The sequence below is a fragment of the Arhodomonas sp. KWT2 genome, assembly GCF_041949875.1.
In the GTDB taxonomy this organism is placed as follows: Bacteria; Pseudomonadota; Gammaproteobacteria; order Nitrococcales; family Nitrococcaceae; genus Arhodomonas; species Arhodomonas aquaeolei.
Window position 1 is genome coordinate 1 of sequence record NZ_JBHFPQ010000051.1, and the last position, 57,671, is coordinate 57,671.

36 protein-coding genes (1 of these 36 running past the window's edge) are annotated in these 57,671 nt (G+C 70.9%); 14 read left to right on the forward strand and 22 right to left on the reverse strand.

Annotation, left to right across the window (positions count from 1 at the left end; all coding sequences use genetic code 11):
• Window positions 1–872: 872 nt before the first annotated feature.
• Window positions 873–4,799: a translocation/assembly module TamB domain-containing protein gene (locus ACEZHJ_RS15515; protein ID WP_375036675.1), complete on the reverse strand. Its 3,927-nt coding sequence runs from the start codon at window positions 4,797–4,799 to the stop codon at window positions 873–875.
• Window positions 4,796–6,538 (reverse strand): autotransporter assembly complex family protein, encoded by a 1,743-nt coding sequence (locus tag ACEZHJ_RS15520; protein WP_051088161.1) that lies wholly within the window; start codon window positions 6,536–6,538, stop codon window positions 4,796–4,798. Before ACEZHJ_RS15520 ends, ACEZHJ_RS15515 begins: the two co-directional genes overlap by 4 nt.
• A 377-nt stretch (window positions 6,539–6,915) precedes the next feature.
• On the opposite strand from ACEZHJ_RS15520, the gene ACEZHJ_RS15525 reads away from it, so the two are divergent.
• The 3 genes from ACEZHJ_RS15525 (at window position 6,916) to ACEZHJ_RS15535 (ending at window position 9,920) form a co-directional block, all read left to right on the forward strand.
• Complete coding sequence (locus ACEZHJ_RS15525; RefSeq protein ID WP_018716328.1) at window positions 6,916–8,496, forward strand: carbon-nitrogen hydrolase family protein; 1,581 nt, start codon at window positions 6,916–6,918, stop codon at window positions 8,494–8,496.
• Window positions 8,497–8,642: 146 nt separating this feature from the next.
• Complete coding sequence (locus tag ACEZHJ_RS15530) at window positions 8,643–9,005, forward strand: phasin family protein (RefSeq protein WP_163141775.1); 363 nt, start codon at window positions 8,643–8,645, stop codon at window positions 9,003–9,005.
• Window positions 9,006–9,206: 201 nt separating this feature from the next.
• A complete protein-coding gene (locus tag ACEZHJ_RS15535; protein WP_375036676.1) occupies window positions 9,207–9,920 on the forward strand; it encodes a dienelactone hydrolase family protein in 714 nt (237 codons plus the stop codon).
• Window positions 9,921–9,999: 79 nt separating this feature from the next.
• Here the strand turns inward: ACEZHJ_RS15535 and ACEZHJ_RS15540 are convergent, their stop codons facing one another.
• The gene (locus tag ACEZHJ_RS15540) at window positions 10,000–11,439 is read right to left on the reverse strand and encodes an NAD-dependent succinate-semialdehyde dehydrogenase (RefSeq protein ID WP_375036677.1); all 1,440 of its coding nucleotides are present in this window, start codon (window positions 11,437–11,439) and stop codon (window positions 10,000–10,002) included.
• A gap of 199 nt (window positions 11,440–11,638) precedes the next feature.
• On the opposite strand from ACEZHJ_RS15540, the gene ACEZHJ_RS15545 reads away from it, so the two are divergent.
• Window positions 11,639–12,850 carry a pyridoxal phosphate-dependent aminotransferase gene (locus ACEZHJ_RS15545; protein WP_018716332.1) on the forward strand — a complete coding sequence of 404 codons (1,212 nt, stop codon included), beginning with the start codon at window positions 11,639–11,641 and terminating at the stop codon, window positions 12,848–12,850.
• A gap of 422 nt (window positions 12,851–13,272) precedes the next feature.
• On the opposite strand, the gene ACEZHJ_RS15550 is transcribed toward ACEZHJ_RS15545, so the two are convergent.
• The 3 genes from ACEZHJ_RS15550 to ACEZHJ_RS15560 form a co-directional block, all read right to left on the reverse strand.
• Window positions 13,273–14,490 carry an MFS transporter gene (locus ACEZHJ_RS15550; RefSeq protein ID WP_018716333.1) on the reverse strand — a complete coding sequence of 406 codons (1,218 nt, stop codon included), beginning with the start codon at window positions 14,488–14,490 and terminating at the stop codon, window positions 13,273–13,275.
• 151 nt (window positions 14,491–14,641) lie between these two features.
• A complete protein-coding gene (locus ACEZHJ_RS15555; RefSeq protein ID WP_018716334.1) occupies window positions 14,642–15,907 on the reverse strand; it encodes an aspartate aminotransferase family protein in 1,266 nt (421 codons plus the stop codon).
• Between the two features lie 87 nt (window positions 15,908–15,994).
• Window positions 15,995–17,152 (reverse strand): isocitrate/isopropylmalate dehydrogenase family protein, encoded by a 1,158-nt coding sequence (locus ACEZHJ_RS15560; RefSeq protein WP_018716335.1) that lies wholly within the window; start codon window positions 17,150–17,152, stop codon window positions 15,995–15,997.
• 142 nt (window positions 17,153–17,294) lie between these two features.
• Between ACEZHJ_RS15560 and ACEZHJ_RS15565 the strand changes: the two genes are divergently transcribed.
• The 6 genes from ACEZHJ_RS15565 (at window position 17,295) to ACEZHJ_RS15590 (ending at window position 21,831) form a co-directional block, all read left to right on the forward strand.
• Window positions 17,295–17,672: a phasin family protein gene (locus ACEZHJ_RS15565; protein ID WP_018716336.1), complete on the forward strand. Its 378-nt coding sequence runs from the start codon at window positions 17,295–17,297 to the stop codon at window positions 17,670–17,672.
• A gap of 173 nt (window positions 17,673–17,845) precedes the next feature.
• Complete coding sequence (locus tag ACEZHJ_RS15570; protein ID WP_163140726.1) at window positions 17,846–19,057, forward strand: sulfotransferase; 1,212 nt, start codon at window positions 17,846–17,848, stop codon at window positions 19,055–19,057.
• On the forward strand, window positions 19,054–20,169 hold the full coding sequence (locus ACEZHJ_RS15575; protein WP_375036678.1) for a glycosyltransferase: 1,116 nt from the start codon (window positions 19,054–19,056) through the stop codon (window positions 20,167–20,169). Before ACEZHJ_RS15570 ends, ACEZHJ_RS15575 begins: the two co-directional genes overlap by 4 nt.
• Window positions 20,157–20,870, forward strand: a complete 714-nt coding sequence (locus ACEZHJ_RS15580; protein ID WP_375036679.1) for a polysaccharide deacetylase family protein — start codon at window positions 20,157–20,159, stop codon at window positions 20,868–20,870. The genes ACEZHJ_RS15575 and ACEZHJ_RS15580 overlap by 13 nt, the downstream gene beginning before the upstream one ends.
• 46 nt (window positions 20,871–20,916) lie before the next feature.
• On the forward strand, window positions 20,917–21,468 hold the full coding sequence (gene sufT / locus ACEZHJ_RS15585) for a putative Fe-S cluster assembly protein SufT (protein ID WP_163140722.1): 552 nt from the start codon (window positions 20,917–20,919) through the stop codon (window positions 21,466–21,468).
• Between the two features lie 81 nt (window positions 21,469–21,549).
• Window positions 21,550–21,831 (forward strand): hypothetical protein, encoded by a 282-nt coding sequence (locus ACEZHJ_RS15590; RefSeq protein ID WP_018716341.1) that lies wholly within the window; start codon window positions 21,550–21,552, stop codon window positions 21,829–21,831.
• A 51-nt stretch (window positions 21,832–21,882) separates the two neighbouring features.
• On the opposite strand, the gene fnr is transcribed toward ACEZHJ_RS15590, so the two are convergent.
• From fnr to ACEZHJ_RS15660, 14 genes are all read right to left on the reverse strand, one after another.
• Entirely contained in the window at window positions 21,883–22,662 is a 780-nt protein-coding gene (gene fnr / locus ACEZHJ_RS15595) for a fumarate/nitrate reduction transcriptional regulator Fnr (RefSeq protein ID WP_375036680.1), read from the reverse strand.
• Window positions 22,663–22,932: 270 nt separating this feature from the next.
• A complete protein-coding gene (locus ACEZHJ_RS15600) occupies window positions 22,933–23,403 on the reverse strand; it encodes a phosphatidylglycerophosphatase A (RefSeq protein ID WP_163143611.1) in 471 nt (156 codons plus the stop codon).
• The gene (gene thiL, locus ACEZHJ_RS15605) at window positions 23,400–24,365 is read right to left on the reverse strand and encodes a thiamine-phosphate kinase (RefSeq protein ID WP_163143599.1); all 966 of its coding nucleotides are present in this window, start codon (window positions 24,363–24,365) and stop codon (window positions 23,400–23,402) included. The genes ACEZHJ_RS15600 and thiL overlap by 4 nt, the downstream gene beginning before the upstream one ends.
• Window positions 24,362–24,895 (reverse strand): DUF2889 domain-containing protein, encoded by a 534-nt coding sequence (locus ACEZHJ_RS15610; RefSeq protein ID WP_018716345.1) that lies wholly within the window; start codon window positions 24,893–24,895, stop codon window positions 24,362–24,364. Before ACEZHJ_RS15610 ends, thiL begins: the two co-directional genes overlap by 4 nt.
• Window positions 24,895–25,356: a transcription antitermination factor NusB gene (gene nusB / locus ACEZHJ_RS15615; protein WP_018716346.1), complete on the reverse strand. Its 462-nt coding sequence runs from the start codon at window positions 25,354–25,356 to the stop codon at window positions 24,895–24,897. The genes ACEZHJ_RS15610 and nusB overlap by 1 nt, the downstream gene beginning before the upstream one ends.
• Window positions 25,357–25,364: 8 nt before the next feature.
• Entirely contained in the window at window positions 25,365–25,829 is a 465-nt protein-coding gene (gene ribE / locus ACEZHJ_RS15620; protein ID WP_259200848.1) for a 6,7-dimethyl-8-ribityllumazine synthase, read from the reverse strand.
• Between the two features lie 50 nt (window positions 25,830–25,879).
• Window positions 25,880–27,013: a bifunctional 3,4-dihydroxy-2-butanone-4-phosphate synthase/GTP cyclohydrolase II gene (gene ribBA / locus ACEZHJ_RS15625; RefSeq protein ID WP_018716348.1), complete on the reverse strand. Its 1,134-nt coding sequence runs from the start codon at window positions 27,011–27,013 to the stop codon at window positions 25,880–25,882.
• A gap of 32 nt (window positions 27,014–27,045) precedes the next feature.
• Window positions 27,046–27,699 (reverse strand): riboflavin synthase, encoded by a 654-nt coding sequence (locus ACEZHJ_RS15630; protein WP_018716349.1) that lies wholly within the window; start codon window positions 27,697–27,699, stop codon window positions 27,046–27,048.
• A 5-nt stretch (window positions 27,700–27,704) separates the two neighbouring features.
• A complete protein-coding gene (ribD, locus tag ACEZHJ_RS15635; protein WP_375036681.1) occupies window positions 27,705–28,838 on the reverse strand; it encodes a bifunctional diaminohydroxyphosphoribosylaminopyrimidine deaminase/5-amino-6-(5-phosphoribosylamino)uracil reductase RibD in 1,134 nt (377 codons plus the stop codon).
• Window positions 28,822–29,313: a transcriptional regulator NrdR gene (gene nrdR / locus ACEZHJ_RS15640; RefSeq protein WP_018716351.1), complete on the reverse strand. Its 492-nt coding sequence runs from the start codon at window positions 29,311–29,313 to the stop codon at window positions 28,822–28,824. The genes ribD and nrdR overlap by 17 nt, the downstream gene beginning before the upstream one ends.
• Before the next feature lie 10 nt (window positions 29,314–29,323).
• Window positions 29,324–30,583, reverse strand: a complete 1,260-nt coding sequence (gene glyA / locus ACEZHJ_RS15645) for a serine hydroxymethyltransferase (protein ID WP_375036682.1) — start codon at window positions 30,581–30,583, stop codon at window positions 29,324–29,326.
• A 196-nt stretch (window positions 30,584–30,779) separates the two neighbouring features.
• Window positions 30,780–31,538, reverse strand: a complete 759-nt coding sequence (locus tag ACEZHJ_RS15650; protein WP_259202139.1) for a SapC family protein — start codon at window positions 31,536–31,538, stop codon at window positions 30,780–30,782.
• 49 nt (window positions 31,539–31,587) lie between these two features.
• Window positions 31,588–33,231 carry a ShlB/FhaC/HecB family hemolysin secretion/activation protein gene (locus tag ACEZHJ_RS15655; RefSeq protein WP_375036683.1) on the reverse strand — a complete coding sequence of 548 codons (1,644 nt, stop codon included), beginning with the start codon at window positions 33,229–33,231 and terminating at the stop codon, window positions 31,588–31,590.
• The gene (locus ACEZHJ_RS15660) at window positions 33,228–51,605 is read right to left on the reverse strand and encodes a leukotoxin LktA family filamentous adhesin (RefSeq protein ID WP_375036684.1); all 18,378 of its coding nucleotides are present in this window, start codon (window positions 51,603–51,605) and stop codon (window positions 33,228–33,230) included. The genes ACEZHJ_RS15655 and ACEZHJ_RS15660 overlap by 4 nt, the downstream gene beginning before the upstream one ends.
• Window positions 51,606–51,926: 321 nt before the next feature.
• Here ACEZHJ_RS15660 and ACEZHJ_RS15665 point away from each other — a divergent pair, with 321 nt between their 5' ends.
• From ACEZHJ_RS15665 to rimK, 3 genes are all read left to right on the forward strand, one after another.
• Window positions 51,927–52,892: an AraC family transcriptional regulator gene (locus tag ACEZHJ_RS15665; protein ID WP_259202136.1), complete on the forward strand. Its 966-nt coding sequence runs from the start codon at window positions 51,927–51,929 to the stop codon at window positions 52,890–52,892.
• Between the two features lie 68 nt (window positions 52,893–52,960).
• Complete coding sequence (locus ACEZHJ_RS15670) at window positions 52,961–53,455, forward strand: RimK/LysX family protein (protein WP_018716356.1); 495 nt, start codon at window positions 52,961–52,963, stop codon at window positions 53,453–53,455.
• Between the two features lie 103 nt (window positions 53,456–53,558).
• The gene (gene rimK / locus ACEZHJ_RS15675) at window positions 53,559–54,476 is read left to right on the forward strand and encodes a 30S ribosomal protein S6--L-glutamate ligase (RefSeq protein WP_018716357.1); all 918 of its coding nucleotides are present in this window, start codon (window positions 53,559–53,561) and stop codon (window positions 54,474–54,476) included.
• Window positions 54,477–54,542: 66 nt separating this feature from the next.
• On the opposite strand, the gene ACEZHJ_RS15680 is transcribed toward rimK, so the two are convergent.
• Window positions 54,543–55,214, reverse strand: a complete 672-nt coding sequence (locus tag ACEZHJ_RS15680) for a hypothetical protein (protein ID WP_163142171.1) — start codon at window positions 55,212–55,214, stop codon at window positions 54,543–54,545.
• Window positions 55,215–55,361: 147 nt separating this feature from the next.
• Between ACEZHJ_RS15680 and ettA the strand changes: the two genes are divergently transcribed.
• The gene (gene ettA, locus ACEZHJ_RS15685) at window positions 55,362–57,029 is read left to right on the forward strand and encodes an energy-dependent translational throttle protein EttA (protein WP_259202134.1); all 1,668 of its coding nucleotides are present in this window, start codon (window positions 55,362–55,364) and stop codon (window positions 57,027–57,029) included.
• Here ettA and ACEZHJ_RS15690 read toward each other — a convergent pair.
• A protein-coding gene (locus ACEZHJ_RS15690) for a SulP family inorganic anion transporter (RefSeq protein ID WP_163142536.1) crosses the window boundary here: on the reverse strand, window positions 57,004–57,671 show its 3' portion. 1,051 nt of this gene lie beyond the right edge of the window; only the last 668 of its 1,719 coding nucleotides appear in the window; its start codon lies beyond the right edge, outside the window; it ends in the stop codon at window positions 57,004–57,006. The two genes, ettA and ACEZHJ_RS15690, sit on opposite strands and share 26 nt — an antisense overlap.

Sequence of the window (57,671 nt, forward strand, 5' to 3'; positions counted from 1 at the left end):
GTGTGCGATATCTCCATCCACGGGCCGGGCATCGGCCACCGGCGCGCGGCGGGCGAGCGTCGGCGGCGCCCGGCGGCCGACGTTCTCCGGTGTCGTGCGGGATGTCGGCTGCCCTGAGCAGCCGACCTACGCGGCCAACCGCGGCCCGATGCCGGTCTCTCCCGTCGCGACCGCGGGTGTCAGCGGCCGTGGGCCCGTAGCCTGGAGAGGGCGGTGGCCGGCGTGTAGGTATTCAGCGCGGGGCTGGCCGGTACGGCTGGACCTGGTTTGGCTGTGTTACACCCCCACGTTAGTTTTGGGATCCCTGTACCTCCCCCCCTACAGCAGGGGAACGGCCGTGCCATGGTACCGGGGCACGGGCGATGTCAAACGAGGTCGTGACCGGAGAGACCGGCATCGGGCCGCGGTTGGCCGCGTAGGTCGCCTGCTCAGGGCAGCCGACATCCCCGCACGACATCGGAGAACGCCGGGCGCCGCCAGCCCATGGGACAATGGCCGGGCTCGGCCGTACGCGTGGACCAGGCGCCGCAGGCGTTAAGACACCACCGGAGATGTCGGCTCCCAGGAGCAGCCGACCTACAAGCAGGGGAACGGCCGTGCCATGGTACCGGGGCACGGCCGATGTCAAACGAGGTCGTGACCGGAGAGACCGGCATCGGGCCGCGGTTGGCCGCGTAGGTCGGCTGCACAGGGCCGCCGACATCCCGCACGACACCGGAGAACGTCGGCCGCCGGGCGCCGCCGACGCTCGCCCGCCGCGCGCCGGTGGCCGATGCCCGGCCCGTGGATGGAGATATCGCACACGCTCGGCGGCCGGCACTTGAATAGCGGGCGAAGGCGTCACCCCCCCGGGCGATCCGGCCGGCACCCCCTCAGAAGTCGAAGGAATAGAACAGGTCGAGGGCGCTCTCCATACCGCTCACCGCCTCCAGGTAGAGCCGCTCGGTGAGCTGGTAGCGCAGGGTGAGGGTGTTCTCCGGGGAGAACACGCCGACGCCGTAGCGCACCAGCAGGTTCGGTGCCACGTAGCCGCTCACCGCCACCTGGGTGTCCTGGCCGCTGCCCGCGGTCTCCAGCTGAAAGTCCTCCACGCCGAGCTGACCGGCCAGCGAGCTGCCGATACCGCGCCCGCCCATCAGACCCAGCCCCAGCGCGGCCTGGGTCACGAGCTGGTTCTCGCCGGGCGTGCCGGCGCCGGGGCCGCGGCCGGTGATGAGGTACGACAGCGCATCCGCCTCCGGCATGGACGGCTCGGAGAACACGTTCGCCTGCAGCGCCGAGGGCGGGCCCGTTACCCGCAGCCCGGCGATGACCTCACCGGTGTCGCGCACCGCCTCCAGATCGATCTGCGGTTCGGTGATGGGGCCGGAGAAGATGAACCGCCCCTGGCGGATCTTCAGCCGCTGGCCGTAGCGCTCGAAGGTGCCGTCAACCAGGCTGATTTCCCCAAAGGCCTCGGCGCTGCTGGTGCCGATCTGGCGCAGTTGCAGCGCGCCCGCCAACGCGGTCTCGACGCCGAAGCCCTGGAAGCGGACATCATCGCCGAGCACGAGGTAGACGTTGGTCGAGAGCTTGAGGCCCTCCTCCCGCTTGGATTCCCCGCCCCCGTCCCCACGATTGACGATGACCACGTCGTCCGAGACCGCGACGGCGTTCTCGGGCAGCTCCTCCAGGGTGATCCGGCCCTGGGGCACTGTCAGCCGGCCGTTGACGCTGAGCGCACTGCCATCGTAGGTAATGGTCATGGCCGGGCTCACCCGTACCCGCACCAGCGGCGGATAGGCCACCTCCAGCCCCTCGCCGGAGACGGCGACGTTGGCGTGCAGCCCGTCGCCCCAGGAGATACTGCCACCGAGGCTGGCGCGGCCCTCGCCGCTCTTGAAGCCGCCGCTGAGGGTCGCACGGGTCCCCTGGATCCGGGCCGAGAGCGTCACCGCCTCCAGCGGGACCGGCAGGGACTGCACGGCGACCACACCGTCACGCAGGCGCACGGTGCCGTCGAAGGTGGGTGCGCGCAGCTGCCCCCCGAGGCTGCCGTCCACGGTCACGGTCCCCTCGAGGCGCCGCAGCTGCGGCAGGAAGGGCTGCACCAGTCCGAGACGGATACCGTCGATGCGCACGCGCCCGTCGAGGCCCGGCTCCGCCGCCCGCGGATCCGTTGACGCCTGGATATTCACCGAGCCGAGCTGCTCGGCGGTGAGCGCCAGCTCCAGCCGCGCACCGTCGTCGTCCAGGCCGGCATCCACCGTCAGCGAACGGTAGTCCAGCGTCACCGGCTCGTCGGTCTCGCTCCGCGCGGCGGTGATGCTGCCCTCACCGGTACGCGCGCTGACCTCCACACGGGGCAGGCCGCTGCCCTGCCAGCGCACGCGGGCGTCCGCGTTCAGGGTGGCGGACCACGCCAGCCCTTCCGGCAGCCACGGCTTGAGTACCGCAAGGGGGAGGTCGCCGATGCGCAGGTCGGCTCGGGCACCACCGGCACCGGCGACCAGCGGTTCGGTCAGGCACAGCCGGCCCTGATCCCTTCGCCAGCAGTGGGCGTCCACGTGGAGCTCGCCGGGACCGGCGCGCCAACGCAGCGCCGGCCGGTCGACGAGCGTCCAGCGCTCCGGGCCGGCACTGACGGTCGCCTCGGTCAGGGTGCCGTCCCAGTCGCCGCTGTCGGCGGCCAGCCCGCCGTCGAGCCGCAGCGAGCCGGTGACCGGCCCGCCGCCTTCCACGTTCACCACCAGCTGGTGCTGTGCCCGTGTGCCGTCCAGGGCGGCGGTGACGTCGCCGAGCTCCTGCCCGTCCCGGGCGACGCCGCCGGCGGACACGCGCAGGCGGCTGGCGCGGGTCATGAGCGCCGCGACACTGCCCTCCACGGCGAGACGGTCCACGCGGATGTCCTGATAGGCGATACCGGTGCCGTCCAGCGAGGCGCTCACGTCCGGCGCGGTCATCGCGCCGCCGACGCGGACGTCGCCGTTCAGCGTGCCGGCCACCCCTGGCCAGAGGGCGGCCAGCTCGGGCAGATCGAGCCGTGCCCGGGCGTCCCAGCGGCCGTCCGCCAGGCCGCCGTCGACGGCAATCTCGTCCGGACCACTGCGCAGACGCAGGCCGTCGAAGCGCCAGCCGGCACCCGGGGCACGGGCGAGGTGGCCGCGGAGCGAGACCGGGTAGCCGCGCAGCCGGCCCTCCACGCCGGGGATCGCCAGGACAACGCTCAGATCGCCGCCGCGCAGCGCGCCGGTGGTCGCGACCCGGCCGCCGAGACGCCCATCCAGCCCCGACCGGTACTGCCCGGGGTCCAGGTCCTCGGCGGTTAGCGCCGCCTGCCACTCGAGCCCGCTCCGCCAGTCCACGAGCCCCTTCGCGGAGACGCTGCCGCCGAGCAGCGCCGCGTCCAGCCGCTCGATACGCGCCGAGCCGGTGTCTCCGTCGGCGGTCAGCGCCAGACGCTTCACGGGGACCGGCAGGGGTACGGTGGCGTCGCCGGCGATACCGTCGACCTCGATCCGTGCCTGCCAGTCCAGACCGTCCCCCCAGGCCACCCCGCCGTCCCCGGAGACGGTACCGCCAAGCACCTGGCCGGTGAGCGTCCGGATCGCCGCATGGGCGGTGTCGCCCTCCGCGGCGAGCCGCCACTGCCCCTGCGGAATGCCCGGCCCCCCGATTCCGGCGTCAAGGCCGAGCGACCAGCCCTTGAGACCACCGTCCGCCTGCAGGTCCACACCGCCGGCACGCACGGTCGGCTCGCCGGTAAGCGGCCAGGCCAGGGCCTCGGCCCGCAGCCGCAGTCGTGACGGCAGCCCCGGCGTGAACAGTGCGGTGTGCGCCTCTAGACGGGCGCTCACCGGCCCGCCCGCATCGGCGGTGACATCGAGGTCCGCGAGAGAGCCGCCGGCGGTGAGCTTCAGCGTCTGATCCCCGCCGCCGGGATAACGGCCGCTGTGGGCATTCAGGGTCAGCTGTATCGGCCAGTCGCCACCGAGCCCGACCTTCCCGTGGGCGTCTAGCTCCGCCGCCGGCGCGCGCAGCGACAGCGCGTCCAGGCGGATCCGCTCGGTGGAGAGGGCACCGGCAATATGCAGCCGCGACAGGGTGTACGCCGCCTCGCCGCGATGGATCGTCGCGTCGCGCAGAGTGACGCCGGCGAGCTCGACGATCAGCGGCAGCGGCACCGCGTCAGGGAGGGACAGCCGGAAGTCCTCCGGCGGGAACGCCATGTCCGCCCCGCCCGCCGACGTCCCGCCGCCGTCGCCCCCGTCCGCCGGCGGGGCCGGAAGGTCGATCTGCAGCCCGTCCAGGGTCGTCTCGTCCATCGAAAGCCGGTTGCCCGCGGCGTCCGCCGCCGTGGTCAGCGAGGCGAGCCGCAGCCGGCGCTCGTCCACGCGTACCTGGGTGTCGTCCAGGACGACGCGGGAGACGGCGATGCGCACCGGCAGGGCGAAGCCGCCGTCTCCCGGCTGCGCCGTCGGCTGCCCTGCCGGCAGCTCGCCGGTATCGACGGCCACGTCGAGTCCGCGGGTAGCCAGCCGGTCCACGCAGACCGTGCCGTCCATCAGGCAGCCGGGCTGCCAGCGCAGGACCACCGCGTCGGCGGCCACGGACACGCCGGGCATGTCGTAGCGCAGGCGATTGAGGCTCACACCGCGCCACAGGCTGCCGTCGACGACCTCGGCGCTGAAGCCGGGCACGAAGCGCTCGGCAAGCGCGACGGCCTGGCGGGCGCCGGTGGTCGTACCGGCCAGCCAGGCCAGGCCGAGCACAGCGAGCACCAGCACGCCGAGGACTGCGAGGAGGATGCGCCGGATCACAGCGGCGGCCCCAGCGAGATGTGGATACGGAACGGCGGGTTCGGTTCGCTCACGCCCCAGGCGAAGTCCAGCCGCACCGGGCCCACCGGCGAGAGCCAGCGGATGCCGAAACCGCTGCCCACCTTGAAGTCCGTGCCCGGCTCGTCGAAGGCGTTGCCGGCATCGGTGAACACCGCCGCCCGCCAGGACTCGGCGAAGCGATAGCCGTACTCGATGCTGCCGGTGGCGAGGTAGCGCCCGCCGAGCAGGTCGCCGTCGTCGTCCTCCGGGGACAGGGTGTTGTAGCCGTAGCCGCGCACACTGTTGTCACCGCCGGCAAAGAAGCGCAGCGACGAGGGGATGCGCTCGAAGTTGGAGGTGGCGATGGCGCCGAGGTCGGCGCGCACACTGATCTGGTGGCGCTCGAAATAGGTCCGCAGCCACTTCATGCCCACCAGCCCCCGGGCCATGGAGACGTCGGAACCCACGCCCTTCTGGGCGACCTCGATGCTGTAGCTCTGGCGGTCGCCCCAGTAGGGATCGACGCCGCCGCGGGAGCGGGTACGCGAGAAGCTCAGGCCCGGCATGAGCAGGGTCGTCGTCGCCTCCTGGTCCGCCTGGGTGAAGTCCTCGTGGAGCAGGCGCAGGGACTGCACCCGCTCCCAGCCGGAATCGAAGTGCTGGCGACGGCGCACGGCGAGCGTGGCCCGGCTGCTCCGGGTGTCCTCTATGTCCTCGCGCTGGAGTCCGGCCTGGAGCTGGAGCTCGTCGTTGAGCGGGTCGCGCAACGGGATGGTGTAGTTCCCCGAGAGGTTCTGACGCACCGCGGAGACGCGCAGCTCCGCGCCGGCGGTATGGCCCGAGGCGTTGACCCAGTGGCGCTGCCAGTTGATCCGCGCCCGCGGCCCCTCATCGGTGGAGAAACCGGCACCGAAGCCGAGCGTGTTGGGCTCGCGGGCGGTGGCGTTGACGGTGACGGGCACGGCGCCACCGGGCTCGGCGGCGTCGCGCTCGGGGGAGACCTGGACGTCACCGAAATAGCCGCTGTCGAGCAGGTTGCGGTTGAGCGCGGCGACGCGTTCCGCAGCGTAGGGGGCGCCGGTGTCAAAGGGCACCAGACGCCGCAGGAGCTCGTCGTTGAACGGCAGATCGCCCTGGAAGGTCACCTCCCCGAGCTCGTAGCGCGGGCCGGTGTCGTAGACCAGGGTGATGTCGGCAGTGCGCTGTTCCGTGTCCACGGCGATGCGGTGCTCGCCGAAGCCGCCGTCGAAGTAGCCGTTCAACAGTGCGGTGTTGCGCAGGCGGGTCTTGGCGGTCTCGTAGGCCCCGTGGTCGAGGGCGTCACCCTCGGCGAGGGGCAGGCTGGCAATCACCGTGTCGAAGAGCCTGGTACCCGCGCCCTCGCCGGTGACGCGCACGTCCAGCTTACGGATATGCACCGGCTCGCCGGGATCGATGCGGAAGGTCACGCGCCAGCCATCGTCCGCAGCGGCGACGTCCGTCTCGATGCCGGCGTTGTAGTAGCCCACCGCCTCGAGGGCACGGCGCACGGCATCCACGGTATGGCGGGCGTAGGCACGGGCCTCGCGTTCACTGCCCACCTCGGGCGGCTCGCCGAGGTAGGCCATGACGTTCTGCCGCGCCCGCCCTTCCGGCGCATCCACGTCCAGGTGCAGCGACGCCGCCGGCACGCCCTGGACCCAGAGCGCGAGCACCAGTGCCAGCCCGCAGCCGGCTTGAGAGATCGAGGATCGCGTCATTCGAGTTATTGCTAATCGTCTCAGAGGTCGTGTCACGCGTCAGCCGGACTGTGCATCGATGGGGCAAGGCACGAGCCGCACGGTGGTGCCAGACTACATGAGCGGTGGGCAACGCTGCCCTACCGCAACGCAGTCCGGCCCGGAGGGAGTGCGGGAGCGGTCCGGCGGCGGCATCGCACCTGCCTGACGTGAGCCCCGCCACGCCGGCGCGAACGCGCTCTGCCCCCGAACCGCCGCGGTGCCCTGACACGCGACAATCCCTCTGGGAAGATCGCTCCCCGGTCCCGTCACTGCATCGCCGATCGCGCTCGGGGACGGCCCACCGGATCGGCATGATATTCTCCCATGTCGGACCTACGGCAAGCGAAGAAATTCCGATGCGTGCAAGCGACGACCAAGGCAACGAGCGGGACGGCGAGGAGCACCGCCTGCGCCTGCGGAACCTGCGGCTGTCCGACTACCCGGACGTCAAGCACATCATGGACCGCGTCTACAACACCCTCGGCGGGGCATGGTCGCGCAAGCAGTTCGCCGCCCAGGTGAACCGCTTCCCGGAGGGACAGATCTGCATCGAGGACAACGGCCGTGTAGCCGCGGCGGTGATCTCGATGATCGTCGACTACGACCGCTTCGGCGACAAGCACACCTATGAGGAGATCACCGGCAACGGTTTCCTCACCAACCACGACCCCAACGGCGACGTCCTCTACGGCGTGGACGTCTTCGTCGACCCGGACTACCGCGAGATGCGCCTCGGCCGGCGCCTCTACGACGCGCGCAAGGAGCTCTGCCGCAGCCTCAACCTCCGCGCCATCGTCGCTGGCGGGCGCATCCCGGGCTACCGCGAGCACGCCGGGGAGATGACGCCCGAGGAGTACATCGAGCTGGTCAAGCGCCGGGAGATCTACGACCCGATCCTCTCGTTCCAGCTCGCCAACGACTTCCACGTGCGCCGTGTGATCACCGGCTACATGCCGGAGGACCGCGACTCCCACGCCTACGCGACCCTGGTGCAGTGGGACAACATCTTCTACGAGGCCGAGCGCAGTCCGCTGATCGGCGGGCGCAAGTCGCTGGTGCGCGTTGGCACGGTGCAGTGGCAGATGCGCCGGGTGAAGACGTTCGACGACCTGATGACGAACATCGAGTTCTTCGTCGACGCCATGGCCGGCTACAACAGCGACTTCATCCTCTTCCCGGAGTTCTTCAACGCGCCGCTGCTCGCGCAGTTCAACCAGGACGAGCCCGCCGAGGCCATGCGCCGGCTCGCGCAGTACACCGAGGAGATCGTCGAGGCGATGTCCCGGCTGGCGGTGAGCTACAACATCAACATCATCGCCGGCTCCATGCCGTTGTACGATGAAGACGAGAGCGTGCTCTACAACGTCGCCTACCTGTGCCGGCGCGACGGCACCACGGACAGCCAGTACAAGCTCCACGCCACTCCGGACGAGCGCTTCTACTGGGGCGTCCAGGGCGGCGATGCCCTGCGCATCTTCGACACCGACGCCGGGCGTATCGGCATCCTAGTCTGCTACGACGTGGAGTTCCCGGAGCTCGGCCGGCTGCTCGCCGACCAGGGCATGCAGATCCTCTTCGTGCCGTTCTGGACCGACACCAAGAACGCCTACCTGCGGGTGCGCCGCTGCGCCCAGGCACGTGCCATCGAGAACGAGTGCTACGTCGCCATCACCGGCAGCGTGGGCAACCTCCCCAAGGTCGAGAACATCGAGATCCAGTACTCGCAGACCGCGGTGTTCTCGCCCTCGGACTTCGCCTTCCCCCACGACGGGATCGTGGCGGAGTCGACGCCCAACACGGAGATGACCCTGATCACCGATCTCGACATGGACCGGCTGATCCAGCTGCGTGCCGAGGGCTCGGTACGCAACACCCGCGACCGGCGCCTCGATCTCTTCCGCGTCGAGTGGCTGGACCAGTCCGGGGACTCGGACTAGCGGGGCATCCCCGGCTCCGCGGCACGAACCGGTAGAACGGGGGACCCGCCGGGCGGCCCACCGGGCAGCCGAACGGCGGTTCCCTTCCGGCCCGGCCGGCGCTATACGTTGTGGCTCCCCCCTCAGCCATGACTCGGAGCAACCCCATGGAGACCGGACCCGAAACCCCGTCAATGCCGCGCCCCGACTGGAGCGCGATGCTCACCCCGCAACGCGAGCTCATGGAGGCCTGGCTCGGCTTCGCCGAGCAGCTCACCCGGCTGCACATGGATACCATGCGCCGGTGCATGGAGCTGGCGCTGGAGGAGACGCGCTGCATGATGGCGGTACACGACGAGCGCTCGCTGCAGGACTACTGGCAGCACCAGCGCGGCTTCCTCGAGGAGCTCGACACCACCATCGGCCAGGAGCTCCAGGGCGTGCGCAGCCTCGGCGAGCGCCTCGCCCGCGAGGTCACCCATACGGCTCCCGCCGGCGAGGGCGAGACCCGCGCCAACGACGCCGCCTGAACACGCCGGAGCCCCCCGGCGGTGAGACCGCACGGGCCGGCGGGCCTCCCCCGCCGGCCTTCCCGTGGTCCCCGCACTGACCGCGGCGGCCATCGTTGTCTGCCCCGCCCTACCCCGCCTACGATTAGCCGACGAATCAACGCTGCGTTCGCGGCCCGTGCCCCCATTTGCACGGGAAACCACTGCCACCACGGAGGAGCCATGCCACTGCAAGCCGTCGACACCCGGTGGATCGATATCGCCAGCCACGACGACCGGACCTTCAGGGGATACCTGGCACTGCCGCCGGCGGGCCGGGGTCCCGGCATCGTCCTGATCCAGGAGATCTTCGGCGTCAATCACCATATCCGCAGCGTCGCCGAGCAGTACGCGCTGGACGGCTATGTGGTGCTCGCCCCGGACGTATTCTGGCGCCAGTCGCCCGGCGTGGAGCTCGCCTACGAGGGAGACGACATGGAGACCGCCTTCCGGCTGGTCGGCGAGATCGACTTCTCGGTCGCGGTGAAGGACCTGGCCAGCACCGTCCGGGCGCTACGCCGGCGACCCGAGTGCGACGGCAGCGTCGCCTCGCTCGGCTATTGCATGGGGGGCATCCTGTCCTATCTGGCTGGTATCGAGTCCGGTGCGGACCGGGTCGTGAGCTTTTACCCGGGGGGCATCCACCGGCACCTCGACAAGGCCGCCCGTCTCACCGTGCCGGCGCAGTTCCACTTCGCCGGCAACGATGGGCACATCACCGACGCCCACGTCGACGAGGCCCGCCGGGCCTTCTTCGGCCGCGGCGACGTCGGGATCCACGTCTACGACGGGGCCGATCACGGCTTCAACTGCTGGGCGCGGAGTGCGTATCACCGGCACGCGGCGGCGCTGTCCCACGGCCGGGTGCTGACCTTCCTGGAGGGCGGCAGCCCCTAGGCCACCGCGGCGGGCCCGACGGCCCGGGCGAGAGCGGCCGGCGGGCGCTGCCCGCCGGCCATGAGGGGATCGGGCCGGATCAGTCCGCCTCGGGGACGGTCTGCGTCTCCACGAACTCGAACAGCCCCTCGATACCGCCCTCGCGGCCGTAGCCGGACTGCTTCATACCGCCGAACGGCGCCTCCGGCGTCGGGCCGGTGCCGGAGTTCAGCGCGGCGTGGGCGAAATTCAGGCGCTCGATCACCCGGTGGCCTCGCTCGCGGTCGCCGGTAAAGATGTAGGACGCGAGGCCGTACTCGGTGTCGTTGGCCGCGGCGACCACCTCGTCATCGTCACGGAAGGTGATCATCGGCACCAGCGGCCCGAACGTTTCCTCGACGGTGCACAGCGCGCCGGCGGGCACGTCCAGCAGCACGGTGGGCGCGTAGAAAGTGCCCGGCAGGCCGGAGACATCCAGCTCGGCGACCTTTTTCGCGCCCTTGTTGAGCGCGTCCTGAACGTGGCGGCTGACCTTGTCGACGGCGTTCTCGTCGATGAGCGGGCCGATGGTCGTGCCCTCGGCGAGCCCGTCGCCCACGCGCAGGCCCCTCACACGCTCGGCAACCTTTTCCGCGAATGCCTCGGCGACGCGCTCGTGGACGAACACGCGGTTGGCACAGACGCAGGTCTGGCCGCCGCCGCGGAACTTGTTGCCCATGAGGTTATCGGCGGCGGCGTCCAGGTCGGCATCGTCGAACACCAGGAACGGCGCGTTGCCGCCGAGCTCCAGGGTCAGGCGCTTGATCCCGGGCGCGGCCTTCTCGATGAGCTCGCGGCCCACCTCGGTGGAGCCGGTGAACGAGAACACCCGCACCGACGGGTGCTTGAGCAGGGTGTCGGAGATCGTGCCCGCCGAGCCCATCACCAGGTTCACCTTGCCCGCGGGCAGGTCCAGCTCCCGGTCGAGCAGGGTGAACAGCGCGATCATGGTCAGCGGCGTCTTCGACGACGGCTTGATCACGCTCGCGCAATCCGCCGCCAGCGCCGAGGAGAGCTTCTTGGCGATCATGCCGATGGGGAAGTTCCAGGGCGTACTCAGCGCCACGACCCCCGCCGGACGCTGATGGACCGTCCAGGTGCAGTTCTTGGGGTGCTCGTCGATGGTGCGCGGGCGCAGCTCGTCGATGTGCTCGCCGCAGTAGCGGAAGAAGCCCGCAGCGTAGTCCACCTCGCCCTGGGCCTCGGCCAGCGGCTTGCCGTGCTCCATGGTCAGGATGCGGCCGATCTCCTCGCGGTTGGCACGCAGCACCTCGTCGATCTTCAGCAGCCATTCCCGGCGCTTCTCGAAGCTCGCCCGCTGCGCCAGCGCCCCCTCGGCGGCACGCACCGCATCGAGGGTGTCGTTCTCGCCCATGCCCGGGAACTCCGCCAGGGTCTCTGCGTTGGCGGGGTTGGTCACGGTGATCGGGCGCGACTTGCCGTCGGTCCACTGACCGTTGATGTAGCCCGCGATACGGGGCAGTAACGGCGATTCGATCATGGTTTTGCTCCCTGGGTGGATGCCCGCGCGCACCGGCCGTGCACACGGGTGTATCTGGGCACTGACAGCGACAGTACTCACCGCCCGTCAGGCGCGTCAACATGCGCGTTGTGCGCATCGGAAAAGACCTATTGACCCCCCGTGTGAGGGGGGTCTAACGTCGAAGCGTTAAACCAACACAACAGGGGAGACGAGGCCGATGGTCAATCCGGTGGAGATGGACCAGTACGAGCACACCGCGGCACCGATGTTCAGCCCGGCGCTGCAGGCGATTCCCATGCCGGGTATCCGCCGGATGATCAATATGGCCGCGCAGATGGATGACGTCATCCATCTGTCCATCGGCCAGCCGGATTTCCCGACGCCCAAGCACATCGTCGACTCGTACGTGGACGCCCTGCGCGCAGGCCAGACCGGCTACACCCTCGACGCCGGCCTGCCGGAGCTGCTCACCGCGCTCAAGGACTACTACAGCGAGCGCTACGACCGCGAGCTGGTGGAGGAAAACTTCCTGGTTACCACCGGCGCCACCGAGGCCATGTACCTCGCGCTCACCGCCACCGCGGCGCCGGGACGGCAGTTCATCGTCGCCGACCCGACCTTCGTGCTCTATGCGCCGCTGATCCGGATGAACGGCGGCGAGGTGAAGATCATCCCCACGCGTGCCGAGAACGGCCACCAGATCGATCCCCAGGAGGTCATCGACGCGATCGGCTCGCGCACCTTCGCGATCGTGCTCAACTCCCCCAACAACCCCACCGGGACGGTCTACCCCAAGGAGACCGTCGAGGCGATCGTGCAGGAAGCGGCCTACCGCGGCGTATACGTGTTCGCCGACGAGGTCTATGACCACCTGCTGCTCGACGAGATGGACTTCCCGAGCGTGATCTCGTGCACCTCGGACCTCGATCACGTCATGTCCATCTCCAGCTTCTCCAAGACCTACAGCATGGCAGGGCTGCGCATCGGCTGGATCATCTCCAGCCAGGGCGCGATCAAGAAGCTGCGGCGCTACCACATGTTCACCACCACCGTGGCCAACACCCCGGCGCAGTGGGCGGGCGTGACGGCACTGACCGGCGACCAGAGCTGCGTGAACGAGATGGTGGCCGAGTACCGCCGCCGGCGCGACCGCGTGGTGGAGCTCGTCAACCAGACCCCGTATCTCAGCGGTTACGTGCCCCAGGGCGGGTTCTACATCTTCCCGTCGCTGCCCCCGCACACCGACGGCGGCCAGCTCGCGCTGCGCATGCTCGAGGAAATCGGGGTGTGCGTGATCCCCGGGGACGCCTTCGGCGAGACCACCTCCAACGCCATCCGCATCAGCTACTCCAACTCGATGGAGCAGATCGAGGAGGCGTTCGAGCGCATGATCCCCTGGCTCGCCGATCAGAAGCTCGGCCCGCGGTAATCGGGCTCATCAACGCCCGGCGGCACCGACCGCCGGGCGTCGTTACGACAGCCGGACAGCGCGTAGGTCGTGCGCCGCAGGCGTGCGACGTGCAGCCCCAGTCAGCGAAGACGTCGCACACGGCCCGTGGCCGTGCCCGACCTACCGCCCCGGGACCACCGGTAGGTCGGCTGCTCCTGGCAGCCGACATCAGCGCCAGCCGCCCGGCACAGTCGACCCGCCGGCGGGGACATCCCGCACGGCTACCTCCCCGGCATTCCGGTGTCACCACCACGGCTGTCGGTTGCCGGGAGCAACCGAGCTACCCGAGCGGCGAGACCACCGCCCACCACGCACCACCCGGCCCCCTACCGTCCGCCGGCGTGCACCACGACTGCCGGTCCGGCACGCCCTGAAGGTCGGTTGCTCCTGGCAGCCGACGATCACCGCCGGCCCGCGTGCACCGCGACGGCAGCGAGGAGCGAGGCGGCCACGACCCACGCGAGCAGGCCAGCGACCACATCCGTCATCGCCAGCCCGGCATCCAGCAGCATGCCCACGACCCCCGGCGCCAGCGCCGTCGAGAGCACCATGAACGACTGGATCAGCGCCCGGATCGCACCCAGGTGGCGGGTGCCGTAGAGCTCGACCCACAGCGCGCCGAGCAGCGTGCCGCCGACACCCATGCTGAGCCCGGCGCAGGCGAGGTACAGCGGCGCCCCCCAGAGCGCGTCCACGCCGATGAGCACCAGCAGTGCCACCGCCAGCGGCGCGAGATAGACCGGCAGCAGCCGCTGGCCACCGGCGCGGTCGACCAGGGGACCGGCGACCAGCAGCGAGAGCACGTGGCACGAGCCGAAGGCGAGGAAGCTGCTCGCCAGCCAGGCCAGCGGCCAGCCCTTCTCCGAGGCCAGGGGCACCTGGTGGATGAACAGAGCGGTCATGGTGAAGGGGGGCGCCAGCACCGCGGGCAGAACGCCGTAGAAGCGCGGGTCGCGCAGCATCTGCCGGCGGCTCCAGTCGCCGTCGCTGCCGGCGGCCGCGCGTTCGCGCTCCACTGCCTCCTGGGCCTCCTGACGGCGGCCGTGTCCCCGCAGCAGCCACATCGCCAGGGGCAGCACCACGGCGAGCAGCAGCAGCGCCATCGCCAGCCACGTCTGCCGCCAGCCCAGCACGGCGATCGCCGCGACCACCACCGCCGGGAACACCGCCTCGCCGGTGGGCAGCCCCAGCGTGGCGACGCTGATCGCCGTACCGCGGCGCTCGTGGAAATAGCGCGCCATGGTGGTCTGCGCGGTGTGCATCATCAGACCCTGTCCGCACAGGCGCAGCAGTAGCAGCGCGACGCCGAGGACGAGCACGTGGTTCACCCCCGCCATCAGCAGGCAGCCCAGGGCCGCCCCCACGAGCACGGCGGCGGAGAACACGCGCAGGTCCACCCGGTCGAGCAGCCGGCCGAGCCAGATCAGGCTGAAGCCGCTGATCAGCGTGGCGGTGGAGTAGACACCGCCGAAACCGCCGTTGCTGAGATTCAGGGTCTCGCGGATCTGGCCGCCGAACAGCGAGATGAGGTAGGTCTGGCCGTAGCCCGAGAGCACGGCCAGGAGGAAACCGAAGCCGAGAAAGCGGCGATTCTCGAGAATGAAGCGCAGGTAGTCCACGTCCGGGCCATTCGCTCCGTATGGGGTGGGTGAGGTCCGCGACCGCGCCGCGGACCACTCGGCCCACACCGGGACGGCGGGGGCCGCAACGAGAAGAGGGGCGTCGGCCCGCAGGCCGGCGCCCCTCCGGTGGCAGGGACGCTGCCCGTCGCTAGCGCGTCGCCTCCAGTGCCGCCTCGAACTGGTCCGCCGCCCAGTCGATCTGCTCGGCATCGACGATCAGCGGCGGCACCCAGCGCACGACCTGACCGCCCCAGGCACCGCACTTGATCAGCAGCAGCCCGCGCCGCTCGCACTCCTTGAGCAGCCGCGCCGAGCGGTCACCATCCGGCCGGCCCTGTCCGTCCACCATGTGGGTGCCGAGCATCAGGCCCATGCCGCTGACGTTGCCGATCTCCGGATAGCGGGTCTTGAGCTCCTCGAGCCGGGCCCGGAGCTGGGCGCCGCGCTCGCGGGCGTTCTCCACCAGGCCCTCCTCGCGGATGACGTCCAGGGTGGCGCTCGCCGCCGCACAGGCCACGGCGTTGCCGCCGTAGGTGCCGCCCTGGGAGCCCATCCAGCCCTTGGCCATCAGCGCGTCCGACGCGCCCATCACCGACAGCGGGAAGCCGCTGGCGATGCCCTTGGCGGTCACCACGACGTCCGGCTCGATGCCGAAGTGCTCGAACGCCCAGTACTTGCCGGTACGGCCGTTGCCCGCCTGGACCTCGTCGAGGATGAACAGGATGCCGTGCTCCCGGCAGCGCTCTTGGAGCCCCTTCATGAAGGTGGTATTCGCGGGGACGTACCCGGCCTCGCCCTGCACGGGCTCGATCAGCATCGCCGCCGTTTCCTTCGGCACGCTGATGGTCTGCAGGACGTAGTCCAGCTCCTTGAGGCAGAACTGGGCCGCGGTTTCCTCGTCCCAGCCGTACCAGTAGGTGTCGGGGAACGGTGCAAACGCGACCCCGCCCATCATCGGCTGCACGCCCTGGCGCACGGGCGAGCTCGAGCTCGTCGTCGACAGCGAGCCCATGGTGCGGCCGTGGAAGCAGCCCCGGAAGGCGATGATGTTCGGCCGCCCCGTCGCCTGGCGCGCGAGACGGATAGAGGCCTCGACCGCCTCGGTGCCGGCGTTGGCGTAGAAGAAGCTGTCGATCGCCCCGGGCATCAGCTCGCCGAGCTTCTCGGAGAGCTCCAGGATCGGCCGGTGGCGGACGATGGCGTACTGCGCATGGACCACCCGGCCGATCTGGCGCTGGGCCGCCTCCACCACCTTGGGGTGGCAGTGGCCGGTGCTGAGCACGCCGATGCCGGAGGTGAAGTCGAGGTAGCGCTCGCCACTCTCGTCGTAGAGATACACCCCCTCGCCGCGCTCGGCGAGGACACCGCTGGACTGCTTGAGCAGCGGCGAGAGATGGCCTTCGTGTTCGCTCATTGATGCCTCCTCACTGCCTGCCGGCGCCCGTCCGGGGCCGGTCGTTGACCACGATCTCCCGACACTACGCCGGGCGGTTACGCGCTTTCAATCCAGGCGCGCAAGCACCGCCGCACCGACCTCGTCGGTGGGACGCACCCGCGTGCCGTGCTCGGCGAGGTCCGCCGCGACCGCTGCGCGCAGCCGCCGGCCCGCCTCCTCCGCCGCCGGGTCCTCCTCGCCCATCCAGTCCAGCATCATCGCGGCGGTGAGCATCATCGCCTGCGGGCCCGCGAGGTTGCGCCCGGCGATGTCCGGTCCGCTGCCGTGGGTGGGCTCGAACATCGGCGGCTGGCTCCGGTCCGACGGGTTGATGTTGCACGACGGCGCCACCCCCATGCCGCCGGAGAGCACCGCGGCGAGGTCCGTGAGGATATCGCCCTGGAGGTTGCTCGCGACCACCACGTCGAAGGCCCAGGGGCTGGTGACGAACTTCATGCACGCAGCGTCGACGAGCTCGTGGTGGGTGGCGATGTCGGGATAGTCGGCGGCGACCGTCTCGAACACCTCCGAATAGAGCTCACCCCAGTGGCGCAGCGCGTTGCGCTTGGTCACCAGGCACACCTGGGCCCGCGCGTCGCTGCCGTCGGCGGCGGTGAAATGACGCTCGCCGCGCTTGCCCTCGGCCCGTTCGGCGGCGCGCAGCCGCGCGCGCTCGAAGGCGTGGCGGATGATCCGCTCGGTCCCCCGGCGCGAGAAGACCTCCACCTGGGTGGCGATCTCGTGGGCGGTGCCCGGCGCAAGACGTCCGCCCTGGCCAACGTACTCGCCCTCGCTGTTCTCGCGGATCACGAGCATGTCGATGTCGCGGGCCCGCTCGTCGGCGAGGAACTGTGGCGCGCCGTCGAGCAGGGTCGCCGGGCGCTCGCACGCCCACTGGTCGAAGCCCTTGCGGATATCGAGCAGCGGCGACAGCGAGACGGCGTCCGGCAGCCAGTAGCGCTGTGGATCGTCACGCGGACCGGGATCGCCGAGGGCGCCGAGGAGGATCGCATCGAAACGCGCCAGGCGCTCACGCCAGTCGGCCGGCCAGAGCTCGCCGTGATCCCGGTGCCAGGCGGTGGAGGGCCAGTCGAACCGCTCCATCTGGAGATCGACGCCGCCGGAACCGGCAAGGCGCTCCAGCGCCGTCACGGTCTCCCGCATCACCTCGGGGCCGATGCCGTCGCCGGGGAGCACGGCCACACGCCAGGACGATCGCGCCATCTCGGGCCTCCTTCGCATGAAAGTAGATGGACCGCGTAACGATACCAGACCCCGGCCGACGAGCGGCGCCCAACGGATGTTGCGATGCACAAAAACCACTGCTATGTTGCACTGCAACAGCAACGGACAGTGGGAGGCTCCCATGTACGAGCAGATGATCAAGCAGATGTTCGACCAGATGAACGAGGCGGGCGAGCCGGCCCGGCGCTTCGCGAAGACGGCGATCGACCACGCCGAGAAGGCCGCCAGCCGCCAGATCGAGTCCGCGCGGACCTATGTCGGCCTCGGCGTCGAGCAGCTCCGGGCGGCCAGCGCGGTGCACGACGCCGCCAGCCTGCAGGACTACGTCGGTCGTCAGCAGGATATCGCGTCGCGCTTCGGCCGCCGCGTGACCGACGACCTCGAGGCCTTCGCCGGCATGGGCCGCGCGCTGGCCGAGTCCGCCGGCGGCTCCGCCCGTCGGACCCGGACGCGTCGCGGCAAGAGCACGACGGGTCAGGGCAAGTCCGCCGCGGCCTGAGGCGGACAATCGGCCCTGTGGCCGATTGGCGCAACCAGGCTCTCTCCCCTCCTTCGCCCCGTGCATCCCGCGGGGCGATTCTTTGTCCGCGCCCCGCATCGTCATCGAATCGTCACCGCTGCGTCATACAACGTGATGGCGCGAGGCGGCACCGGCGCGCATGCTTGCCGGCGATGATCCGGCCCGACACCAACCCCACCCTGTGGCTGATGCGCCGCGCGCTGCGCCGCTACGCCACCCTCGTGGCCACGAGCCTGCGGCCCGGCGCGATCGTGCGCCCCCGCCCGCGGCACCTGCTCACCCGCGGCGCCCTGCTGCTGGCGTTTCCGCCATTCTGGCTCTATCACACCGTCGGGCTGGCCCTCGACGAGGTCCTGTTCCGCGGCTACCGGCGCACGCCGGTGACGTCGCCGGTGTTCATCCTCGGCGTGCCGCGCAGCGGCACCACTGCGCTGCACGCGGCCCTCGCCGAGGACGGCCAGTTCACCACCTTCCGGGCCTGGGAATGCGTGTTCGGGGTGTCGGTGACGTGGTGCCGCTTCTGGGCGGCGGTGGGCCGCCTGGACCGCGGCCTCGGCGCACCGCTGGTACGGCTGCGCCGGCTGGCCGAGCGCCGGCTGTTCGCCGGACTGGACGACACCCATCCGGTACGCGCGGACGCACCGGAGGAGGACTACCTGGTACTGCTGCCGGTGCTGTGGTGCTTCGTGCTGGTGGTGCCGTTCCCGGATGCCGGCTGGCTGTGGCGCTTCGCGGCCTTCGGGGAGGCCCTGGACCGGGACGAACGCGCGGCGCTCGGCGGCTTCTACCGGGACTGTCTGCGCCGCCACCTCCATGCCCGGGGTGACGGCCGGCGGCTGCTGTCGAAGAACGCCGCCTTCGCGCCCCTGACCGACACGCTGCTCACGCTGTTCCCGGACGCCCGTATCATCGCCTGCGTGCGCGAGCCGGCCCGGGCCCTGTCCTCCCAGCTCAGCTGCCTGGAGCCGTCGCTGCGCGTCTGCCACGGCGATTACGACTCCGGGGCGTTCAACGCCCGGCTGGCGGCCCGTTTCGCCGGCTACTACGATCACCTGTTCGCGGCGCTGGGCCGTACCGCGCCCGGCACGGCGGTGTTCCTGCCGCTGCCCGCCCAGCGCACGCGGCTGGCGGCGAGTGTACACCGGATCTACACGATCCTGTCCCTGCCGCTGGCACCGGCGTTCGAGGCCCGCCTCGACGCGCTGGACGGACAGGCACGCACCCACTGCTCCCGCCACCGGCACGACGCCGGTGACGGCGACGCGTTCACGGCCACGCTCTCACCCGCGGCACGACGGTTCGACTACACGGCGACCGTCCCGATCCCCGCGCACGAGCTGACCGATCGCCGGAGAACGGCATGAGCGCGGTGCCCGTTACCGCCGCGCGGCCGCGCGTGGCCGTGGTCACCGACGCCGGTGCCGGGCGCAACGGCGTCGGCACCTACTACCAGGACCTCAGCGACGCCCTCGCCCCGCACCTCGATACGATCACCACCATCGGCCCGGACACCGGTAACGGTCTGCGCGAGTGGCTGTCGGTGCCACTGCCCGGCGACCGCTCCCAGCGGGTCGGCGTCCCCGATCCGAGGGCCCTCGCCCGGCGCCTCGCGGAGATCGCGCCGGAGACCGTGGTGATCGCCACGCCCGGCCCCTACGGTCTCCTCGGCGCCCGCGCCGCCCGCCGGCTCGGCGCCCGGGTGGTGTTCGGCATGCATACCCATTATGCCGCCCTGGGACGACTCTACTGGGGGGCGCTCCGCGGCACGGCGGGGCGGCTGGGCCTGCGTGCCTGCAACCGCCACCTGCTGCGCCGCGCCGATGCGGTCATGGCGGTCTCGGAGGGGATGCGGACACTGGCGGCGGCCGACGGCGCGCCGGCCGTGCGGGTGACGGGCACCCCCCTCGGCCCGCCGTTCCTGAACAGGCCCGTCCGGCCAGCGAGTGGCCGGCTCGAGGCCGTGCTCTTCGTCGGCCGCCTGGCCGCGGAGAAATCGCTGCCCGAGGTGCTGGCGGCGGCCCGTGCACTGCCGGGCATCCGGTTTTCCATCGCCGGCGAGGGACCGCTTCGCACCCGGGTGGAGGCCGACGCCGCGGCCCTCCCCAACCTCGACTACCTCGGCTGGCTCCCGCGCGAGGCGGTGGCCGCCGCACTGGACGACCACGACGCGCTCGCCCTGCCATCACGGCTCGAGGCCTTCGGCACCGTTGCCCTGGAGGCCCTCGCCCGGGAGCGCCCGGCGGTGGTCTCCGCCGGCTGCGGCATTCGCGACCGCGCCGAGCTCGCCCCCGGTCTCCACCCTATCGCTGAGCATGAGGACCTGACGGCCGCCCTGCGACGACTCGACGGCATGGCGCCGGCCGTGCTCCGCCACCGCACCCGGGAGGCCCGGGCGGCGGTCTCGCGACTGCAGGCGCAGACGGTGGCGGACTGGCTGGCCGTGATCGCCCCGGGAGCGGGCCCGTGCGGGCCGTAGTCTCGATCCACGACGTGATGCCGGAGACCCTGGCGCCGGTGCGCGAGCAGCTCAGCCTGCTGGCGCACCACGACATCGCCCCGGTGACCCTGCTGGTCGTGCCGGGGCGTGACTGGCCCCCCGACGGGCTCGCCCGGCTTCGCGAATGGCGCGCACGCGGACACGTCCTCGCCGGCCACGGCTGGCACCACCGCGCCACGGCTGTCCGGGGCTGCTATCACCGCCTGCACGCCGCGGCGCTCTCGCGCCAGGCCGCCGAGCACCTGGCCCTGGACGCCGCGGGGATACGTGCGCTGGTCCGCCGCTGCCGCACGTGGTTCGCGGACAACGACCTCGGCCGCCCGGCCCTGTACGTCCCGCCGGCCTGGGCCCTGGGCCCGATCCGTCCCACGGGGCTCGCCGACCTCGGTTTCCGCTACCTGGAGACCCTCACCGCCGTGCATGATCTGCGCACCGGTCGGCGGCGGCGGCTACCGGTCATCGGTTTCGAGGCGGATACGCCCGCGCGGGCGGCGGCGCTGGGCACCCTGGACGCCGTGTTCGGCCGCTGGCCGGGACCGGTGCGCATCGCGCTGCACCCGCGGGATCACCGTCTGCGCCTGCGCGGGACTCTGCTGCGACGGCTCGCCGCGGTACGCGACCCCCTGGACTACGACGGACTGATGGCCGGAGCGGATTCTGCATACCCGCACGCTGGGTGATAGAATTCCGACCAAACCAGTCCAGTTTCAGGTAGCGGAGGCCGTCATGCAGGCGCAACCCAACGAACCCGTGGTCTTCGAGCGCGACTGCGACGCCGCGCTGATCCCCTCCGGCGACACCGGCGTGATCCCGAAGGGTGCCGAGGGCATGATCACCCAGGCCCTCGGCGGCAGCTACACCGTCTACATCCAGGGCAACCTCTTCCGTATCGACGGCAAGGACGCGGACGCCATCGGCAAGGAGCCGGAGGCGGCCCCCGAGCTGCCGGACGACGCCTCGGACGCGGACGTCGAGCAGCTCGTCTGGGACCAGATGCGACGCTGCTACGACCCCGAGATCCCGATCAATATCGTCGAGCTCGGCCTCGTCTACACCTGCCAGGTGTCGCGCCGCGACGACGGCAGCCGCTCGGTGGCCATCGAGATGACGCTCACCGCCCCCGGCTGCGGCATGGGCGACATCCTCGCCTACGACGTACGCGAAAAGGTCCTGCAGGTGCCCACCGTGGAGGACGTGTCCGTGGAGATCGTGTTCGACCCGCCCTGGTCCTTCGAGATGATGTCCGAGGCCGCTCGTCTGCAAACGGGGATGATGTGATCGCCGACACGGAACCCAGGCGCCGATGGGGTTGTCCTTGCAGGCGGGGCGGGTGACGACGCAAGGGGAGGAGCGCAGGCAATGAAACGCACAGTGATCAGTGCCCTCGTCACCATGGCACTGCTGGCCGGGGTGGCCGGCATGTCGGGGCTTGAAGGTCTGGACGCCCGCATCGCCCAGCTGCGGGAGAACTGGGTCGCCGCCCAGGCGACACCGAACGAGGAGGTCAAGGAAGCGAAGATCTCCCGGCTCAACCGGGAAACGGCGAAGCTCGTGGCCCGCTTCCCGGATAACGAGACGGTGCTGCACTGGCACCGGGCCCTCGTGCACGCCGAGCGCCACTACATGCGCGGCGAGACCTGAACGCAGGCAGGGCGGGTGCCGCGGCGCCCGCCCGGCACCCGGGACCTGTACTCACCCCCTGCCGGAGCGCACGTCCCGATCAGGCGCCTCGTTGCGGGACTGCCCGGCAAGATGCCGGAGCGTGCGCACGTCCTCCAGCGACAGCTCTTTGCCGTGACTGGCGATCCAGCCCCGCTCCTGGAAGCGGCGGAACAACCGGCTCATGGTCTCCGGCGCCACACCCAGATAGTTGCTGAGCTCGGAACGCGACATCGGCAGCCGGAACCGCCACGGTGACAGGCCGCGGCGCGCGAACCGCTTGGACAGGCTCAGCAGCACGATGGCGAGCCGCTCCTCGGCGCTGCGGTTGGCCAGCGCATGGAGCATCTCATGATCCGAGAAGATCTCCTTGCTCATCAGCCGCAGGAGCTGGCGCTGCAGGCCCGGGATACGCGTCGACAATGCCTCCAGACGCTCGAACGGCACCTCGCAGACCGTGGTGGTCTCCAGCGCCTGGGCACCACAGGGGTGGCTGCCCTCGTTGATGGCGTCGAGCCCCACCACCTCGCCGGGTAGGTGGAAGCCCATGATCTGCTCCTCGCCGCTCTCGGAGAGCGTGTACGTCTTCAACGCGCCGGTGCGCACGACGTAGATCGCGCCGAAACCGTCGCCGGTTCGGTAGAGGTGCTCGTGACGCTTGATGGGCCGGCGTGGCTGCACGATCTGGTCGAGCCGGTCGACGTCCTCGGTCTCAAGGCTCACCGGCAGGCACAGCTGCACGAGCCCGCAATCGTTGCAGGCACTGCGCAGCCGCGCCACCCGGAACTCGCCGGGGTTGGGCTGGTCGCTCATGTCGCACCCTGGGTGAGTGGCAGTCCTTGGTTGTTCATCATCAGCATACGACATCACCCACGGCGGAGCACAGCCCGTTCTGGGGGTATTGTCAGGCCTCAGCTTGCCTGTCTGCACTCGTGGCAAGGCGCGCTGAGCGATGTGTAGCGGCGCTACATGAGCGAAGCGCAACGCCGCGCACGGGCGCAGACAGGCGAGCCCGAAGGGAGCTGCGGGGCTCTGAGACCTGAACAATACATCCGGAACGGCTGTAAGACGCACCGCACCGTTTCAGCCCAGCAGGGCCAGCGCGAGGTGCAGGCAGACCGCGGCCGGCACGGCGGCGAGGACGTCGTCCAGCATGATGCCGAAGCCCCCGTGCAGGCGCCGGTCGAACACCCGGATGGGCCAGGGCTTGACGATGTCGAAGACGCGGAAGGCCACCACACCCGCCGCCACCACGGCGGGGCTCTGCGGTGCCAGCGCCAGGGTGGCGGCCAGCCCCACGAACTCGTCCCAGACGATGGCGGGATGGTCGTCGACGCCCACCGCACGGGCGGTGACACCGCAGATCCAGCAGCCGATGACGAAGGCCGCCGCGAGCACCGTGGCATAGGCCCACGCCGGCAGCAGGCCGAGGGCCCAGACCAGGGGCGCCGCAACAACCGTACCGGCGGTGCCCGGGGCCCGCGGGAGCAGGCCGGACCCGAATCCCAGGGCGAGGAACTGGCGCGGATCGGCGAGACGAAACCCCGCGCTCATTCGCCGGTCCCGTCGAAGTGCCGGTAGCCGGTGCGCCCCGCGGCAAGCGGCGCGCCGTCCGCACCGACGAGGGTCACGGCCGCGGCACCGGCGGTAATCACGCCAACGGGCGTCACCGCCACGCCGGCATCCGCCGCACGACGCCGTAGGGCCTCGCCGGCGTCCGCCGGCGCGGTGAACAGCAGCTCGTAGTCGTCGCCGCCGCTGAGGGCGTAGTCCAGCGCGGCCCCGCCGCGCGCGGCCAGCGCGGGTGACAGCGGGACGTCGGCGGCACGCACCGTCGCCGCCACCCCACTGCGCTCGCACAGGTGGGCGGCATCGGCAAGCAGCCCGTCGGAGACGTCCACCGCGGCGGTGGCGAGCCCGCGCAGTGCCCGCCCGAGGGCGATCCGGGGGGTCGGCCGGTGGAGCCGCTCGATCAGGGGGGCCACGTCGTCTCCGCGCTCGCCGGCCTGCCAGCAGGCCAGCCCCGCGGCGGCCTCGCCGGGCCACCCCGAGACCCACAGGACGTCGCCGGGGCGGGCGCCGTCACGGCGCAGGGGATTGTCCACCGGCCCGCCGACGAACAGCGATGCCGTCAGCCGCTCGCCCCGCGTGGTGTCGCCGCCGATGAGCGCCAGGCCGTGGGTCCGCGCGAGCGCGTCCAGCCCGCCGCGCATGGCGGTGAGCCAGTTCTCGTCCACCGCCGGCAGGGTCAGCGCCAGCAGCGCCCAGGCAGGCTCCGCGCCCATCGCCGCCAGGTCGCTGAGGTTCACGGCCAGCAGCTTGTGGCCGATGCTCGCCGGCGGGGCGTCGGCGGGGAAGTGGACGTCCTCGATCATGGTGTCCACGGCCAGCGCGAGGGTCGTGCCGCCGACCTCGACCAGGGCGGCATCGTCGCCGCAGCCCAGGGTCACGTCGCCGCGCTCGGCCCCCAGGCCGGTGAAGAACCGCTCGATCAGCGCGAACTCCGAGAGGCTCATCCCTGCTCCGGCCGGAACCACTCGGGGTAGAGGGTGGCGATGGCCTCACCGCCGGCACGCCAGCCGTGGCAGCTGTTCATGAGCATCGGGCGACCGTCGCTGTCCGGCGGCGGATGGATGGTCTGGTAGGCGGTGGTGGCGATCGGGCGCAGCAGCTCGAAGAGGTGGGTGCAGCCCTCGACGCTCCCGATGCGTGAGCGAACCGCCTTCATCCAGCCGGGGCCGATGCGCACGCCCACCAGCGACTGGAAGGCAGCGGTCGCGCCGGGGCAGTCCGGGAACGGGGTCGCGTCCATGCTCGCGGCGACCTCGCGGATGGTGAGGTCGTCGTCCAGGGTGACGCGCAGCGCCATGTCGTGCACCGGCTCGCCGGGCGCGAGCTCGCCGCGGAAGCGCAGCCGGAAAGCGCCGTCCTTGACGTCCGTGAGTCGGGCCTCGATCTCCCAGAGGCCGTCCTCGCGGCGGAAGCCGTCCAGCTCGATGCGGCGGCGGTGCAGGCGACGGCGCGGCGCGGGCTCGGGCAGGGCCATCAGCCTTCCCCGGCGCCGAGCTCGGCGCGGCGCAACGCGCTGTCGTGGCCGACGCGGTCGAGCACGCCGTTGATGAAGCGGTGGCTCTGCTCGGCGCCGAACGCCTTGGCGAGCTCCACCGCCTCGTTGAGCACCACCCGGTAGGGTACCTCCATGCGCTCCAGCAGCTCGTAGGCCCCCAGGCGCAGGATCGCCTTCTCCACGGGGTCGAGGGTGCGGAACGGGCGGTCCAGGTGCCCCTCGAGCGCCGCATCCAGGCGCGAGGCCGAGGCCGGGACGCCGTGGAGGAGCACGGAGAAGTACTCCAGGTCCGTGCGGCCCATGCGGTAATCCTCGAGGAACTGCTTCTCGATGGAGGCGATGTCCTGGCCGGCGACCTGCCACTGGTAGAGCGCCTGCAGCGCACGCCGGCGGGCCCGGCTGCGCCGGCGATAGTCCTCGTAACGCGGGGTTGGGGTCATCTGCGTCCTCAGTCGAGCCGCCGCAGCAGGCTGATCATCTCGAGCACGGACATGGCCGCCTCCGCGCCCTTGTTGCCGGCCTTGGTGCCAGCGCGCTCGATGGCCTGCTCGATGGTGTCGGTGGTGAGCACGCCGAACGCCACTGGCACATCCGCACCCATCTGCACCTGGGCGAGGCCCTTGGTGCACTCGCCGGCGACGTAATCGAAGTGCGGCGTGCCGCCGCGGATTACGCAGCCGAGCGCCACGATGGCGTCGTAGCGCCCGGCCCCGGCCAGGCGCTGGGCCGCCAGCGGCAGCTCCCAGGCACCGGGCACGCGCACCAGGTCGATGCCGGCGTCGTCCACGCCGTGCCGGGTGAGGCAGTCGTTCGCGCCCTCGACGAGGCGGTCGACGATGAATGCGTTGAAGCGCGTCGCCACCAGGGCGATACGGGCGTCACGCGCGGTGAAGTCACCTTCTATCGTGTTCATTGGGTCCGGACCTGGCTGTCAGGGATGATGGCTTGGTTGCAGTCCTGGGGCTAGCGTTCGGGCTCGATGTACTCGACGACCTCCATGCCGAACCCGGAGAGGCCGTGCATCCGCTTCGGCGAGGAGAGCACGCGCATGCGGCGCACACCGAGATCGGTGAGGATCTGCGCGCCGACGCCGTAGGTGCGCAGGTCCTGGCTGGCCTCGCCCTCGGCGCGGCCGCCCTGGGTCTCGTCGATCTGGCCCGCCTGCAGGCGCTGGTAGTCGCGCATGCGCGCGAGCACGTCGGTGGCGTCACTGGGACGGCGCAGCATCACCACCACCGCCGTCTCCTCCTCGCCGAGCTGCTCCAGCGCCGGGCGCAAGGGCCAGCTCTGCTCCAGGCCGGTCGCGTCGAAGAGGTCGGAGAGGGTGTTCTGGATGTGCACGCGCACGAGCACCGGGTCCTCCGGGCGCGGACGCCCGCGCACCAGCGCGAAGTGCAGCGCCCCGTCGACCACGTCCTGGTAGGCGTACAGGTGGAAGCGCCCGTGGCTCGTGGGCAGCTCGCAGTCGGCGACCCGCTCGACCGTGCGCTCGTTGCGCACCCGGTAGGCGATGAGGTCCGCGATGGTGCCGATCTTGATCCCGTGCTCGCGGGCGAAGGCCATGAGGTCGTCGCGCCGCGCCATGGTGCCGTCCTCGTTGAGGACCTCGACGATCACCGCGGCCGGCTCGAAGCCGGCGAGGCGCGCAAGATCGCAGCCCGCCTCCGTGTGGCCGGCACGCGTGAGCACCCCGCCGGGCTGGGCCATGACCGGAAAGATGTGCCCCGGCTGGACGATGTCCTCCGGGCGCGCCTGGGGCGCAACCGCCGCCTGGACGGTGCGGGCGCGGTCGGCCGCGGAGATGCCGGTGGTCACCCCCCGTGCCGCCTCGATGGAGAGCGTGAAATTGGTGCCGTGCTGGTCGCCGTTGTCGTTGACCATCAGCGGGAGGCGCAGCTGCTCGCAGCGCTCGCGGGTCAGCGTCAGGCAGATCAGTCCGCGGCCGTAGCGTGCCATGAAGTTGATGTCGTCCGGGCGGACCATGGACGCGGGCATGAGCAGGTCGCCCTCGTTCTCCCGGTCCTCGTCGTCCATGATCACGACCATGCGCCCCTGGCGCAGCTCGTCGATGATCTCTTCGGTGCTGTTGAAGGCCATTGATGTCGTTCTCCGATCCCGTGGGCGCGCCGTCAGCCGCCGAAGCCGTGACGGGCGAGGAACGCCCGGGTGATGCCGCCGTCGCCGTCCGCCCCGCCGCCGCTCATCAGGCGTTCCAGATAGCGCGCGATGATGTCCACTTCCAGGTTCACGGTGTCGCCGGCGGCCCGCCCGCCGAGGGTGGTGACCGCGGTGGTGTGCGGCACCAGGTTGAGCTCGAACTCCGCGCCCGCTACCGCGTTGACCGTGAGGCTCACGCCGTCGATGCAGATGGAGCCCTTCTCGGCGATGTAGCGGGCCAGGCGCTCCGGCGCGCGGAAGCGCCAGCGCTCCGAGCGTCCCTCCGGGCGGCGCCAGACCACCTCACCGAGCCCGTCCACGTGGCCGCTGACCAGGTGCCCGCCCAGCGGCGTGGCGAGCGTCAGCGCCTTCTCCAGATTCACCGGGTCGCCGGTGCGCAGCCCACCCAGGGTCGTGCGCTCCAGGCTCTCGGAGGAGACGTCCGCCTCGAAGCGCGGGCCGTCGATGCGCACCGCGGTGAGGCAGCAGCCGTTGACCGCGATGCTGTCTCCGATACCGACCTCCGCGAGGCCGAGCTCCGGGGCCTCGATGGTCAGCCGGCGACCGCCGTCCACGGCGGTCTGGCCGCCGACGCGGCCGAGGCACTGCACGATCCCGGTAAACATCCTTCTCAGCCCTCTCCCGCCGGCGCGAGCACCAGCCTCAGATCATCGCCCACCTGACGGCGGTCCGTCACCCGCAACGGGATTCTGTCCGCCATAGCCTCGAGTTCTGGCAGCACGAGCAGACCGCGGGCGGCATCGCCCATCAGGTGCGGCGCATAGTAGACGATCAGCTCGTCGGCGAGGCCGGCGGCGACCACCGCGCCGGCCAGGGTCGGCCCCGCCTCCACCATCACCTCGTTGACCCCGTCCCGCGCCATGGCGGCGAGCACGGCGGTCAGCACGGGGCGCCCCTCCGGGTCCGGCGGCAGCGGTACCACGCGGGCACCGGCGGCCTCCAGCGACGCCACCCGGGCGTCGTCCGGCCAGCTGCAGAACACCGTCACGCCGCCACCGTCGGTGACCAGACGGGCCGTCTCCGGCAGGCGCAGGGACGGGTCGATCACGTAGCGCGCCGGCTGCACCACCGGCGCATCGACGTCACGGACGGTGAGCGCCGGGTCGTCGGCGAGCACCGTGCCGATCCCCGTGAGCATGGCGCTGCTGCGTGCCCGCCAGCGATGGACGTCACGCCGGGCCGGGGCCCCGGTGATCCATCGGCTCTCGCCGGAGGCCATCGCGGTGCGGCCGTCCAGGCTCGCGGCAAGCTTCACCCGGACCCAGGGCATGCCTTCGGCCATGCGCCGGAGGAAGCCCGGGTTCAGTCCCCGCGCCTGCGCCGCCATCAGTCCGGCGGCGACATCCACGCCGGCACCTCGCAGGCGCTCGAGCCCGCCGCCGGCCACCGCCGGGTTGGGGTCCGTGCCCGCGACCACCACCCGCGCCACGCCGGCCTCCGCGAGCGCGTCCGCGCAGGGCGGGGTGCGGCCGTGGTGGGCACAGGGCTCCAGGGTGACATAGGCCGTGGCGCCGTGTGCCGCGGCCCCCGCCGCGCGCAGGGCGTGGACCTCGGCATGGGGCCCGCCGGCGCGTTCGTGCCAGCCCTCGCCGACGATCTCGCCCGCCCGGGCGATCACGCAGCCGACACGGGGATTCGGGTCCGTGGTGTACAGGCCCCGGCGCGCGAGCCGGATCGCCCGCGCCATGAGGGCGTGGTCCGTCGCGGAGAAGCTGCCCGGGCCCGGCTCACTCCCGCCGGTCATTGTCGCCGTCGCCCGTGTCCGCCGAGCGCTTCTCCAGCCCCTCGATGACCTCGCGGAAGGCACTGACGTCCTCGAAGCTGCGGTACACCGAGGCGAAACGCACGTAGGCGACCTGATCGAGCTCGCGGAGCTCCTCCATCACCCAGTCGCCGATACGGCTCGCCGGCACCTCGCGCTCGCCGGTGGACTGGATGCGCTTGCGGATCCGGTTGATCGCCGCCTCGATCGCCTCGGTGGCGACCGGGCGCTTCTCCAGGGCGCGGGACAGGCCCGTGCGCAGCTTCTCATCCGAGAAGGGCACGCGCGAACCGTCGCGCTTGACCACCCGCGGCATCAGCAGCTCCGCGGTCTCGTAGGTGGTGAAGCGCTCGCCGCAGGTGGAGCACTCGCGGCGACGACGCACCTGGTCGCCCTCGCTCGCGAGCCGCGAGTCGATCACGCGGCTGTCCTGCGCCTGGCAGAAGGGGCAGCGCATCGGGTTGCGCTCAGCCCCGCCCGTAGACCGGGAAGCGGGCGCAGAGGTCCGTGACCTTGGCGCGGACCGCCTCGATCACCGACTCGTTGCCGAGGTCGTCGAGCACGTCGCACATCCAGCCGGCAAGCTCCTTCGCCTCCTTCTCGCCGATGCCGCGGGTGGTGATCGCGGGCGTGCCGATACGCAGGCCCGAGGTCACGAACGGCGACTGCGGGTCGTTGGGCACGGTGTTCTTGTTCACCGTGATGCTGGCGCGCCCCAGCGCGGCGTCCGCGTCCTTGCCGGTGACCCCCTTGTCGATGAGGTCGATGAGGAAGAGGTGGTTGTCCGTGCCGCCGGAGACGATGTTGTAGCCGCGCTCGGCGAGCACCCCCGCCATCGCCCGCGCGTTGTCCACCACCTGCTGCTGGTAGGCCTTGAACGCCGGGTCCAGGGCCTCCTTGAAGGCCACCGCCTTGCCGGCGATGACGTGCATCAGCGGTCCGCCCTGGGTACCGGGGAAGATCAGCGAGTTGAGCTTCTTCTCCAGCTCCGGCTCACCCTTGGAGAGGATCAGCCCGCCGCGGGGGCCGCGCAGGGTCTTGTGCGTGGTGGTGGTGACCACGTGGGCGTGGGGCAGCGGGTCCGGATAGACGCCCGCGGCGACCAGCCCGGCGACGTGCGCCATGTCGACGATGAAGTAGGCACCCACCTTGTCGGCGATGGTGCGCATGCGCGCCCAGTCGATGACCCGGGAGTACGCGGAGAAGCCGCCGATGAGCAGCTTCGGGCGGTGCTCCTCGGCGAGGCGCTCGATCTCGTCGTAGTCGAGCTCGCCGGTCTCGGCGTTCACACCGTACTGCACGGCGTTGAAGATCTTGCCGGAGAAGTTCGGCTTGGCACCGTGGGTCAGGTGGCCACCGTGGTCGAGGCTCAGGCCGAGGATCGTGTCGCCCGGCTTGGCCAGCGCCAGATAGACCGCCGCGTTCGCCTGCGAGCCCGAGTGGGGCTGGACGTTGGCGAAATCGGCGCCGAAGAGCGCCTTGGCGCGGTCGATCGCCAGCTGCTCGGCGACGTCGACGAACTCGCAGCCACCGTAGTAGCGGCGGCCCGGATAGCCCTCGGCGTACTTGTTCGTGAGCACACTGCCCTGGGCCTCGAGCACCCGGGGGCTGGTGTAGTTCTCCGAAGCGATCAGCTCGATGTGCTCCTCCTGGCGGCGACGCTCGTCGTCCATGGCCTTGGAGAGCTCGGGATCGAAGCCCGCAATGGTCATATCACTGGAGAACATGCAACTTCCTCTCAACGCTTCGCAAAGGCAGTGCCCCGCGCACCACGGCTACCGGGCGCAGCGGGCGATGTCACTGAATCGGACAGAATAAAGGATATTGACGGGTGTTGCATGAACGATGGCGACATCCGGACGTCCGGACAGGGGGGCGGGACAGGACCGCCCGCCGGTACGGCGGGCGGCCCAATGGCGCGCCCTAGGCGCTCCCGGAGGCGGCACCGGCCGGGGCCGCGGCATCACGTCCGGCGATATGGCGGTCGAACAGCCGGTTGGCGGCCCCCAGGGACATCAGGTGGGCAAAGACCCAGCCCAGGAACCCCTCGCGATGCAGGGCGAGGACGTCGTCGTCACCAAGCGCGCGGAAGGCCTCCTCGTCGATGGCCTGGAAATCGTTGACGGTGAAGCGCTCCCCCCCCGGATGACTGAGCTGGAGGGTACGCGGGCGGAGCAGGCCGAGATCCTGGAGGGTGCGGACGAATGCCTCGGTACGACGCATTTCCGCGGTAAACCCCCGCAGAAAGTCGACGACCTCGTCCAGGTAGGGCGTATTGGCGCCGTTGTCGTCGAACAGGGCCTCGCCCTCGGATTCGTTCCAGCCCTCGTAGGCGGCGTCGAAGCACACCGAGAAGCGCTCCGCGTCGGTGTCGGCGAGCACGAACGGATAGCGGCGGATGAAGGCCGGGACATAGACGTTCGCCAGCCACTGGCCGTCATCGTCGAGGAACTCGTTACGCTCCGGCTCGAGGCCGAGCAGCGCGATGGGCACGGTCTGCTCCCCCTCGCCGATGAACAGGATCGGGTAGTCCCGCGCGGCCTGGTAGAACTCCTGACCGGCCAGCGGCACGAAGTGGGTGTTGGCGGCGAAACGGCAGTCCCCGGTCGGCTTGAGCCGCAGCCCCCGGTGACGCTCCCGGTTGAGCAGGGTGATCTCGCGGTAGAACAGCAGTGCACTCATCTCGGTTTTCCCCATGACGACGAATCGGGACACGCCTGGCCGGCCACGCTCACCAGGGCCGCCAGCTCAGCTGAAGCAGGAGCTGGCCGGAATCCTGCCGGGGGACGACCTTCTTGAAGGCATGGGCGTAGACGGCCCTGGCCACGAGCGTGCGCCCCAGGCGGTACTGCAGCCCGACGCCGAGGCTGTAGATCGACGGGTTGTCGCCGTCGATATCCACCGCCTGGCCGTAATCCGCGAGCAGCGAAGCCTCCCAGCCGGGATGAAACGACCAGTGCGCCTCCAGCCCCAGGTCGAGCCCGTGAGGGGCGGCGAGGATCCCGGCGTCGTAGCCGCGCACGCTGCTCGGTCCGCCGAGCTGGTAGAGCAGTGACGAGGGCAGCCCGTCGCTGGCGGAAGCGTACTGCCAGCCGAACCGCCCGACCAGGCGGTAGTCCTCGCCGGCCTGCCAGCGCGTGAAGAAGTCGCCCTGCAGGCGCTGGTACTGCCCGGAGCGCCCGGTGGTGTCGTTGCGGTGAGTGGTGTAGAGCAGCCGCTGCTCGTAGCGCGCGTACCACGGCGCGTTGCGGTACTCCACGGACCCGGCGAGGGTGGCGGTGCCGTCGCGGGTCTCGCTGAGCGGGACATCCCCCTCCAGGGTGGTCTCCGAGCGGCTGAACTCGTAGCCCGCGCGCCCGGTGGCGAGCCAGCGCCGGTCGAGCCACCAGGGCTGCTCGAAGCCGAGCTCCAGGACGCTCGAGGTGCCCTCGATGTCGAGATCCTCGAACGGCCCGCGGATGATGGACAGCGCGTTGCGGCTGGCGCTGGCATAGACCGCGCCGTTGTACCGGTTCACGGGGAAACGGTAGCGCAGGTTGCCGTAGGTCGTCCCGCGGCTCTTGAGCACCGTGCCGCTGAGGGTGTCGGCGTGGCCGGTGGGCGAGAACCAGGCCCCGCTCATGCCCACCTGGTAGGTCCCGCTGTTCTCGCTGCCGTAGTTGTTGGCGAGGACGCGCCAGACGAAGGGCTCCGGCTCGTAGACCTTGTAACGCAGCCGCGTCGTGCCGAAGGACTCGCCCGCGGCGAGGTCGGCGGAGAGCTGCGGCCCCGGCGTGGTGGCGTTGAGCCGCCGGATATCGGCGAGCAGCCGCGAGGTGTCGAGCACCTCGCCCGTCTCCAGCGGCACCCGCTCGGTGAAGAACGAGCGCGGCACCGTCTCCGGCGACGTCTGCCACTCCACCGCCTCGAGCCTGGCCTCCACCAGCACCACCCGCAGCGTTCCGTCCGCGACGCTCTGCGAGGGGATGATGGCCCGTGCGGTGAGCAGGTCGCGACGCTCGTAGAGGGCGTTAACCCGGCGCAGCAGCTCGTTGAGGTCGGCAAAGGTGACCGGGCGCCCGACGTAGTCCTGCGCGATGCCCTCCAGGGTGTCGGCATCGAGGAACGACGACGAGTTGAACCGGATGTTCTCCAGCCGGAAGCGCCGGCCGTCCTCGGGCAGCTTCTGGTCCTCCGGCGCGCCGCCGCGCAGGGCGGGCACCTCGGTGCGTCCCGCGCGCTCGCGCTGCTCCGAGTCGCGCTCCTGCTCCGCCTGGCGCTGGCGCTCCAGCGAGGGATCGTAGACCGAGGGCGGCGGCGCGGTGCCGGCACGTGCCACGCCGGCGAGGACGGCGGCGGCGAGCAGCGCCGTCAGGGCTCCGGCACTCCACCTCATAGTGTGCGCTCGTCGCCATCGCGCTCCTGCCCCCCGCCATCGGCGGGACGACCCTGGAGGTTGACCGGGGGCACGAACCCCGCGTCCTGCCCGGCCGCGCCACCGGCGAACTCCGGCAGCGCCGGCAGCGGCACGACGACCCGCGTCGGTCCGGCCGCTGCCCCCTCCGTCGCCTCCGTCTCGTGAAGCTGGCGCTCCACGTGCCGCTCCGCGGACGTGCCCGTGTAGTCCACGTTGCCCTCCTCCTCGTGGTCCTCGTAGTAGTTGGGGACGATCACCCTGTAGCCCGGCCGGGCGTGCACGACGTACGCGTCCGTGCGCGTCTGCCGGCCTGTCTGCGTCAGCCAGAACGCCCGGTCGAGCTCGCGGAGCTGGACGTCGGCGCCGGCGTAGCTGGCATCGAGATTGTCGACGACGATTGCCGCCTCCCCGGTGGTGGCCCGCAGGACGTCCACGTAGGCGGCGTCCTCGAGCATGAGGTCGGTGCCGGTCATGGTGAGCGTGGTGTCATTGCTGTGCAGCCAGCGGCTGACGATGGCCGGACTGTCGAAGCGTGCCTCCACCCGGGTCGCGGCCGGCCGCTGACTGCCCGCCACGTCCAGGGTGAGTGCGTCGTCGCCGGTGTAGCGCCCCTGCGCGATCCCGATGTACTGGCTGGCGATGTCCATGGCGTCCGAGGCGACCACCTCGTCGAGGTGCACGCTGGCGCCGGAGCGCAGGGTCAGCACGGAGCCGGCGAGACGGCCGATGGACAGATCGGAGCCCGGCGCGTAGGCATCGCCGTCGGCGGTGCCGGCACGGATCGTCGCGGTCCGGCCCGCCACCGCACGCTCCAGGCTCAGGCTTTCGCCGGTGATCACGTCCATGTCCGAGCCCGCCTCCAGGGCCCGGGTGGTGAGCCGGCCGCCCACGTCGATGTCCAGGTCGTCCGCCTGCGAGGCGATCCGTTCGCCGACGTCGAGGTCGCGGCGCACGTCGAGGCGGGCCCTGCCGTCGGCCACCACCGCCCCGGCGACGTCCATGCTGCCGCCAATGTCGGCCGACAGCGTCTCCCCGGTGGTCACGCTCGCCGCCGAGGCGTCGCCGGCCACGTCCAGGGTCGTGGGCCCGCCGGCCTCGACCCGGGTGCCGACACTCAGATCGCCGTCGGTCACGACGTCCATCCGGCCGCCGGCGTCGAGCTGTTCGGCGACCGTGATGTCGTCCTCCGCGGTGAAGCGCATGTCGCGTCCGGCGGAGGCCCCGTCGAGGCGGATATGGCCGCCGGAGGTGATGGTCATGTCGCGGCCCGCCTCGACCTGTCCGGTGAGGTCGATATCGCCGCCGGTGCCCACCGTCAGGTCCCGTCCCGCCTTGAGCGACAGGGTGCCGCCATAGCGGGCGTCGTCCATGAGCAGGCGGTTGCCGGCGATGATGCCGAGGTCCCGGTGGGCGACGGCCCGGGCGCCGACCACGTTCCAGTCCGCGGTCAGCTGCACGTCCCGGCCGGTGCTGCGCACCTGGCCGAAGTGCAGGTTATAGCCCGCCATGGCGAGATCGCGGGCCGCGCGGGCGTTGCCGCCGGTGACGTCGCCGGTGGCGTCGATGGTCAGGTCGCGCCCGGCGTCCAGGTCGAACCGGTCGAGGGGGACATCCGGGTCCGCCGGATAGCCGAACAGGATGTCGCCACCATCCGCGTGCGTATCCGTAGCCGCGTTGACCAGGCGCATGTCGCCACCGGATTCGGCGTGACGCACGGTCATCCTGCCGCCCCCGGTGCGGAAATCCGCGGTGGTGCCCGCGTAGGCCGTGCCCACCAGCAGGTCGCCCGCGGTGCTCGTCACGCTCAACGGACCGGCCTCGGCCACCGCCTCGCCGACGGTGACGTCACCGCCCGCGCTGACGATCACGGGGGCGTACACGCTGCGCAGCCGGCCGGCGTCGATGCGTCCGCCATTCACGGTCACGCTGTCGCCGGCACGGGCACCGGTGCCGGCTATACCGTCGACGGCGGTGACGTCGAGCGTCCCGCCGGCATCCAGCGCCCAGCCGCTGTCGCCCGCCTCGCCGAAGGCGATCTCCCCGGCACCGCGGTTATCGATGGTCATGGTGGTACCACTGCGGGCACGGACGACGGCCAGATCGCCCTGCCCCTCGCCGGTCACATCCAGCCGGCTGCCGGCATTCAGCATCCCCGCGTCGAGGTCGCCGCCGGTCACGGTGACCGCCAGGCCGGCCGGGTTGTCGTCCTGCTGATCGGTACCGGTGGTCACCGTGCCCAGCGTCACGGGTCCATCGGTGCCGGTCAGGGTCGCGGACGTGCCGGCCTCGGCGGTGTCCACGCGGAAAGCACCGTGCTCGTTGCCGGCGGTCAGGGCGGTGGCGGTCACGACCTCGCCCAGCGTCAGCACCCCGCGGGTGTTCTCCACCGTGGCCGCGGTAGCGCTGAAGGCGTGGTCGATGGTGACATCACCCCGGCCGCTGCCCGTGACGTCCAGCCGGCCGCCGGCGTCCAGCGTCCCGGCCTTGAGGTCGCCGCCGGTCACCGTTGCCTGCAGGCCGTGGCCCCGGCTGATCACCTTGCCGAGGGTCATGGCACCGCCGGTGTTGGTGAGCCGCACGCCCCAGGGATCGGCCGGCGCCGCGCCGGCGCCTGCCTCGGCGTAATCGAGGGTGAAGACGCCTTGGGCGTTGTCCATCGCGAGCACGCCGCCGGAGACGATCCTGTCCACGCTCAGCGCGCCGCCCGCTGCCCCGCCGACGTTATTGGCGAGGGTCGCCGCGCCGCCGCTCCGGGCGTCTTCAATGGTGATATCGCTGCCCCCGGTGCCGGTCACGGTGAGCCCTGTGGCGGCATCGAGGGTTGCGGCATCCAGCTGTCCCCCGGCGATGGCGACGTTCAGCCCGGCCGTCCGGGTCGTCACCGTCCCCAGATTCATGTCGCCACCGGTGTTCCCGAGTACCGCGGCATCCGCCACCGCCTCGTCCAGCGCGAAGACGCCGTCGGCGTTATCCGCAGTCAGCGAGGTGGCGGCATGCGCCGTGCCGATATCAAGCCCCCGCGCGGTGGTCAGGGTCACCGCATCACCGGCGCTCACGGTCCCCGCGGTGAACGCGCCGAGATCGGCGGTCACCTCCCCCGTGCGGGCCGTCACGGTATCGGCATCGACGGCCTGATCGCCGTTGAGCGTCACCGTCCCGGCGGCCTCGATGCGCCCGCCGGTGGTATCGGACGCCCAGGTCAGGTACGCATCCCCGCCCCCGGCATCGATGCGCTCGAAGGTCGGCGCGTTGATCGCGAGGGCCGTGTCCGCCGTGCCGATGGCCCCGCCGGCGTCCACGTCGACCCTGCCGCCGGACCAGGTCACGAGGTTGGGGGTATCGCCGGCAATGGCGGTGATGTCGCCGGTGACGTCCAGCGCGAGGATTGCGTCGTTTTCCACGTCGATGGTCGCGACGCGGGCGTCGCCGTCCACCCGGAGGGTCACGCCGTCATCACCGTTGAGCCGGCTGCCGGCCGCCATGGTCAGGCTGTCCATGTGGGCGGTCAGCCCATCTGAATAGAACGCGGTGTCCTCCCCGAAATGCCAGTCACCGGTGGTGACGGTGGCCGTCGCACCGGGCACGGAAATGCTCGCGTCCTGGTGCAGGCTCAGGTCGCCGGCGACCACGCTGAGGTCGCCCCAGGCAGTCATGCCGCCGTCTTCCAGGAAGGTCAGATCGCCGTCGCCCAGATTGAAATCGGCCTCCTCCCAGGCCGTGAACCCGCCGTCCCTGCCAACGGTGGTGGAGGCGGCGGTGAGCCCGAAATGCCCGTCGACGACGAAACGGGCATCGGCGGCGACATCCACCGCGGCGTCACCGCGCAGGGTAAGGGCACCGCCGATCTCCCCGTCACCGAGGGTCAGGGAATCCGGGCTGGTCAGCCAGGCGTCGCCGCCGCTGTCGGCACCCAGGGTACCGTCCACGCCGGTGAGACGGACGTCGATGGGCGCCCCCGCCCCGCCGATGGCGCCGTCCGCCTTGAGCGTCACCGACTGGCCGCTGACGTTGAGGTCGGCGACGGTGCGGTAGAGATCTCCCGCAACGGCGTCCAGGTAGACGCTGCCGTCCACGATCACGCGGCCGACGCCGAAGTCGCCGGTGAGCCACTCCAGCGCCACATCCCCGGAGGAGGAGACACCGCCGAGGGTCCCCGCGACATCCAGCGCCAGCGGGGCACCGTCGGCGTCGCCGATCGAGCCGTTGGAGGCACCGAGGGTGATGTCGCCGCCGACGGTGACCGTGCCCGGCGCGCTGTCGGCCACGGTGATACTGTCGTTGGCCAGGAGCCGGGCGTCATCCCCCACGTCGACGGTCCCGACGCGGATGTTGCTGAGCGCCTGGATATAGGCGGAGCCGCCGGCGGCGATATCGAAGCGGCCACCGGCGTCCACGTACATGGGGATGGTCTGGTTCACCACCAGGGCGGCGATATCGCCGTCGTCGTCGTGCTCGATGGTCACGTCACCGGGTGCCCGCGCGGTGCCCAGGGCACCGATCTCCTCGTCGGTGAGGCTGCCGTCGAGCAGGTCCTGGTAATCGATGCGCATGGGATCGGCGACCTCGCCGATGCTCCCGCCGGCCTCCAGGGTGACGTCGCGGCCGCTGACGTTCGGGGCCTCGTCCACGGCGCCGCCCCCGCCCGTCTCCAGCGCGACCACGTTGATGGAACGGCGCAGCTCGTCGTCGGTCCACGCGGCGCCGGCGGTGAGCTGCGCGACCTGGCCGTCGGTGGCCTGGTAATCGTAATCCGCCTCGAAGGACTGGAAGGCACCCCGTGACAACCAGTCACCACCGAGATTCTCCTCGAACAGACCGGTGACGCGCTGGTACTCGTCCGCCGCATAGGCACGCACCGCGGCATCGTCGTCGACCTGTCCGCGGGCGGCGAGAAGCGTGCGGTAGCGCTCGAGACCGGCGTCCGTGAGCTCGAACCCATCGCTGCCCGTGCGCCCCGAGCGCATGAGCTGCCAGTAGCTGCGATACGCCTGTTCGATGCTGTGCTCGAAGGCGGGTACCGCGCGCCCGCGGGCATAGGATTCCGCACCGTCCTCGTCGCGGATCTTGAGCCGCTTCCAGATCGCCTCGCGGGTCTCGCGGCTGACCGCCTCGCTGTCGACGCGGCGCCGGGCGTCGCGGATGCGCCCGTCCGGGGCGGCGAGGTAGACGTCACCGAGGTTGGAGACGGCGCTGTCGATCCAGAGGTCGCCGGAGCGGTCGCTGATGCCGATGTCACGCTCGGCGGTGACGTCGAGCACGCCGCCGGCGGCACCGCCGTCGCCGTTGTCGCCCTCGACGAGCTCGACGACCAGGGGCGAGCCGGCGCTGCCGACACCGCCCACGGCGCTGGTCACGGTGAGATCGCGGGCCCGGATGTGGGGGGCGTCACCGTCCCGGGAACCGGCCGCGAGCGCACCGTTGGCATGGATGACGACGTCCTGCGCGCCGTCGGCGGCGTCGATGCGCGTCACGCTCGCACCGGAGGCGAGGTCGAGACGGACTGCTCCCTCGGCGGAGTCCGCGGACAGGGCGCCGTCCCCGGTGAGGTCCAGGCCCAGCATACGGTTGGCGGTACCGATATCCCCCTGGGCGTCCAGGGTCGCGGAGGCGGTACGGATGGCGTCGCCACCGGTGATGATGGCGCCGTCGCGGGAGGTCACCGACAGCGAGCCGGAGGGGTTCTCCACCCCGCCACCGAGGATCACGTCCCCACCGCTGTCGACATTGATGCGTCCGTTGTCGTAGCCGGAGAAGTCGATATCGATGGGATAATCGACCCGGGCGGAGCGCTTCACCTCCAGTTTGCCCCAGCGGGGAAAGTGGTAGGCCCACCGCGTCTTGAGGTCCTCATCGAGGACGTCCATGCCGTTGTCGCAGGTTTTCCCCACCTCGTCGGGGCAGCCGTAGGCATAGGTCATGCTCCACGTGAAGTTGCTGCCGAAATCGGCACTCGACTTCTGCCAGTAGGCGGAGTCGTCCGACGTGTCGCGGACCAGGTGTCCGTCCTCGCTGGTCCGCCACGGATCGTGACTGTCACTGAACTTCCATTTGCCCAGCCATCCGCCGAGGTCGTCGCCGTCCTCGTAGTCGCTGTCGCGGCTGAAGGTCGCCTGCTCGCTCCACTCCCAGCGCGTTCCCGACTGCGGCGTGAAGCTGTCGGAGCTGCCGCTCGCGGCGACCTCCCGCGCGTTCTCGATGGACTGCCCGTCGGTGCCGTCGGCGATGAATTTGCGTATGCCCTCGCCCTGGGTGTAGCGATACCACGCGGTCAGGTCCTTGAGCTCGTCGGCGATGATCACGGTGCCCACCGCGCCGTCACCGGTGCCCAGGCGGTTGACGCGCAGGTCGTGGGCGGTCTGGTTGTCGATGTCGATGTGACCGTAACCGCTCTCGACATCGATCGTGCCCTGATCGGAGGAGCTGATGACCTTGCCCTTGAGGTAGAGATAGCCGCCGCCGGAGGCGCTCACGTCCTCGATCTCGACCTGGTCCGTACCGAAGTCATAGTAGGCCCGGATCGCCTCGTCGCTGTCGACGTTCGCATCGCCGAGGTAATCGAGATACAGGTACGGGATCTCGCCCTTGCCGGATTTCACCCCCGCCTGGTTCTTCATCAGATCGACCCAGTCATCGAGCTCCGGCGTGATCACCACGTTGCGCTCGGTGGTCCGGCCGGTGCTGATGGTGCCGTTGATGTCGATGATGTCGGCGTCGATGGCGACGGCCTCCGCACCCCGCCAGGTCTGCGTGCCCGTGTCGGCGTCGTCGATGGAGTCGGCCGTTTTGTCCAGGCTCCAGCCCGTGGGGACCACCGGCACGTGGGACTGGCGGTCGGCATCGCCGTCGCCGTCGATATCCATGACATGGGTGACCATCCCGCCCGGGACGTCGTAGGACTCGGCCGTTCCCACCGTGCAGTTACTGGTGGCCGTACCGTCGTACTGACCGGGGATGCAGCCGCCGAACAGGATCGTACTCTCGCCCGCGTATTCGTCGCCGCCGCTGGTGAAGTGCTCGTCGTCGTTGAGCAGGTCGTCGTTATAGTCATCGAGCAGATCGCCGTAGTAGGCGTTCGCCGCGTATACGACCACCTCGACCACGTCGTCGGGCAGGTCGGCGTAGTCGTCCCAGATGTCCGACGGCCTCTGGCCCGGGGACCAGTACTCGGCCTCCTGCGGGGCGACGATCATCGGCCCCTCCACCGCCACCGAGACGTTGCGGCCCAGGACGCTGGCGAGCGACGCGAAGGCGCCGTTGGCCACCGAGATATCGATGGTGCCGCTCACGTTACTGACGGTGTCCTCCTGGAACAGCGCCGGACCGTAGCCGGCGTTGTTCAGGGTGTCCTCCATGGTGTTGCGGATGCGCACGGTCGCATCGTCGCCGGCCCCGGCGGTGTCGACAGCCACGGAACCGTCCACACTATCCGCCACGCCGGTATAGACAACGCTCCCACCGGGGTTGTCCGGGATCGTCACCGAGCCGAGGCGCAGGTAGCGGGCGCTGTCGTTGATCACGGAGATGGTCGGGCCGCCGTTGGCGTGGATGCCGCCGCTGCCGGTAATGCTGTCGGCGCGCAGGATCACGTCGCCACCGGCCGCGAACAGACCGTCGAGGAACCAGGCGTCGACGTCCCGGTCCACGATGCCCTGCTTGATCACCGCCGCGACCTTGGAGTCGATGTTCGAGGCCTCGATCAGCGAGGTGGGATTGAAGCGCTGCTCCCGGCCGATGAACGGCGCCGCGTCGTCGTTGTAGGTGAGTTTGCCGTCCTCGTCGATGTGGATGTCGAGCCGATCGAAGATGCCGGCGGTGACACTGCCGTCGACGACCAACGAGGCCGAGGACGAGGCCTGGCGGGAGGAGTCCTTGTCCTCGATCGGGATGAACCCGGCCTGGAAACCCTTGGCCAGCCCCTCGACGGTGTTGTTGACGGTCTCGTTGTAGGCCGTGATCTCCACGTCCCGGCCCGCGCTCACGGTGGCGCCGGAGCCGATGTCCACGCTGGCGCTGGAGGACTGGTCGGCGGCCGCGGAGGCGTCCGCTATGGCAATGACCCCCCTCACCAGGCTGTTGGCGGTGGTGATGGTGGTCAGGCGGTTGTCGCGGCCGAGATCCGCCGCCTGTCCGGGCGCCAGGGTGAGGTAGCCCCAGGCGGTCAGGCTGGCGTCGTCGGCGACGGTGATGGACTGATTGTCGCGGACCGTGGTCGTGGCGCTCGCATCGGTGGCAGCGGCACCGCCCCAGGTCCTCGCCGTGGCGTCGTGCACGACGCTCGAGAACGCCAGGGTATTGACGCTGATATTCCCCCGCGAGGACAGCGTGGCCTCGCCGATGCTGACGTCGGTGTCCATGGTCGCGTCGATCGCGGACGCCACGCCGCCGGCCGCGAACCCGCCGTTGGTGGCGAACACGGCATTCTCCGCCGCCGAGAGATCGGTAACCGCCTCCAGGACCAGGTCGGGCGTGGAGCCGTCGTTGGACTGCTCACCCACGGACAGGGTCGCGCCGTCCGCGACCTCTGTCGTCGTGGCGATATCGAGCGTGGTCTCGTGATCCGCGGCCTGGCCGGTGGCGACGCCGCCGGACGCGGCGTCGACGGTGGTGTCGTCCGGGTGGCGGCTGCTCACGTCGCTCTTGGCACGCAGGGTCGCACCGTTGGCGACGTGAAGCGCGCTGCCGCCGAAGTGCACGGTGCTGGAGGAGGTCAGCGCGGCATCGGAGAAGGCCCCGCTGACGCCGACCAGCGAGGCGTTGACGCTGTCGGCACGGCTGCCGTAACCGCCGTTGTAGGCGCTGACTATCTCGGCCTTCTCGGCGGTAACCGTGCCGCCGTCTCCGACCGCCGCGCGGGCCGCCCCCCTGCTGTCGGTGTAGGCCGCGGCGGCGTTCCCCGAAACCACCCCGCCGCTGCCGGCCACGGCATCGGAGACGTTGAGCTGATTCGCCGTGGCCTTCACCGTCAGGTCGCTCAGCGAGTCATCGGCTCCCAGCTCGAAGCCATCGCCCAGGCCTGCCGTGGTGTCGGTCTCACCGCTCGCCCGGGCCAGCGCGAGACCGACGGCGAGCGCGCCGCCGACGGAGTAGCCGCGGGCCTCGGCACGGCGTTCGCCGTCGCTGGTCGCAGTCACCGACAGGGCGCCGCCCTCCATGCCCAGGCCGGTTCCGACGCCGGCGGTCACGGTGTCGGTGCCGTAGGCGAACGCCGCGCTCGCGTCGGCACCGACCAGGGCACCGCCGCTGGCGCTGAACGAGGTGGCCGTGACGTCGGCACTGTCGTTGTCCGCAGGTGTGGCGGTGACCGTGAGGCCGTCACCGTCACGCACCGAGACGTCGTTCCCCACGGTCGCGGAAACGTCCACCGCGCTGTCGGCGAAGGCCAGCGATGCCCCCATGGACACGCCGAGGCTGACTGCAGCCCCCTGGGACTCGACATCGAGGCCACCGCCGTACACCGCCTTCACCGTGGCATCGGCATTGAGGTTGACCCCGTCGCCGACGGACGCCGCGACGGAGGCCCGGTCGTTGCCGTCGTCGTCCTTCGGCGGCGCGAGATTGCGGCCGATGGCCACCGCACCGTTGGCCGCACCACCGAGGCCCCCCGCAGCGCTGCGGGCGATCACGTCGGTGGTCCCGGTACCCTGCCCCGTGACAGTCAGGCTCCCGGCGGTCACCGTGCCGGCTGCGAGCACCTCCGCGGCGACCGCCGAACGACGCTCACCCACGGCGATAGAGGCACCGACCGCACCGATGCCGCCGATGCTCGCGGCATCGGCCTCGGAATCCACGCCGAGGGTGTCCTTGGCGGTGACGGTTATCGTGCCGTCATCCACGTCCGCGCTTCCGCCAAGGCGGGCGGTGACACTGTTCTCCAGGCGCGCCACCGACACCGCGGCCCCGAGACCGGCGGCGAAGCCGGCACTGCCCGTGGCCGCCAGCACGTCCACCGCCTTGTCGTCGCCGTCGTCCATGGCGTCGGCCCTGACGGTCAGCGACGATGCGTCGAGCTCGCCGGTGTCCACCCCGGCGATCACCGCCGAGCGCAGGAAGGTCATGCCGGCCGCGGCGCCGATCGAGCCGCCGCCGGCCTGCACGTTGCCCGCCCGGTTGCTGCTGGCCAGCCTTTCGCTGGCATGAACGTCCACGGCACCGCCGGCATTCACGCTGCCGCCGGAGATGGTCGCCGCCGTCTCCTGGGCGTTGTCCGCCGTGAGGGCGTCGCTGACGGAGAAGGCGGCGCCGTCGTTCACCGCCTTGTCCTCGTTGTCGTCTGCGCTGTCGTGGAACACACCGCCACCAGTGTCCGCGCCGGCGGCGACGTCCGCGCGCTGCGTCATCGTCGTCGCGCTGCCGCCACCGATGCTGTCGAACTCGCTCAGGGTGCCGGCGCCGTCATGGTCGAGCTCGGAGCCGGCGGAGACGTCGACGGCGGCGTCGACGTCCGACTCGTCATCGCTGTAGCTGTAGACCGGAGAGCCCGGCCCCACGAGCAGCAGGCCGATGGTCCCGCCTATGGCGGCACCGCCGGGGGCCGCGCCGCCGTTGACCGTGAACAGCCCCGCATCGAGGGTGTGCTCGGCGGTGACATTCACGGCGCCGCTGGTACGCACGTCCGAGCGATCCACGAAGGCCCGGGTGGCGTTGTTGGTGACCACCACGTTGGCGCTCGCCCCGAGCACCGAGCCGGGCCCGGTGGCGACGCCGGCGGACCCGGCGTTTCCGGTCACGGCGGTGTCATCCTCGGCGAGTACCGACAGTGACCCGGCACGGGAGTCGGCGGCGCCGCTCTCGCCCCGGAGGGTCGCCCCCCGCACACCCGCCCGGGTCACGTTGCGGGCGAGCAGCACGTTGGCCGAGCCCGCCACGCCGCCGCCGGCGGTGAACGCGGCGGCGGCGGCATTCGCGACCAGATCCGTGTCCGAGTGCGCCTTGACGTTCACCGCGCCGCCAGCGTTCACCGTCGTGGTTACGTATTCAGGCGGCGCGCCGTCGTTCTGGCCGGCATCCGGGTCCTCGCCTCCCAGCCAGGCGTCAACCACCGTCTCGTTGATTCCGAGGGCAAAGGCGCCCCCGGCGGAGCCACCACCGGCCACGGCGCTGCCGACGTTGGCGGACATCCGGGCGGTGTCGTCGGCATCGATGGTGAGGGCGCGGACCGTCGCGGTGCCGCCGCGCAGGCGTGCCGTGGTCTCGCCGGCGAGCCGGATCGCCCCCATGGTGATCGTGCCGTTGCCGGCGGCGGCGCTGGCGCTGGTCACGAAGTTCGCCGCGCCGCGGGCGCTGTCCGCCTGGATACCGAGGTCGCCGCCGGCATGGATCGTCGCATCGTCGGCGTACGCGCTCGTGGTGTGGTCAATGGCGGTCACATCCAGGGAGCCGCTCAGCGCCGCAATGCCGCTCACCGCACCGCTGAAGAGGTAGCCGATGCTGTAGACATTGCTCGCGGCGGCGATGTCGACGTTCTGGGCCGCCCCGCCGCGTTGCCCGTTGATGGTCGCGGCGTCGACGTAGGCCGAGGTGGTACCGCCGAGCACCGACGTGTTGCCGACTCCGGCCATGGCGGCGGAGCCGGACGGGTTGGGCAGGGTCGCTGCACCGGCGGCCGAGAGCGAGCCCACCTGCTGGCTGGAGCTCGCGTTCACCGCGAGGCCGGAGACCCCGCGGGTGTCGCGCTCCAGCTCCGAGAACGGATCGAACGCGGACGCGTCGTCCCAGCCCGTGGGGTCCGGGGCGTCGTCTATGGCCGCGGCGTCCACCGTCAGCTTGTTATCCGCGTCGCCGTCGGCCTGCACCACCGTATCGGCGCCGGCGATATACGCCTCGGTGGTCGAGGTCAGCAGGTTGACGCCGAGGGCCCCGGCCGCGCCAACGCGGGTTCCGCCGATGGACAACGCCCCGCCGACGGTCTGGATGCGGTTGTTGTTGCGCGCCGCGATTCCCAGATTGCCGTCGGAGGCGACGTGGGCACCGCCGTCGATGGCGGCGGTCACGTCGGCGTCGAGGATGTTCACCGCCAGCGAACCGGCGATCCCCGCCTTGCCTCCGCCGCCGAGACCCACCGCCGCGCTGCGGATTGTCTGGTCCGCCAGTGCGTCGATGGTGATCCGCCCCGCGCCGAGCCCCTGCACGTCGCCCTGATCGTCCAGGGCGGCGCCGGTGATGGTCGCCGTGGTGGCGGTATCGATCCGGTTGACCGTGGATGCCTGGCCACCGCCGAGGGTCGATCCGAGCCCGGCGGAGATGGCGTAGGCGTAGACGGAGGAGGTGTCGTCGGCGTCGACGTCCAGGGTGCCGGCATCGCCGTGGACGCGCCTGACGGTGACGGTGTTCGCCGAGGCGATACTGCCGCTGGCGGCGGCACCGGCGACCGCGGCCTTGTTGGCGACCGCACCGGCAACGCCGAGACCGTAGACGGTGCCACTCGAGATCGAGGACAGCGTGGCGGTGCCGGCGACATCCAGGCCGGTGTCGATGAGATCGACGCTGCGGGTCTGCGCGATGGTGCCCACGGCGGCGCCGCCGCCCACGGCCAACGAACCGCTGCCGTTGAGGTTGCCCGCCAGCGTGGCGATACGGCTGGCACCGCCGGTGTCGTCGACGGCGCCGTCCCTGACGCGGGCATTCAGGGTGCCCGCGCTCAGCGTGCCGCCCTCGACGTGCACGCCGGCACTGTCCTTGATGCGGTTGAACGACGCGGCTCCCCCGGCCGCGACCTTCTGCGCGGCCTGGCCGCCGACCGCCAGGGAGACGATCTCGTTGATGGCCGCGGAGTCCAGGGTGAGGGTGCCGTCTCCGGCGTCGATGGCGCTGTCCTCGACCCGGGTCTCGCGCGTGCCGTCGGTGAGGTTGATGGACACCGCCCCGCCCACCGCGGCCTTCCCGGAGGCCAGGACGCTGCCCGCCGCGGACCAGATGCTGCTGCCGCTGTCGGGCTGGGCGGTGGTGAAGGTCACATCCTCGGCGGTGATGCCGGCATCCCGCACCGTGGTCTTCACCGAGCCGCCGATACGGTTGTAGCTCAGTGCACCGCCGATGGCGGCACTCTTGGACACCGCGCCGCTGACCGCCCCCGCACGGATGGCCTCGCTGCGGTCCGCGTCCACCGTCAGCCCGCCGCCGGCGTCAAGGTCGGCGTACTCCAGACCGGCATCGACGCTGCCGGCGACGTCTGTCACGCCGATCGCCGCGCCGGTAGCGGCCTTGCTCGCGGCGGAAAACGCCCCGGAAAAGGCGTAGTAGCCGCCGCTGTGGCTGGCACCGATATCCGCGTCGCCGGTCGAGGCGTCCAGGCGGGCGCCATCGGCATCACCCACCAGGGCCGTCACCGTGCCGCGCTCCACCAGCGCGGTCGCCGAGCCGAGGACGGCGGCGGATTTCGAGCCACCGGCACCGGCCGCCACGCCCACCGTCTCGACACCGTTGACCGCGGAGACATCCAGTCCCCCGCTGAGCGTCAGCCCGTGACCGCCGCCGGGTGCGGCAAGGCCGCTGACGGTCGCGGTGTAGTCGGAGCCGCTGTAGATCACGCCGGCGGAGCCGCCACCGGACGCCTTGCCGCCGGCCGCGAGGTTGCCGGCAATCCCGATGACGAACTCGCCGGCGAGCGAGGCATCGAACAGCGACTGGGACTCGGCGGTACTGTCGTCCTCGCGCAGGTCCTCCTTCTCGGTCTCCACGGTGGTGTCGAGGTCGCCGAGCGTCGCGCCGGTGAAATCCAGCCCTGCGCCGTCGAGGCTGTCGCCGGCGGCATCGGCGAACAGCGGATCGAAATCGTCCATTCCGGTGACGCTGTGGGCGGCGACGTCGAGGGTCGCCGCGTCGACGTGGGTGCTGCCCCCGCCGTCCACCCGGGCGGTCACGCTGTTGCCAAGGTAGACCATGGTCCCGGAGCCGGACAGCGCGGCCCCCTGCGCCCCGGAAACCGCCGCCCCCAGGGCGCCGGCGAGCACCCGGGAGCGGCTCGCGGCCTCCACCGTCACGTCGTCCGCTCCGGTCACCGTGGTGCCGTCCAGCGCCGCGATCAGGCTGTTGGCGACCGTGCCCACCGTGAGCGCACCGCCGGCGCTGGCCCCCCGGCCACCGGTATTGCCCGCCAGGGCGCCACCGCCCAGGAGGCTGCGCGTGCGGTCATAGGCGCGGACGTTCACATCGTTTGCCGTATTCCCGTCATCCGCCAGGGTGAGGCTGCTGGCGGTCACGGCGGCCTCGGTGGTCTGCCCGTTCACGCCGACGGAGCCGGACATCGCCACCGAGAGGCTGTCGGACTGGCTGGTATCCACCGCGAGACCGGCGCCGAAGGCCACGTGGTCGCCACCGGAGATGGCGGCGACATCCAGCCCGCCGAGGGCGTCGGCGGAGATGCCGCTCACGGTTGCCCGGGTGCTGCCCCGGATCCAGTCGAAGGCCAGCGCACCGGACAGCGCCGAGCTGAACTTGTCGCGCTTGCCGCCCCCCATGGTGATGGCGCCGGCGCCGGAACCGCTGTACTGCTGGATCTGGCTGAGCGCCGCCACGTCGACGTCCGCGGCCTGCGCCGCGATGGTGACGTCGTTCAGGGCCGCCCGCGTGCGCTGGTTGGAGACGTTGAACGTCGCCGACCCCGCACCGGAGAGCTTCGCCGGCAGCGAGCGGTCGCTCTGCTGGATGTCGTTGTCGGCGCTCTTGCTGTCGCCGTCCGAGGAGAAATAGCCCGCGAGGTTACCGCCCCAGGTGGAGAGCTTGTCCAGGGCCGGCTGTGCCTTGTCCGTGATGGTGCCGATCAGGCCGTCGCCACGGGACCGGGTGTCGTCGCTGCGTTTGGCGGTGTTGTCGCTGTCCTTGTTGCCGCTCGCCCGTGCCAGCGCCCCGGCCACGGCGAACGCGCCGTTCTGGCCGCGGGACTCCGCGCCGAGATTCAGACCGTCCACCGACCAGGTGGCGGCGGCGCCGGCGTCGCGGGCCGTGACCCAGCCCGGCCGCCACGCGGCGGTGTCACCGACCTGGGCCCGCACGTCGGTATCGACGTTGTTGAGTGCGAACCCCGCACCGATGCCCACGTTCTCGCTGAGCGCCACCGCCCCGACCGCGCTCCACTGGCCGAGGTCGTGGGTCGCGCCGATGTCCACCACGCCCGCGTTCACCGTGGTGGAGGCGTCGACCGCGGCGACCACGTCGCTCGCGACGTCGTTCACCGCCGCGGAGCCGTTGCCGGCCACGCTCTTGCCCTTGCCGGCGGAAGGCGAGACCAGCAGCCGCAGGTTGCGCTCGCTGGCCGCGACATCGAACGCCGGCGCGGTGACGGTGCCGTTGACCCCCGTCCCGGCCGTCGCGCTGGAGTCGTGGGTCGCGATGTTCAGGCCGGCCCCGACCGAGCCGCCCTCCGCGCTGTTCCCGAAGAGCAGCGGCCCGAGGTTGCCCGCCACCGCGAGGCGTTCGATGGCGTTGTCGGCGTGGATGCCGACACCGCCATCCCAGTCCTGCTCGGCGTCGGTCAGGGCATCCGTACCCTCGACCCGGCCGGACAGCAGCCAGCGCGCCGTGAGCGCACCGGTGTCGTCGTACTCGCGGTGGAGCACGCTGCTCCAGGGCGCCGGGTCGGCGGCGCTGGACTCCAGCGTCACGCCGTTGCCCACCCAGGCCTCGGCGTCGATGTCGGTCTCCATCACCGAGATCGCACCGGCCGCGGCGAGGTCGTCGGCCTCGCCGGAGGCCCGGGCGTACTGGCTCGGCAGGTTGTAGAGCGCATCCCCCGCGTCGTAGACGTCTTTCGCCCGCTCGAGCAGCGAGAGGTAGCCGTCCCACTGGTCCATGTCCGCCAGGGCGTCGTCCAGGTCGGTCTGCAACGGCACCGCATTGCGCGCGCCGACACCGATGTTCGCCGCGGTGACGGAGCTGTCGTCACCGACCCAGGCCCGGGTGTCGTGGGCGGTGTTGCTGTAGACCAGCGCGACACTGAGCCCGACCGCCGCCTTGTCCTTGCGCTTGGCACTGGCATTGACGGCGCTGACCGCGTAGTTGCGCAGGTTCGCCTGGCGCTGCAGGGACTGGACGGCGACGTTGCCGTCCACGGTGACGTCCGCGCCACCGCCGGTGCCGAGCTCGGCGATCGCGGTGTGATCCGCGTCGGCGATCGCGACCGCGGACCCCAGGCGCAGCGGCGTGGAGCCGCTGCCGCCGTCGCTGGCGGCGAGATTGAACGCGCTGTTGATCTTGCGGGTGAGGAAGTCCAGGTACGGTGCCTGGAGCCGGTACGTCTCCCGCACGTCCCGGGCGAGCCAGTCCACGTAGCCGGCACCCGCCTTGGCCCGGGCGCTGTTGCGCTGCGCATCCACCAGGTCCAGGGCCTGTACCGAGAGGTCCCCGCCGGCAGAGAGGTCGGACCGGAAGACCGCCCTGGTGGTGCTGTCGTAGTCGGCAACGGCGACGGCCGGTGCCGCGGTGGCCCCCTTGCCGATGGCCGAGAAGCTGACGTCGTTGGTCAGCGACTGCCGGGTGAAGGCGTTCACCAACACGTCGGAATCGTTGGCTGTATTCAGCGTCACACCGTCATCGACGAGTGCGGTGGTTTCGCTGTCGGTGACCGCCACACCCAGGGCGAAGCCCATGGTCGTCAGGGCATTGCCCTCGGCGTCGTGCTGGTTGATCGCCTCCGCGCTCTGGCGGAGTGTGTCCTCGCTGCTGGCGGTGACGTCCAGGTCGCCGTCGACATTGACCGTCGCACCGGAGTCGATGCGCGCTCTGGTGATCCCGCCGAGCTCGCCGTAGGCCACGCCCATGTTGAACGGGATCGCCTTGTTGTAGGCACCGAAATCGCCGTCGGCGCCGTTGTCGACCCGGCGCACGGCGTCCGCGTCTATGGACACGTCACGCTCGGCGGTCAGGGTCGCCGTACCCTTGACGGTGACCTCGGCGTCGGAGCGGGCGATGGAGACCGCCACCATGTCCTGCACCGCCTGGAGCTGGTCCGGATCATCGCTGGGAATGGCGTCCGCCAGACCGCTGAAGCTGTCGCGGCCATAACCCTGAAGACGCTCATAGAGCGACGAAAAGTTGCTGGCATCGTCGGTGATCTCGAGCACGCCGGACAGGAAGGACGGCGAGACCTCGGCGAGGCTGCCGGCATCGAGGGTGATATCCCGGCCCTTGAGTGTGCCGGCCACGGTCACGGTGGCACTGGCATCCGCCTCGCCGGCGAGCTGGACGTCGCTGGCGGCGGCGGTAATGGTGAGATCGCCGGATGCCGACGCCTCCTGCGCGTTGCGCGCGTTGACCAGCGCCCCCGCGGCCACCGTCACGGTGGCCGCCGCCCCGTCGTCCGCGCCGACGGCACCGGGGGTCTCCACGTCCGCGGCGGTGCCCCCGCTGCCGTCACATACCGCGCAGACGTCAGCGGCATTGGCGGTGATCCGGATATCACCGGCCTGCTCGCTGTTGCCCGGGTCCGTGGTGATCTCCGCCGCTGCGCCAACGCCGACATCGGGCCCGGCAATCTCGATATCGCCCGCGGCCACCTCGCCGCCGGCGGAGACCGCCGCGCCGTCATCGTCGCTCATCATGGCGGCGAGCCGGCCGTTGACCTCGACGCTGTCGCGGGCGTCGATGACGATGGAGCCGCGGGGCGCGTCAACGCCATCGACGTTAACGGCAGACTTGAACACCGCCCAGCCCCCGCCGTAGCCGGTGTCCGTCTGCGCCGACAGCGACGCCCCCTGGGCGACGATGGCCTCGGCACCGAAGAGACTGATCGCGCCGTCGGCATTGACCTGCCCCTCGATGGTGATGCTGCCGTCGGCAGCGTCGTAGTCGCCCCGCATCAGCCTCGCGACACGCTCGTCCATCGCCCCGCCATCCACGGTGGCGTCGCCGACGGCCGCCAGCATGGCGTCCATCTCGGCCCCGGTGGGCGTGGTCACCACGAGGCTGCCGACGTTGACCACCCCCGAGGCCCCAACCACGAGGCCATGGGGGTCCGCGAAGACGATATTGCCACCGACACCGCCGCCCTCGCGGAGCCCGTTGAGGGTGCCGTTGATCCGGGCCCGGGCGTCGTGGACGAGGTTGACGAGGTTATCCGTGCCGTCGGGCACGTAGAGATTCACCGTATTGCCGGTGCCGACCTCGAACCGCGCGAAGGAGTTGAAACCGGAGTCGCCCTTGACCGTGCCGGTGGTGACGTCGGTGGTCGAGCCGTTGACGTCGAGCCGGGTATCGGTACTGCCCTCCAGATTGATCGTGTTGCCGGCCGCCCAGCCCACCGCGGGCACCAGTACGGCCGTCATTGCCGCTGTCAGTGCCGAAAGCCGGCGCGCCGCCGACGTGGTCTCGTAATGGCGGGCCGCCAGCAGCCCCCGCGCCGGTGTATCCCCGTCACCCATCGTGCAACCGAACATCCTTATTGCCCTCGCTGAATACGGCAGCCGGGCCGGCACCACGGCTCCGGCGCGGTACCCTACTACCCGTTGCGTTAGTCGGCTGTTAGCCGCCCGGACCGGATACGGGCCACAGCCTTTCGCCCGCGGTGCCCATTGCCGGCGCGGGTTTGTTGTGGCTTTAAGTCTCTGCAGGGCGCGCGCACGTCTCAATACGGCCGGATTTGATGCATAACAAATCACGGCTGCAGAATAATCGTTGCCGCGGGAAGCTGGCGGCCCGGGGACAGACCGGGTCCCTTCCGCCCGGCACAGGGGGTGACACTGATGAAATCCGGCGCAAGGACCGTCGAATGGATATTCGACAGCCCGGTCCCGCATGAGCAGCCGCCGACCATGGCCGAGATGCCGCTGCCGGGCGGGCACATGCGCTTCGAGACGGTGCAGACCGCGCACGGGGTGCGGGCCATCCTCGCCGACGGCCACACCGGCGCGGATCCGGTAAACATCCTGGCCGCCGACGAGAGCGACCTGCACGAGATCGGCCTGATCATCCCCTGGGAGACCGCCTTCGACGTGTTCATCCCCGGCGTCGACCAGCCCCGCACCATCCGGGACGGCCACTGGCACTGGCACATGCCCGCGGAGCGCTGGGTGGACTTCCGGCTGCCGGCGCGAAGCCGGATCCGGACGGTCGGCATCACCCTCTCGAACGACCTCTTCGAGCGCCTCTCGGAAGGCGCCCGCCTCCCGGCGCCGGTGGCGGCGATAGGCCGGAGCCACGCCCCGGGCGCGTTCGAGCTGCACCGGCGCATGGACGCGGCGTTACGCCCCGCCGTGGGGCAGCTCTTCTCCAGCCCCTACCACGGCGAGATCCGCCGCCTGTCACTGGAGGGCCGGCTGCTCGAGGTCGTCAGCGGGGCGTTCGAATCCCTGACCCGCAACGACTCGCCGGGCACGCACCTGAGCGCCTGGGAGGTGGCTCGCGTGCGCGACGCCGCCGCCGGGCTGCTCGAGCACCCGGCCTGCCCGCCCTCGATCGACGAGCTCGGCCGGGACACCGGACTGGGAGCGACGCGCCTGATGCAGGCGTTCAAGGCCCATTACGGCGTGCCGCCGGCGCAGTGGCTGCAGCAGCGCAAGCTGGAAATGGCCCACCAGCTGCTCGCGGACACGCCGCTGGGGATCAAGGAGATCGCCTTCCGCCTCGGCTACCGGCACGTGAGCAACTTCGCGAGCGCGTTCAAACGTCATTACGGCGTCACCCCGGGCAGCCTGCGCCGGCAACGGTAACCGCCCGGTTGCCAAACACCGCGTCAGCGCCAACACTGGGGCGTCATCCGCAACGGGAAACCGGGGGCATGAGCACACGCGCGCGACGCCGTAGCCGGCCGCGGCTCTGGGTGGGCTGGCGGGAATGGATCGGCCTGCCTCAGCTGGGCATCGAGGCGGTGAAGGCGAAGATCGACACCGGCGCGTCGACCTCCGCGCTGCACGCGGTCCACATCCACCGCTTCAGCGACAACGGCCGCGACCGGGTCGCCTTCGAGGTCCACCCGCTGCAGCGCCGCACCGACCGCACCGTGCACTGCGCGGCCGATGTGCTCGAAGAGCGCATGGTCACCAGCTCCACCGGGCACCGCGAACGGCGCATCGTGATCCGCACACCACTGCTCATCGCGGGACAGCGATTTCCCATTGATCTGTCACTGACCAACCGCGATACCATGGGTTTTCGCATGCTCATCGGTCGCCGCGCCATGAAACGCCGCCTGCTGGTGGATCCGGGGGCCTCGTACCTGGCCGGCGCGGCGGACAGCGAAGTCTGGGTACGTCGCCCGCCGCCGTCGCGGTGACCGGGCACGGGCCCGTACGCGCCAGCCGGGGGCATCGCCCGACGCCGGGGCGGATATCCGCCGCCCTCACCATCCGCAGTAGCCAGCGTGGAACGAGATACGAATGGCCGAGCCACTGCAGATCTATGTCCTCTCCCGTAACGCCCGCCTGTACTCGACGCGCCGCATCGTCGAGGCCGGGAAGGAACGCGGCCATACCATGCGTGTCGTCGACCCGCTGCGCTGCTATGTGAAGATCAGCGCGCACCGGCCGGAGGTGCACTACAAGGGCGACATCCTCGAGTCGCCGAACGCGGTGATCCCGCGCATCGGCGCCTCGGTGACCTTCTACGGCACCGCCGTGCTGCGGCAGTTCGAGATGATGGGCGTGTTTCCGCTCAACGAGTCCGTGGCGATCACCCGCTCACGGGACAAACTGCGCTCGATGCAGCTGCTCGCACGCCGCGGCATCGGCCTGCCGGTGACCGGATTCGCCTACTCGCCGGACGACAACGAGGACCTCATCAGCCTGGTCGGCGGCGCCCCGCTGGTGATCAAGCTCCTCGAAGGGACCCAGGGCAAGGGCGTGGTGCTCGCAGAGACCACCAAGGCCGCGGAAAGCGTGATCGACGCCTTTCACGGCCTGAACGCCTACTTCCTCACCCAGGAGTTCATCCGCGAGGCCGGCGGCGCGGATATCCGCTGCTTCGTGGTGGGCAACAGGGTCATCGCCTCGATGAAGCGCCAGGCGAAGGAAGGGGAGTTCCGCTCCAACGTCCACCGCGGCGGCGCCGCCACCCCCATCCGCATCACCCCCGAGGAGCGTCAGACGGCGGTACGCGCTGCCCGGATCATGGGGCTCAATGTCGCCGGCGTGGACATCATGCGCTCCAACCACGGCCCGGTGGTGCTGGAGGTGAACTCCTCGCCGGGGCTCGAGGGCATCGAGACCTCCACTGGCAAGGACGTCGCCGGGGCAATCGTCCAGTTCATCGAGAAGGAAGGCAAGGCCGGCAAGACGCGCACAAAGGGCAAGGGCTGACGCGGCCTTCCGCCACGCGGCGCCGGGCGGCCCGCGCACCGGGCCGCCCGCGGACAGCCTCCGGGGCTACTGGCCGCCGCCCTGCTGCATCATCTCCCGTGGGTCCATGGGCTCGGCGGGCAGCTCGAAACGACCGGCCGCCGGGGCGTCACCGGATATCTCCACGACCTCGAACTGCCCCTCCAGCCGGAGCAGCCCCAGACCGCGCTCCTGCAGTCCGGACATCACGCCGCCCTCGTCCCAGTCGGCCCCCATGCTCCGGGCCAGCTCGCCCCAGGCATCGCTCAGGGACTGCGCCATGGGGTCGTCGCTGAGCACGACACGGCCGGACTTCTCCTCGCCCTTTTCGCGCCAGCGCATGCGATAGAGCTCGCCGTCGATCCCGGCGACGGTGGCACTCCCGTCCAGGGCATCCAGGCCGAGCAGCGCCGTGCGCCCCGCAAGGCCGTCGCCCTTGGCCTCGCCGCCGCCCTTCTGCATCGCCGTAAGATCGAGCACCATGGCGTCGGCGCCGCTACCACGCACCGCATAGGCGTGACCGTCGCGCACGAGCATGTAGCCCTGCTGACCCGGCACCTCCATGCGGACCTCGCCATCGTCGCCCCACTCGAAGGTCATGGGCTTCATCGTCCCCTGGGGACCGGCCTCGACGCGCACCTTCGCGGTACCCGCGGCAAACGCCGGCAGCATGACGAGCGCCAGCGCACCCGCGGTGATCACCGTAAACAGACGTTTCATGGTCTCTTCCTCGTGTGTGGTGTGGTAGTCGTCCAACCGGCTTTATCCCTACCAGAGAACCCCTTACACTGCACTTAATCGTATTCCGCCCGCGCCCGCGGGCGCGATTCCGTCCCTGTACCCACTACGAGAACCCGATAGCTGCCAATGGCCCAGTACATCTACACCATGAACCGCGTGGGCAAGGTCGTCCCGCCCAAGCGGCAGATCCTCAAGGACATCTCGCTGTCATTCTTCCCCGGTGCCAAGATCGGCGTGCTCGGCCTCAATGGCTCCGGCAAGTCGACGCTGCTGCGCATCATGGCAGGCCTGGATACCGAGTACGAAGGCGAGGCTCGGCCGCAGCCCGGGATCAACATCGGCTACCTGCCCCAGGAGCCGGAGCTCGATCCGGGCAAGGACGTGCGCGGCAACGTCGAGGATGGCGTGGCCGAGACCAAGGCGCTGGTGGACCGGTTCAACGAGGTCTCCGCCCAGTTCGCCGATCCGGACGCCGACTTCGAGGCCCTGATGGCCGAGCAGGCCAAGCTCCAGGACCAGATCGAAGCCGCCGGCGCCTGGGACCTGGACCGCAAGCTCGAGCAGGCGGCGGACGCCCTGCGCCTGCCGCCCTGGGAAGCGGACGTCACCACCCTGTCCGGCGGCGAGAAACGCCGGGTGGCCCTGTGCCGGCTGCTGCTGTCCAAGCCGGACATGCTGCTGCTCGATGAGCCCACCAACCACCTGGACGCGGAGTCCGTGGCGTGGCTGGAGACCTTCCTCACCGAGTTCGAGGGCACCGTGGTGGCGGTCACCCATGACCGCTACTTTCTCGATAACGCCGCCGGCTGGATCCTCGAGCTCGACCGCGGCGAGGGCATCCCCTGGCAGGGCAACTACTCGTCCTGGCTGGAGCAGAAAGAGAAGCGCCTGGAGCAGGAGGCCCGCGAGGAGGCCGCCCACCGCCGGACCATGAAGAAGGAGCTGGAGTGGGTGCAGACCAACCCCAAGGGCCGCCAGGCGAAGAGCAAGGCCCGACTGCGCCAGTTCGAGGAGCTGCAGTCCCGCGAGTTCCAGAAGCGCAACGAGACCAACGAGATCTACATCCCGCCGGGTGAACGCCTGGGCGACCTGGTCATCGAGGCCGCCCACGTGCGCAAGGCCTTCGGCGACACGCTGCTCATCGACGACCTCGACTTCAAGATGCCGCCCGGGGCGCTCGTGGGCATCATCGGCCCCAACGGTGCGGGCAAGTCCACGATGTTCCGCATGATCGTCGGCCAGGAGCAGCCGGACGAGGGCGAAATCCGCGTGGGCGAGACGGTCGATCTGGCCTACGTGGACCAGAGCCGCGAGGACCTGGACGGCGACAAGACCGTCTGGGAGGAGATATCCGGCGGCCACGACATCATCAAGGTCGGCAACTACGAGGTGCCGTCCCGGGCGTACGTGGGGCGCTTCAACTTCAAGGGATCGGAGCAGCAGAAGCGCATCGGCGAGCTCTCCGGCGGCGAACGCAACCGCGTCCACCTCGCCAAGCTCCTGCAGAAGGGCGGCAACACGCTGCTCCTCGACGAGCCGACCAACGATCTGGACGTCGAGACCCTGCGGGCATTGGAGGAGGCGCTGCTGGCCTTCCCGGGCTGCGCCATGGTCATCTCCCATGACCGCTGGTTCCTCGACCGCATCGCCACCCATATCCTCGCCTTCGAGGGCGACAGCCAGGTGACCTGGTTCGAGGGCAACTACACCGAGTACGAGGCGGACCGGCGGCGGCGCCTGGGCGACGAGGCCGCCCGCCCCCACCGCATCAAGTACCGGCGTCTGGCGGGCTGAGCCCGGCCACGTGTGCCGGCCCGCCCGGGCGGGCCGCACACTCGCGGAATATGCGCACCGTGCAGCGTGCGCAGGTGGCGTCGTCGAGGCGGGGAACCGTCTCGGCGATGGCCGTACCCGGATTCGCGCTCAGCCGCGGCTGCCCCGGACGATCCGCGTGGCCGGTACGGTGCAGCGCCCGGCGCACGTCGTCCTTGAGCGAGCAGATCACCAGGGCGCCCCCCATCCCCTCCAGCCGCTCGGCCTCCTCGGCCAGCATGCCGGCACCGGCGACATCGATCAGCGGAATGCCGCTGCCGATGACCAGAAGGTACGGCCGCTCCGGCCCCGTGTGCGCCCGCACGGCATCCCGCACGTGCTCCACCGCACCGAAGAACACCGCGCCGTCGACACGAAGCACCGCGAACTGCGGGCAGACCGCCAGCTCGTGCTTGCCGGCGTTACGCAGGTCCCGCCCCGGCCGGTCGGCCCGGGGCGCCACCTCCACGATGCGCGGGCGGGCGGCCTGGGCGAGGTAGACGAACAGCGAGACGACCACGCCGATGAGCACGGCGTAGGCGAGCTCCAGGAACACGGTGGCGAGGAACGTGGCCACCAGCACCGCCGCCTCGCCCCGGCCGGCACGCAGGACCTCGCGAATGG

What these genes read in the sequence shown, in the direction of transcription:
- ACEZHJ_RS15520 (WP_051088161.1), bottom strand. Translation starts at nt 6,538, where the DNA reads ATGACGCGATCCTCGATCTCTCAAGCCGGCTGCGGGCTGGCACTGGTG.
- ACEZHJ_RS15525 (WP_018716328.1), top strand. Translation starts at nt 6,916, where the DNA reads ATGCGTGCAAGCGACGACCAAGGCAACGAGCGGGACGGCGAGGAGCAC.
- ACEZHJ_RS15530 (WP_163141775.1), top strand. Translation starts at nt 8,643, where the DNA reads ATGGAGACCGGACCCGAAACCCCGTCAATGCCGCGCCCCGACTGGAGC.
- ACEZHJ_RS15535 (WP_375036676.1), top strand. Translation starts at nt 9,207, where the DNA reads ATGCCACTGCAAGCCGTCGACACCCGGTGGATCGATATCGCCAGCCAC.
- ACEZHJ_RS15540 (WP_375036677.1), bottom strand. Translation starts at nt 11,439, where the DNA reads ATGATCGAATCGCCGTTACTGCCCCGTATCGCGGGCTACATCAACGGT.
- ACEZHJ_RS15545 (WP_018716332.1), top strand. Translation starts at nt 11,639, where the DNA reads ATGGTCAATCCGGTGGAGATGGACCAGTACGAGCACACCGCGGCACCG.
- ACEZHJ_RS15555 (WP_018716334.1), bottom strand. Translation starts at nt 15,907, where the DNA reads ATGAGCGAACACGAAGGCCATCTCTCGCCGCTGCTCAAGCAGTCCAGC.
- ACEZHJ_RS15560 (WP_018716335.1), bottom strand. Translation starts at nt 17,152, where the DNA reads ATGGCGCGATCGTCCTGGCGTGTGGCCGTGCTCCCCGGCGACGGCATC.
- ACEZHJ_RS15565 (WP_018716336.1), top strand. Translation starts at nt 17,295, where the DNA reads ATGTACGAGCAGATGATCAAGCAGATGTTCGACCAGATGAACGAGGCG.
- ACEZHJ_RS15570 (WP_163140726.1), top strand. Translation starts at nt 17,846, where the DNA reads ATGATCCGGCCCGACACCAACCCCACCCTGTGGCTGATGCGCCGCGCG.
- ACEZHJ_RS15575 (WP_375036678.1), top strand. Translation starts at nt 19,054, where the DNA reads ATGAGCGCGGTGCCCGTTACCGCCGCGCGGCCGCGCGTGGCCGTGGTC.
- sufT (WP_163140722.1), top strand. Translation starts at nt 20,917, where the DNA reads ATGCAGGCGCAACCCAACGAACCCGTGGTCTTCGAGCGCGACTGCGAC.
- ACEZHJ_RS15590 (WP_018716341.1), top strand. Translation starts at nt 21,550, where the DNA reads ATGAAACGCACAGTGATCAGTGCCCTCGTCACCATGGCACTGCTGGCC.
- fnr (WP_375036680.1), bottom strand. Translation starts at nt 22,662, where the DNA reads ATGAGCGACCAGCCCAACCCCGGCGAGTTCCGGGTGGCGCGGCTGCGC.
- ACEZHJ_RS15600 (WP_163143611.1), bottom strand. Translation starts at nt 23,403, where the DNA reads ATGAGCGCGGGGTTTCGTCTCGCCGATCCGCGCCAGTTCCTCGCCCTG.
- thiL (WP_163143599.1), bottom strand. Translation starts at nt 24,365, where the DNA reads ATGAGCCTCTCGGAGTTCGCGCTGATCGAGCGGTTCTTCACCGGCCTG.
- ACEZHJ_RS15610 (WP_018716345.1), bottom strand. Translation starts at nt 24,895, where the DNA reads ATGGCCCTGCCCGAGCCCGCGCCGCGCCGTCGCCTGCACCGCCGCCGC.
- nusB (WP_018716346.1), bottom strand. Translation starts at nt 25,356, where the DNA reads ATGACCCCAACCCCGCGTTACGAGGACTATCGCCGGCGCAGCCGGGCC.
- ribE (WP_259200848.1), bottom strand. Translation starts at nt 25,829, where the DNA reads ATGAACACGATAGAAGGTGACTTCACCGCGCGTGACGCCCGTATCGCC.
- ribBA (WP_018716348.1), bottom strand. Translation starts at nt 27,013, where the DNA reads ATGGCCTTCAACAGCACCGAAGAGATCATCGACGAGCTGCGCCAGGGG.
- ACEZHJ_RS15630 (WP_018716349.1), bottom strand. Translation starts at nt 27,699, where the DNA reads ATGTTTACCGGGATCGTGCAGTGCCTCGGCCGCGTCGGCGGCCAGACC.
- ribD (WP_375036681.1), bottom strand. Translation starts at nt 28,838, where the DNA reads ATGACCGGCGGGAGTGAGCCGGGCCCGGGCAGCTTCTCCGCGACGGAC.
- nrdR (WP_018716351.1), bottom strand. Translation starts at nt 29,313, where the DNA reads ATGCGCTGCCCCTTCTGCCAGGCGCAGGACAGCCGCGTGATCGACTCG.
- glyA (WP_375036682.1), bottom strand. Translation starts at nt 30,583, where the DNA reads ATGTTCTCCAGTGATATGACCATTGCGGGCTTCGATCCCGAGCTCTCC.
- ACEZHJ_RS15650 (WP_259202139.1), bottom strand. Translation starts at nt 31,538, where the DNA reads ATGAGTGCACTGCTGTTCTACCGCGAGATCACCCTGCTCAACCGGGAG.
- ACEZHJ_RS15655 (WP_375036683.1), bottom strand. Translation starts at nt 33,231, where the DNA reads ATGAGGTGGAGTGCCGGAGCCCTGACGGCGCTGCTCGCCGCCGCCGTC.
- ACEZHJ_RS15660 (WP_375036684.1), bottom strand. Translation starts at nt 51,605, where the DNA reads ATGGGTGACGGGGATACACCGGCGCGGGGGCTGCTGGCGGCCCGCCAT.
- ACEZHJ_RS15665 (WP_259202136.1), top strand. Translation starts at nt 51,927, where the DNA reads ATGAAATCCGGCGCAAGGACCGTCGAATGGATATTCGACAGCCCGGTC.
- ACEZHJ_RS15670 (WP_018716356.1), top strand. Translation starts at nt 52,961, where the DNA reads ATGAGCACACGCGCGCGACGCCGTAGCCGGCCGCGGCTCTGGGTGGGC.
- rimK (WP_018716357.1), top strand. Translation starts at nt 53,559, where the DNA reads ATGGCCGAGCCACTGCAGATCTATGTCCTCTCCCGTAACGCCCGCCTG.
- ACEZHJ_RS15680 (WP_163142171.1), bottom strand. Translation starts at nt 55,214, where the DNA reads ATGAAACGTCTGTTTACGGTGATCACCGCGGGTGCGCTGGCGCTCGTC.
- ettA (WP_259202134.1), top strand. Translation starts at nt 55,362, where the DNA reads ATGGCCCAGTACATCTACACCATGAACCGCGTGGGCAAGGTCGTCCCG.